The sequence below is a fragment of the Haloarcula sebkhae genome, assembly GCF_014647415.1.
Taxonomy (GTDB): Archaea; Halobacteriota; Halobacteria; order Halobacteriales; family Haloarculaceae; genus Haloarcula; species Haloarcula sebkhae.
On the sequence record NZ_BMPD01000004.1, the window covers coordinates 1 to 57671 of the forward strand.

At 52.7% G+C, this 57671-nt stretch carries 39 protein-coding genes and 1 pseudogene; 23 read left to right on the forward strand and 17 right to left on the reverse strand.

Annotated features, from left to right (window positions below; translation table 11 throughout):
* Window positions 1-261: 261 nt before the first annotated feature.
* The 10 genes from IEY38_RS12455 (at window position 262) to IEY38_RS12500 (ending at window position 17355) form a co-directional block, all read left to right on the forward strand.
* Window positions 262-3420, forward strand: a complete 3159-nt coding sequence (locus tag IEY38_RS12455; protein ID WP_188978241.1) for a GAF domain-containing protein — start codon at window positions 262-264, stop codon at window positions 3418-3420.
* Window positions 3421-3490: 70 nt separating this feature from the next.
* Window positions 3491-3754: a HalOD1 output domain-containing protein gene (locus IEY38_RS12460; RefSeq protein WP_188978243.1), complete on the forward strand. Its 264-nt coding sequence runs from the start codon at window positions 3491-3493 to the stop codon at window positions 3752-3754.
* An 884-nt stretch (window positions 3755-4638) separates the two neighbouring features.
* Entirely contained in the window at window positions 4639-5181 is a 543-nt protein-coding gene (locus IEY38_RS12465) for a DUF7344 domain-containing protein (protein ID WP_188978245.1), read from the forward strand.
* A 2229-nt stretch (window positions 5182-7410) separates the two neighbouring features.
* On the forward strand, window positions 7411-8217 hold the full coding sequence (locus IEY38_RS12470; protein WP_188978247.1) for a glycosyltransferase family 2 protein: 807 nt from the start codon (window positions 7411-7413) through the stop codon (window positions 8215-8217).
* 791 nt (window positions 8218-9008) lie between these two features.
* A complete protein-coding gene (locus IEY38_RS12475; protein ID WP_188978249.1) occupies window positions 9009-10145 on the forward strand; it encodes a Gfo/Idh/MocA family protein in 1137 nt (378 codons plus the stop codon).
* A 237-nt stretch (window positions 10146-10382) separates the two neighbouring features.
* Window positions 10383-11888: a lipopolysaccharide biosynthesis protein gene (locus tag IEY38_RS12480; protein ID WP_188978251.1), complete on the forward strand. Its 1506-nt coding sequence runs from the start codon at window positions 10383-10385 to the stop codon at window positions 11886-11888.
* A 58-nt stretch (window positions 11889-11946) separates the two neighbouring features.
* Window positions 11947-12450: a hypothetical protein gene (locus IEY38_RS12485; protein WP_188978253.1), complete on the forward strand. Its 504-nt coding sequence runs from the start codon at window positions 11947-11949 to the stop codon at window positions 12448-12450.
* 263 nt (window positions 12451-12713) lie between these two features.
* On the forward strand, window positions 12714-13628 hold the full coding sequence (locus tag IEY38_RS12490; protein ID WP_188978255.1) for an alkaline phosphatase family protein: 915 nt from the start codon (window positions 12714-12716) through the stop codon (window positions 13626-13628).
* A gap of 304 nt (window positions 13629-13932) precedes the next feature.
* The gene (locus tag IEY38_RS12495) at window positions 13933-16083 is read left to right on the forward strand and encodes a carbohydrate-binding domain-containing protein (RefSeq protein WP_188978257.1); all 2151 of its coding nucleotides are present in this window, start codon (window positions 13933-13935) and stop codon (window positions 16081-16083) included.
* A gap of 12 nt (window positions 16084-16095) precedes the next feature.
* Entirely contained in the window at window positions 16096-17355 is a 1260-nt protein-coding gene (locus IEY38_RS12500) for a hypothetical protein (protein ID WP_188978259.1), read from the forward strand.
* A gap of 27 nt (window positions 17356-17382) precedes the next feature.
* Here IEY38_RS12500 and IEY38_RS12505 read toward each other — a convergent pair whose 3' ends face one another.
* The 7 genes from IEY38_RS12505 to asnB all read right to left on the reverse strand — a co-directional run bounded on the left by IEY38_RS12505 (window position 17383) and on the right by asnB (window position 27571).
* Entirely contained in the window at window positions 17383-18678 is a 1296-nt protein-coding gene (locus IEY38_RS12505) for a hypothetical protein (protein ID WP_188978261.1), read from the reverse strand.
* 69 nt (window positions 18679-18747) lie between these two features.
* Entirely contained in the window at window positions 18748-19929 is a 1182-nt protein-coding gene (locus IEY38_RS12510; protein ID WP_188978263.1) for a glycosyltransferase, read from the reverse strand.
* Between the two features lie 76 nt (window positions 19930-20005).
* Complete coding sequence (locus IEY38_RS12515) at window positions 20006-21202, reverse strand: sulfatase-like hydrolase/transferase (protein ID WP_188978265.1); 1197 nt, start codon at window positions 21200-21202, stop codon at window positions 20006-20008.
* A gap of 112 nt (window positions 21203-21314) precedes the next feature.
* Window positions 21315-22271 (reverse strand): glycosyltransferase family 2 protein, encoded by a 957-nt coding sequence (locus tag IEY38_RS12520; protein ID WP_188978267.1) that lies wholly within the window; start codon window positions 22269-22271, stop codon window positions 21315-21317.
* A gap of 64 nt (window positions 22272-22335) precedes the next feature.
* Window positions 22336-24126: a hypothetical protein gene (locus IEY38_RS12525; RefSeq protein ID WP_188978269.1), complete on the reverse strand. Its 1791-nt coding sequence runs from the start codon at window positions 24124-24126 to the stop codon at window positions 22336-22338.
* Window positions 24127-24361: 235 nt separating this feature from the next.
* Window positions 24362-25552, reverse strand: a complete 1191-nt coding sequence (locus IEY38_RS12530; protein WP_188978271.1) for a glycosyltransferase family 4 protein — start codon at window positions 25550-25552, stop codon at window positions 24362-24364.
* A 129-nt stretch (window positions 25553-25681) separates the two neighbouring features.
* Window positions 25682-27571 (reverse strand): asparagine synthase (glutamine-hydrolyzing), encoded by a 1890-nt coding sequence (asnB, locus tag IEY38_RS12535; RefSeq protein WP_268238771.1) that lies wholly within the window; start codon window positions 27569-27571, stop codon window positions 25682-25684.
* A gap of 265 nt (window positions 27572-27836) precedes the next feature.
* On the opposite strand from asnB, the gene IEY38_RS12540 reads away from it, so the two are divergent.
* On the forward strand, window positions 27837-29006 hold the full coding sequence (locus IEY38_RS12540) for a glycosyltransferase (protein WP_188978274.1): 1170 nt from the start codon (window positions 27837-27839) through the stop codon (window positions 29004-29006).
* Between the two features lie 66 nt (window positions 29007-29072).
* Here the strand turns inward: IEY38_RS12540 and IEY38_RS12545 are convergent, their stop codons facing one another.
* The 4 genes and pseudogenes from IEY38_RS12545 to IEY38_RS12560 form a co-directional block, all read right to left on the reverse strand.
* Window positions 29073-30008, reverse strand: a complete 936-nt coding sequence (locus tag IEY38_RS12545; RefSeq protein WP_188978276.1) for a DUF1616 domain-containing protein — start codon at window positions 30006-30008, stop codon at window positions 29073-29075.
* Between the two features lie 102 nt (window positions 30009-30110).
* Complete coding sequence (locus IEY38_RS12550; RefSeq protein ID WP_188978278.1) at window positions 30111-30953, reverse strand: glycosyltransferase family 2 protein; 843 nt, start codon at window positions 30951-30953, stop codon at window positions 30111-30113.
* 381 nt (window positions 30954-31334) lie between these two features.
* Window positions 31335-33176: pseudogene (locus IEY38_RS12555) on the reverse strand (hypothetical protein).
* 399 nt (window positions 33177-33575) lie between these two features.
* On the reverse strand, window positions 33576-33857 hold the full coding sequence (locus IEY38_RS12560; RefSeq protein WP_004515801.1) for a winged helix-turn-helix domain-containing protein: 282 nt from the start codon (window positions 33855-33857) through the stop codon (window positions 33576-33578).
* A gap of 790 nt (window positions 33858-34647) precedes the next feature.
* On the opposite strand from IEY38_RS12560, the gene IEY38_RS12565 reads away from it, so the two are divergent.
* On the forward strand, window positions 34648-35283 hold the full coding sequence (locus IEY38_RS12565) for a DUF7344 domain-containing protein (protein WP_188978280.1): 636 nt from the start codon (window positions 34648-34650) through the stop codon (window positions 35281-35283).
* A 59-nt stretch (window positions 35284-35342) separates the two neighbouring features.
* On the opposite strand, the gene IEY38_RS12570 is transcribed toward IEY38_RS12565, so the two are convergent.
* Window positions 35343-36488 carry an alpha-D-ribose 1-methylphosphonate 5-triphosphate diphosphatase gene (locus IEY38_RS12570; protein WP_188978282.1) on the reverse strand — a complete coding sequence of 382 codons (1146 nt, stop codon included), beginning with the start codon at window positions 36486-36488 and terminating at the stop codon, window positions 35343-35345.
* Window positions 36489-37198: 710 nt separating this feature from the next.
* Between IEY38_RS12570 and gfo6 the strand changes: the two genes are divergently transcribed.
* The 3 genes from gfo6 to IEY38_RS12585 all read left to right on the forward strand — a co-directional run bounded on the left by gfo6 (window position 37199) and on the right by IEY38_RS12585 (window position 40984).
* On the forward strand, window positions 37199-38269 hold the full coding sequence (gene gfo6, locus IEY38_RS12575) for a D-xylose 1-dehydrogenase Gfo6 (RefSeq protein WP_188978284.1): 1071 nt from the start codon (window positions 37199-37201) through the stop codon (window positions 38267-38269).
* 393 nt (window positions 38270-38662) lie between these two features.
* The gene (locus IEY38_RS12580) at window positions 38663-38932 is read left to right on the forward strand and encodes a hypothetical protein (protein WP_229775289.1); all 270 of its coding nucleotides are present in this window, start codon (window positions 38663-38665) and stop codon (window positions 38930-38932) included.
* An 837-nt stretch (window positions 38933-39769) separates the two neighbouring features.
* The gene (locus tag IEY38_RS12585) at window positions 39770-40984 is read left to right on the forward strand and encodes an ABC transporter substrate-binding protein (protein WP_188978286.1); all 1215 of its coding nucleotides are present in this window, start codon (window positions 39770-39772) and stop codon (window positions 40982-40984) included.
* A 32-nt stretch (window positions 40985-41016) separates the two neighbouring features.
* Here the strand turns inward: IEY38_RS12585 and IEY38_RS12590 are convergent, their stop codons facing one another.
* Window positions 41017-41703 (reverse strand): NADH-quinone oxidoreductase subunit B, encoded by a 687-nt coding sequence (locus tag IEY38_RS12590; RefSeq protein ID WP_188978288.1) that lies wholly within the window; start codon window positions 41701-41703, stop codon window positions 41017-41019.
* 140 nt (window positions 41704-41843) lie between these two features.
* Between IEY38_RS12590 and IEY38_RS12595 the strand changes: the two genes are divergently transcribed.
* Together IEY38_RS12595 and IEY38_RS12600 are read left to right on the forward strand one after the other, a co-directional pair.
* Window positions 41844-42449, forward strand: coding sequence for a helix-turn-helix domain-containing protein (locus tag IEY38_RS12595; RefSeq protein WP_446685128.1), 606 nt, complete (start codon window positions 41844-41846; stop codon window positions 42447-42449).
* An 823-nt stretch (window positions 42450-43272) separates the two neighbouring features.
* Window positions 43273-44517 carry a Cdc6/Cdc18 family protein gene (locus IEY38_RS12600; RefSeq protein WP_004594978.1) on the forward strand — a complete coding sequence of 415 codons (1245 nt, stop codon included), beginning with the start codon at window positions 43273-43275 and terminating at the stop codon, window positions 44515-44517.
* Between the two features lie 529 nt (window positions 44518-45046).
* Here IEY38_RS12600 and IEY38_RS12605 read toward each other — a convergent pair.
* The gene (locus IEY38_RS12605) at window positions 45047-45403 is read right to left on the reverse strand and encodes a HalOD1 output domain-containing protein (protein ID WP_188978292.1); all 357 of its coding nucleotides are present in this window, start codon (window positions 45401-45403) and stop codon (window positions 45047-45049) included.
* Window positions 45404-45897: 494 nt separating this feature from the next.
* Between IEY38_RS12605 and IEY38_RS12610 the strand changes: the two genes are divergently transcribed.
* Window positions 45898-46368, forward strand: coding sequence for a hypothetical protein (locus tag IEY38_RS12610; RefSeq protein ID WP_229775290.1), 471 nt, complete (start codon window positions 45898-45900; stop codon window positions 46366-46368).
* A gap of 15 nt (window positions 46369-46383) precedes the next feature.
* On the opposite strand, the gene IEY38_RS12615 is transcribed toward IEY38_RS12610, so the two are convergent.
* Window positions 46384-46995, reverse strand: a complete 612-nt coding sequence (locus tag IEY38_RS12615) for a TetR/AcrR family transcriptional regulator (RefSeq protein ID WP_188978296.1) — start codon at window positions 46993-46995, stop codon at window positions 46384-46386.
* A 494-nt stretch (window positions 46996-47489) separates the two neighbouring features.
* Between IEY38_RS12615 and IEY38_RS12620 the strand changes: the two genes are divergently transcribed.
* From IEY38_RS12620 to IEY38_RS12630, 3 genes are all read left to right on the forward strand, one after another.
* On the forward strand, window positions 47490-49424 hold the full coding sequence (locus IEY38_RS12620; RefSeq protein ID WP_188978298.1) for a COG1361 S-layer family protein: 1935 nt from the start codon (window positions 47490-47492) through the stop codon (window positions 49422-49424).
* A gap of 27 nt (window positions 49425-49451) precedes the next feature.
* Window positions 49452-51944: an efflux RND transporter permease subunit gene (locus tag IEY38_RS12625; RefSeq protein ID WP_188978299.1), complete on the forward strand. Its 2493-nt coding sequence runs from the start codon at window positions 49452-49454 to the stop codon at window positions 51942-51944.
* Window positions 51945-52088: 144 nt separating this feature from the next.
* Window positions 52089-52685 carry a TetR/AcrR family transcriptional regulator gene (locus IEY38_RS12630; RefSeq protein WP_188978301.1) on the forward strand — a complete coding sequence of 199 codons (597 nt, stop codon included), beginning with the start codon at window positions 52089-52091 and terminating at the stop codon, window positions 52683-52685.
* A gap of 188 nt (window positions 52686-52873) precedes the next feature.
* Here the strand turns inward: IEY38_RS12630 and IEY38_RS12635 are convergent, their stop codons facing one another.
* Together IEY38_RS12635 and IEY38_RS12640 are read right to left on the reverse strand one after the other, a co-directional pair.
* Entirely contained in the window at window positions 52874-53530 is a 657-nt protein-coding gene (locus tag IEY38_RS12635; protein ID WP_170098789.1) for a lactate utilization protein, read from the reverse strand.
* A gap of 768 nt (window positions 53531-54298) precedes the next feature.
* Complete coding sequence (locus IEY38_RS12640) at window positions 54299-55255, reverse strand: bile acid:sodium symporter family protein (protein ID WP_188978303.1); 957 nt, start codon at window positions 55253-55255, stop codon at window positions 54299-54301.
* 769 nt (window positions 55256-56024) lie between these two features.
* Here IEY38_RS12640 and IEY38_RS12645 point away from each other — a divergent pair.
* On the forward strand, window positions 56025-56723 hold the full coding sequence (locus tag IEY38_RS12645; RefSeq protein ID WP_188978305.1) for a DUF2270 domain-containing protein: 699 nt from the start codon (window positions 56025-56027) through the stop codon (window positions 56721-56723).
* Between the two features lie 283 nt (window positions 56724-57006).
* Window positions 57007-57444: a hypothetical protein gene (locus tag IEY38_RS12650; RefSeq protein WP_188978307.1), complete on the forward strand. Its 438-nt coding sequence runs from the start codon at window positions 57007-57009 to the stop codon at window positions 57442-57444.
* The last annotated feature ends 227 nt before the right edge of the window (window positions 57445-57671 follow it).

Here is a 57671-nt window from a genome sequence, read left to right on the forward strand (position 1 = left end):
CTCTGAGCAGGTCTGCGAGTTCCATGAACAGTTCTCGCAACGGCCTGCTCACTTCTCAAACTCGCTCAACTAGACAGTGCCGGATAAAATCACTAGTGCGAAGGACACAGTATCCATACATATTGTAAAATATGAGCTACCTACTAACTTGGGGCAGATCGAACTCCTCGCGAGAGACGGTTACCGCTAACGGACGTAGAACCATGGCAGCATTGTAACCAAGTCAAACGTTTATACGGACTGTCGCGTAAGTAGTGTAGTATGCGGAAGTTGGCCGGTGAAACTGGACCGGCACCAACGGATAGTGGCACGGCAGCCTCGAAAATCAAGGTTCTGTTAGTCGATGACTACGGAGAGTTTCGACAGACGACGGCGGAACTGTTGGAACACGAGAACAACCGTATCGAGGTCATCGAGGCCGCAAGCGTCGAGGATGCGCTCAGCTACTTCGATTCCGAGTCGATCGACTGTATCGTCAGTGACTACGAGATGCCCGAAGCTAACGGGATTGAATTCGTAGAAACGGTGCGACAGTCTAACGGTGATCTCCCATTTATTTTGTTGACAGGACAAGGAAGTGAGAAACTCGCCAGCGAAGCGGTTTCAGCCGGCGTCACCGATTACTTCGTCAAGGGCGGCGGGCCAGAGCAGTACGCGGTGCTCACAAACAGGATAGAGAACGCGGTGGAATCACACCGATTCCGCCGAGAAACAGCGCGACTCTCGCGGATTAATTCACTATTCAGAGAGATAAATCGCCAAGTGTTGAAGGCGTCAACGGCCGAGGAGATCAAGGAGGCTGTCTGTGAAATTCTGACCAGTTCGGATGCCTACCAGTTCGCCTGGATCGGGGAAAAAAACGAGGCGGGTGATATCGTCCCCACCGCGGGCGGTGGCGACGCACTCGAATACGTCGAAGCGATGCTCTCCCGCTATGGCCGCTCAGTTTTCGATGACGGACCGTTTGGCCATGCGATCGAAACCGGCGAGCATCAGGTAGCGTCAGATATCCGGACTGAATCGTCTGTCCAGCCCTGGCACGAACTCGCATCGGAGTACGGGTTCCAGTCGATGATTGTTCTCCCGATTCAGTACACGGGATCAGTACAGAGTGTGGTTTCGATATACGCGGACACGCCTTTCGCGTTTGACGAGGCGGAGCAGACAGTGCTGACAGAGCTTGCGGAGATTGTCGCCGATGGTCTCTATTCAACCGAAACGCGTGCCGAACTCGAAATGCGGGAGGAAGTCCTGCGAACAATTACCGAAGTGTTCACAGCGCGGGACGGGGCACTACAGGAACAGATAGCGGACCTCATGCAAGTCGGTCGCAGCGTGCTCGGAACCGAGTACGCGACACTCTCTCACGTCAACGGGATGGAATACGATTTCGAAGTGCTCCAGACACCTGACGAAACGATTTTTTCAGGCGGAACGATTCCGTTGTCGGAAACCCCCTGTGCGAAAGCTATCGCGAACGAGGAAACGGTCGTGATGACAGACGTCGATGCCGAATGCGGCGAATCTGACCGAGACCATATATGGGATGACGAAGTCAATCGGTATCTCGGAACGCCACTCACTGTGGGTGGTAGCATATACGGGACGCTCTGTTTCTATGGGTCCGGGGCGGGCGGGTCAAAGTTCTCAGACTGGGACGTGACACTCGTCGACCTTCTGAGCAAGTGGATCGGAAACGAACTACAGACACAGCGGGCTGAGATGGGTTTTACACAGTTGTACGAAACGGCGACAGATCTCTTGGGTGTGACTTCAGAGGAGGAAGCCGCTCAAATTGTCGTCTCGCGGACCCGGGATATCATCGGTCTCCCTGAGGTCGTGCTGTACGCGTTCGATAGCGATACGAACACCTTTCGCCCACTTTCGGCCACAGAGACCGAGGAGCAACAAGCTATCCCAGCAGACAGTGATAGCTTCGTAAGTTCGGCCTTTTTCACCGAGGAAACTATCGTTTGCGACGGAAACTCGGCCTCGGACGAGGACGCGATGACTGATGGAAAGGCCGTGTTTGTCCCACTGGGCGACCATGGAGTGCTTCGGGCGGGCGACGCGGTCGGCGGCGAGTTCGACACTCAGACCCGTCGAATTACCGAACTACTCGGGGCGACGATTCGAACGGCGTTCGATAGGCTGACCTACGAGACAGAACTTGAAGACAGACAGCGCGACTTGGAGCAACAGACGGTTCAGCTTGAGCAGATGAATCAGTTGACAGAGCTGAGTCAGAAAATTCACGAGCGAGTGCTCAGGGCAGATAGTCGCTCAGAAATAGAGCAAGCAGTGTGTGACCAGTTGGTCGCGTCCGACATCTGTTCGTTTGCGTGGATCGGGGAATACGAATCCGATACCGACCGAGTCACGCCACGGACGTGGGCAGGAACCGACCGTGGCTTTCTGGAGGAATCCCGCACACCCTCCAATGAGACGCCGGCTCCACCAGCAGTCCAGACAGCCCGGACTAACGAACAGACGCTGAACAACAACATCGCGGACGGGCTCAGGGGGAAAGGGTGGCAACGGCGGCTGCTGGAACGGGGGTTCCAGTCAGTCGTCAGCATCCCACTCAGCTATCAGCAACTCTCCTACGGCATCCTGACCGTGTACGCGAAAACGCCGGACGTTTTCGATTTGCCGACACAGTCAGTGCTCGAAGAGGTGAGTGAGACCGTCGGATACGCCATTAACAGCGTTGAGACGAAGCAAGGGCTCGTGGCGGATCGGGCTGTCGAACTCCAGCTAGAAGCAACGGAATCCGACGATATCATTCATCGGATCGCGGGCGTTGTCGATACAGAAGTCACATTTGAGGGTATCGTCCCACAGGGGGACACCAGTTGCATCGTGTTTTTCAGCACTGACGCTCCACCAGATGACCTACAAGCATGTTTGGACACCCTCCCTCGGATCGAGCGATTAGAGTGTTTAACTGACACAGAAGACACGAGCCTGTTCGAAGCAACAGTATCGGGTACACAACTCGCACTGACAGTCGCCGAACAAGGAGGAGCCCCGCAATTAATCCAATCTGACGGTAAGACTCTGGAGATTCAGCTCGAGGTCCCACAGACGGTCGACATTCGCCAACTCATAGCTGAATTACGGCGTTCATGTCCGGACATCGAGCTGGTAGGCCGCCACAAGCGGGAACGTGGTGTTCAAACTCGTGAGTCATTCCACTCAGAATTGACAGCACAGCTAACCCCCCGCCAATTCGAGGTCCTGCTTGCAGCCTTTTATAGCGGATTCTACCAATCTCCCCGTGACAAGACCGGTCAAGAGATCGCCGATACGCTCGATATTTCACAGCCGACGTTCAGCCACCACCTTCGGGTAGCTATCCGGAAGCTCCTAGAACAGTTGTTTAGCGAAGGGGGAACGACCCAGCATCTAGATAGATAGCGCCTGTCATCTGAGTTTGCTAGTCTGATAGAGTATATGCTGATACGGGAGTGTGTTCATATAAGAAACAATGAGTCTGGAGTGGAACGAGACAGAAACTGTCTTTTGGGCAAACCAGTACGAATCACCGAGTGAAGCGATTGTGACCGCTATAGCAACTAAAGAATCCGTAACGGAAACCAGTCTCCCACCGTTGTACAACCAAATCGACCCGGATGCCCTTGATACACTTGTCGCAGGGCAGACCAACGACGATATTCAGATTAGTTTCACGTACAGTGGGTACACCGTTCGGATTCGAGACAGCGAGACCATCGAGATCACGCCAACGTAACCGGCTATAACCTTCCTACTAGTTCTTAAGTAGGCGGATAACGAGAAGCCTCTGGTAAGAGAGCATGCTGCGGAGAGGATACGGGAGAGCAATACTGAAGCCGTAAATTCGGATGAGCGAATTTGTAGAGCAATCATCGAACAGTCAGTATCTCTACCTGACTAGTTGACGATATTTTCTGCTACGGCTCAAGTAATCCAGATAATTCAACGTGAATAACAGCCGAGGAGGGTTCTTTTGTCCATCTATCATTAGTCCGGTAGAATTCTATCAGTCGTGCACCGTCAGCGGGATCAGAATAAGGATCGAATCTCACACCGATTAGTTCAGATTACCCATTGGATTGCGATCACGACTGCAGATGTGGTTCCAGGGAATCATCACTAGATTGACTGTCAGCGACCTCGTGAACCAAAGAGCAGAGGCAGTACCGCAGAATCACGATGTATTATTAATAGGATGCTATGCAGTTTCTGTCTATTCTCGTTGGAATTCGATAGCGTAGTACTAATATATGTATCAATAATAATACGAAAAGGTTCGGAGTTTCGCAGTAATGAAATAGAGGGCTGTACCGATCCGAACAACAACACACTGTACTGCGCTTTCACATGCAGGTTTGTTTTTATTTATTGCAGGTCGTTGTGATTGAGTCATGTAGTACACCAAATAATTCCGGCTGTCATAAACTGAAGGATTATATACAGACTGTGGTCAGTCAACGAAGAACGGGAATACGGTATGCGAGACAAGTAGCTATTTCTTACTCAGGAATCAGAAGGTAACGGGGGTGTAACAAAACGGTACCCCGGGGTTCGTGTATATATGTGGCTCTCGCGGCCTGAACACAAACCAATGCAGCAATCAAGGTCATGAGCGAACCGATGGTAGAGGAAGAACCAGAGCTCTCACGCGACCAGATGTTCGATATCCTCAGCAGTTCGAGGCGTCGATATACGCTTTACTATCTACGCCAGCAAAAAGAGCCAGTCCAGCTAACCGACTTAGCTGAGGAGTTGGCTGCGTGGGAGAACGACACCACCGTCGAAGAGCTCTCCTCACAGGCGCGAAAGCGGGTGTACGTCTCACTGTATCAGACCCATGCTCCGAAGCTTCAAGAGGCAGGGCTAATAACGTACGACGCTGATACGGGTGAGATAGCTCTTCGAGAGGATGCTCCAGAGGTTGAACCATTCATCAGCAATAGTGATGGTGACTCTAAATGGTATCAGTACTATGGGGCCGTAGCCCTGTTGAACGCCATTTTACTCCTAGCAGCAATTGCCGGTCTGCCGCCGCTCAATGCGATCAGTCCGTTAGTTATCGGGCTAGTCGTCATTAGTTCATTTCTCGTGCTTTCTATTGCTCACGCAGTCACCGGACGGCGAGGGAAAAATGATAACACGTTTGATATCGGCGAGCCGTGAGTTGGACGCTGAACTGACTGAAAATACCCCCAGAAGTATATGCTATTCTTCGTCGTCGGCAGCACCGTCCGGCAGTAATTGATCGGGCGACCGTTTGTACATCGGAGTGCTCGCGAATTCCGAAATCCGTTCCATTTCGCTGTCGGAGATATGTTCCGGCATACACCGCTACGTGTAACTGTTACAGTTTAGTAATTGAGTTCATATTTGAGGTAGTCGGCTTCTTCTAGACGCTTGTCAGTTGTCGATATCCGAGGTATCCCAGTGTTGAGCTTTCGGGATTTTATTGTAAAACCCTCCGGATGCTGCGACTATCGGAAGTACTCACCCAGATATCGGCTATAGAAGTGTTTATCAGGGGTTCTGAATGCAATCATAACGTTCGTTTTCGGCTGCGAATTCTGGTATGCAGTTGTGTTGTGTCTGCTGGACATCAATGACTTTCTGAGGACCTAATTTTAATTTGAGGCCGTCTGGCAGTGTATCCACAAGTAGTCAGGAGAATCGTCGAATCCTTGCAAAAGATTAGATCCACGCCATAGCTAAAAAATCAAGATCGGAATGAGCCGGGAAGGACGGTGTGACCGAAGCCGTTCCGGCTCACTGTCAAAGTGGAGAGAGCGATCCGAGTCGACAGCGACTATACAGGGCACGAGCGTCCCTGAGGGGGGTGGTAAGGATTGGGCCGGTGTTGTGGGTGTCGGGTAACTGCCCTCTCCACCAGTATCTTATCTTCAAGGGTGTATTGTTATAGTCGTGTTATTCCGACATAGCGGTGCTTACTGCCCCAAAGTTGCGTGGGAACAGCTGTAGCTGAGCCTTTTACTCAAGAGTTGAATTCAGAATTAAAGTTTGTAGTGGTGCTATTTGGAAGGGACATTTTCGGTTTAGCGGTTCGAGCGTAGCGGCCATAAGAGAGTAACATATGTAATATATGTTTTAGATACTGGAGGGATATTGGTACGGAGACACTCAGAAATCTCCGAATGAACTTGATTCGATAGTAAATCCTATGGCTATACCCAATTCATTTGCTCCTCGCATTACACCACAAAGCAGTGACATCGCCTAGAGTAGTTCTATCGAGTATCGGGTAATTTTATCCTACTACTGGAGATCAGTCTGCTTTCACGGTACTGTTGCGGTTGGAGACTGTAGGATAGGTTGGTAAGTAAATGGATTGTAAATGATGTGTAGATGCTGTGTATAAGGGCACAATCTTTAATATAGTAATTACACCTTTCCGAGATATGCTTGACGTAAGCGCGGTAGAGAGGGAGTTTAAAGATTGTATTAATATGAGATTATGGCTATGGGGCCAGGGTCAGAACGCGCGGTTTACACACAAGCGGTTGAGTTTGTCAAGATCGGGATGTTTGAATGGAGTGCCGGCTGAATGATGTCCTCAGAGGAGTGGGAAGACGTACCGACAGATCCAGACTGGGAATCGGACCTAGGCTACAAGATGGAAGAACTGACCGTTGTCAAATCTTCGACTGATTCACAGTTGATATTTTTACCGGAACATGAGTCACAACTCGGTGAAGAAGAGTTCATTGTTATTCACTCGGATTCACTTCGAGATCTACGCCGATAGCTGAACAGTCAGTTACTATATAACGTACTCAATAGTAGGATGAACAAGCCGATATCAACCTCCGACAGCAGTAGAGAGTACGCACTTTTTCTTGGTTCCTTGTTTCCGCATCTCGTTGATAAACCCGCTAGCTTGCTCTTGCACGTGTTCCCGTCGTGGGATTGTGCACCGATATTACTGCACGGTGGCTGCCGCTGTAAGCAGATCTAAACCACTCCCAATATACGCGCTAGTAGTAGCATAACAAACCGGGAAGGCCATGTATTGATTGGCTATGTGTGCTGGATGGGTTCGACAGTTCGTGGGAGTCTTTATTATTTGGCTATCGGCGACGTTGGGAGGGATGATATTTATTGGCCGTTGGAACCCGTTATTGTATTACCTGCTCAGCTACGCAGGCTTTCTATTTGCGGTCGAAATCAGCAATCCAGATGGTGTCCGCCCAAAAAATCACAAGCGACTACGCTGGGTTTCCATGGGCGGGTTTGTGGTGTTCATCTATGGAGTTGTATCGTGGGTACAGGCTGTCATTGCAACCATGCCAAGGTAAGCCAGGTGAAGGCGTTACCTACTAATGACAGGATGTCTATACTAATGTCTTGAAAGAGAGTTCTACTTCGTAGAAAGATTACATGGTATCGGTCAGCGTTGTTATCGCGACATTGAAGCCACGAGATGAGATTGAAGCAATACAGTGCCTCAAAGGGCACGCGTTCGACGAATTTGAGGTTATCGTATGTGATGAGAGCCCTGTGACTAGAGCACGAAATGAAGGGATCAGACAAGCCTCAGCTGACAAGATCGTATTTCTCGATGATGATTCCCGACCTCGCTCAGGATATCTTCAAAAAGCCGATGAGCTCCTCGAAACGGAGGCGGCATTCGCCGGTCGAACTATCCACCCGGTCGATGATGTGCTTGCTCGCCATTTCACCGCCCATTACGACTGGGGGGACAATCCTTGCTACGTCAAACACTTCTGGGGGTGTAACATGGGCGTTCACAGGGACGTATTCAAGACAGTCGGTGGATGGGACGAACAGATGGGGTGGGGTCACGAGGAAAAGGAACTTGCCAGGCGAATCAGAGCCGAGTTTGATATTCGGTACGATCCTGAGCTCATCGTTGACCATCCGTACGCGTCGTCTATTACGGAATACTGGAAGAAACAGTATAAGCTCGAAACAAAGAGTCCGTACTACTGGTCAAAATGTAACGTCTCGAAAGCAGAGCAACTCAAGAATATTGGCTGTGAGGCATTTGACCCGCTGAATTACGTCAGAATAACGCCAGTAGCTACCGTTATAGAAGCGGGGAGTACTGTTGCAAAGACGGCTGGTCGTCTTCGAGGATTCCTCAACCACGCCCACTACGAAGAGGACAGAGGCGAAGTACCGAATATTGATCGACACTCCGAATCCGCGGAATCGTCAGACTAAGTGTCTCTGGGTCTCTTCGCTGTTCTGAATTTAGACAAACTAGCAGCTTCTGGGCCAACTCTTTCCTTAGAGAGAGTTATGAAAGATCCGTACTAGTTACTCACCGAATCCCTGCTCACCATAACCATCCTCGCCGTATCCACGATACAATATCTCCCGCTTCAAAAGCACTGCAATTCCGAACGAGAATCCAGTCGCAACGAGGGCTAGAATGGTCCGCCTGGTCGCCTGCTCCGACTCCACAGTCCTAGTCTTTTCATTTGAAGACATCAGTACAGTGAGATAGTCCTCCTCGCAACCGTAGCTACGCTCTGTCGGCGACGAACTTGATCCATCAGTATCAAGAATCCAACGACGGGGGCCGTTTTAGTAAACAGGCCATACCGGCAAGCATGCTGTAGCATTAGCCTGTCGTTGATTTTCATATAGTTTGGACTGGGGCCCAACTACGATGCAAATAGGGGCATCCCAGAATTAAACGCCGCTTGGTTTAGCTGGCTTCATATATTCGATCAAGAAGCGACCATGGTCAGTTCGCGAGTGAACAGATGCTTAGCTGCTGGTATGGGTGTCTTGATCGGATCCACCAAGATCACTTAAGAGTTATGTAATACACTGTGCGTGTTCCAAGACTATACGAGATGGCTGCGTACACCCTCTCTGATAGAAGATGACCAGAGTTTCGGATATATTGTCACAGTAGCATTGGCAGAGCAGCCAGCCGTTGTAGACTGTCTGAGTGAACCAGTACGAGGTTACTACTATTGAGGCTACTATCCCACCTTCCATCGATGACTTACACTGTCGCAGTTATTGGGACTGGTGCAGATCCGGACGACCCGGATACCGACGGGTTCGCCATGGCATACAGACACGCAGGCGCGTATAGACGGTTAGATTCGTGCGAACTTGTCGCCTGTGCCGACGTCGTCCCGGAGAATGCGAAGAACTTCGGTGAACGATGGGACCTCCCGGACGGTAACGTTTATACAGACACTGAGAAGATGCTCACTGCTGTCGAGCCCGACATTGTCAGTGTTTGCGTGCCGCCCCATATCCACGCACCTGTCGTGATGACGTGTGCTGAGAGTGGGGTAATGGACGCAATCCACTGTGAAAAGCCGATGGCAACGAGATGGGAGGACTGTCAAAAAATGGCATCGGCCTGTAAGCGGGCCGGAATCCAACTTACGTTCAACCACCAACGACGGTTCGGAAAGCCGTTCCGGAAAGCCAAGTCGCTGCTTGAAAACGGAAAAATAGGCTCGTTAGAGCGAATCGAGCTCGGCGGAAAAAATCTGTTTGATTACGGATCACATCTATTTGATCTCTGCGGGTACTTCACTGACCAGACGATGTCGAAATGGGTGATGGCTGGGATCGAATACAGCGAAGAAAACGTACAGTTTGGGGCCCACAACGAGAATCAAGCCATCGCACAATGGCGGTATACGAACGGTGTCAACGGACTTGCATCGACAGGGGACGGTGGCATTGTCGACTGCCATATGGGACTGCTGGGCTCAAACGGAATGATGGAAATCGGTGGCGAGGTTCCGCTACGGGTGCGGACTGGGAAAAACTGGACAACGGTCGACACTGGTGGAGAGGACGTACATGGTCCCAACGAAACAATATTCGACGCTGCAAAACAGAAGATAAGCGCTCGAATACCGGGAGCCACTGTAGAAAACGCGAGACCCGAAGGTTATATTGACCGTGCAATAGCGGACACTGTCGACGCACTTGCCACAGGCCGCGAACCTGAACTTTCAGCTGACAACGCACTGCAGGCAACGGAGCTTATATTCGGGTGCTGGGAGTCCGCTCGGCGGTGCGGCCGAGTCGATTTCCCACTGGAGATTGACGACAACCCATTGGAGTCGATGGTCGAAAGCGGACAAGTACTCGCTGCTGACAATCAGTAAATCCCAGTGTACTCAAACAGTTGCACACTGAGACGGTCTGTCGGGATACAGCCTGATAGGTCGGCTGCGTCACAGTTACCTCGCCAATAACAAACAGATGGTATCCGAAGTATGTAGCAACGGAGAGTCTATGCAGGCACAGCAATACAGAGTATTGAGTCGGAAGAACGAACTGGCGTCCGTCAATCGGCCTGATGTCGTGGCTCGTTACACACGTGACGGGGAGTTCGAGCAACGATGCTAGATAAACTGAAACGATTGATAAAACGACTGCTCCCGGCCAGTGATGATGTTATGGAGCAGGCTGTGAAGAGTGGCGTTTGGGTCGGCGTAATGAACGTCACTGAACGGGGGTTAGAGCTGCTATTGCTAGTCATCGTTGCTTCACTGTTGTCTCCACGTGCGTTCGGGCTGATGGGGATCGCGCTGTTAACGCTCTCGTCACTCAAGAAGTTCTCCGAGTTGGGCATCAAGTCCGCTTTGATACAGGCCGAGGAGGACAACGTCGACAGCGAGCTCAACACGGCCTGGACAATCGAGACTGCCAGGGGGACAGTAATCGCTTTGATCCTGTTCCTTGGGGCCCCGTTTATCGCATCGTTGTTCAACGAACCTGCGGCGACCGATCTGTTTCGGGTCATTGCCCTCTCGCCGTTTATTGTTGGGTTACGAAACCCTGCTGTCGTCTATTTCCAGAAGAGCCTAGACTTCCATAAAGAGTTCGTCTACAGAGTCAGCGGCGCGGTGGCGTACTTCATCGTCACTGTAGGCATAGCTCTGTATGAGCCCACTGTCTATGCACTGGCAATCGGATACATCGCCGGCGACGCAGCCCGATTCCTCGTCTCGTATATCGCAGACGGATACCGGCCATGGCCGTCGTTTGACCTCGACGTTGCGAAGAAACGGTACAGTTTCGGGAAGTGGGTCACGGCTAACTCGATCCTATATTTCCTGTACAGTCGAGGGGACGATGCGTTTGTCGGCTGGGCGCTCATGGCAAGTGCATTAGGGTTTTACCAGCTCGCCTACCGGCTCTCGAACGCACCGGCGACCGAAATCACGCAGACGATCTCGAGTGTGACTTTTTCGGCGTATTCAAAAGTGCAGAACGATGTCGAGAAACTACGGTCCGGATACTTCCAGACGCTCAGGATGACCACATTAGCCTCGTTCCCAGCAGCAATGGGTATCGCAGTAGTCGCACCCGCGTTTGTCGAGGCGTTTTTTACCCCCGAATGGCAGCCGATGATACCAGTAATGCAGTTGCTAGCTATCTACGGCCTATTGCGTTCGATGGGTGCGACAATGGGACCGGTCTGGAAGGCAGTCGGACGACCCGACTATATAGCTAAACTCTCTGCTGTGCGTGTAGCCCTCATTGCGATATTCATCTACCCAGCCACGATGATGTATGGAATCGAGGGTACCGCAGCCCTCATTACGGGCATTTACATCTTCCCGATGATGCCGATAGACACCTATCTTATTGCCCGGACCGTCGGAGCGTCTCCAGTCCGGGTCCTCAGAGAGGTCTCGTATCCACTGGCGGCAAGTCTTGGAATGGCAGCCGCAGTGACTTACGTCCATCAGACAGTGGCTCTTAATGCGCCGGTATTGGAGTTTGTCCTGTTAATTCTCGTGGGTATCGGAGTGTATGTGGCTCTGGCTCTGGCCCTCATGTTTAGTTTTAATTGGGAAGTCAAGCAGAACCTCGAATCAATATTCGACGCGTTGGCGTGATCAAAATGAGACAGACAATCCAAACCAATCGACCCGGCGAACAGAGGAGTGGAGCGCAATGAAGCGACGATCAGTGCTTGCTGGCGTCGTCCCGTTTTTACAGGGCGGGCGGTGGTTAGATCAGCTGCTGCTCGTCAATCAAGGTGAGATAGTTCAAAAGCGGTTCGTCGGCATCGCCGAGGGAGAGACGACTGAGATCGCCGTCATTGACGATGACGGGACAACTGTTTCATCCGAACACGAGGAGCAGCTTGGGCAGTCACCAGCAGAAATATCACCTGAGGTTGCAACCTCGCTACGGGAGACATACGATTCGATACGTTTCCACGTCACAGTAAATCACCACACCGGTAGTCTCAAAGTCTTCAGCCGGACCGGATTGGTGGAATACCGAACATCAAGGGCGCTCTACAGCGGGACTGCAGTGGGTGACCATATTTCGTTTCAGACATCTCTCCTGAACAGTGATACCATCATCTCACTATCGTGTCTGGCAGAGGAAAAGGAGTCTCTACAACGTCGGTGTCGAGTCGGAGTGGAAGATCCGACTGCGGAACGATAGCGCCGTATAGGAGCCGACTCGTAGCTATTTCAGAGGTATGAACTGTTAGGTGTTATAAATAGTAAGTCATAGTTTACTGTGGCCCCATTATTACAATAGCGTCATTTTCACAGTATTGCATAATTTTGAGGCCTGCTAGAAGAGATCAACAATGGATCGAAACGGTGTGGCCGACTGGTGAATTGTCGAAAGGAGTTGGCCGGGAGAACGAATCAGTTTTGCTCGATATAACAATACGTATACCGACAGATTGTCAATTACAGATGTACACGCTGGAGTCACTAAAACACGGACTTGACAACCCACACAAGATTTTGCAGGAGGTCAACCGGCTGTACCACCGACGGTTACGAACATGGCCGTACAACCGAGATGGAATCGATGTTTTTGCCAGAGACTGGGATCACCTCCTCATTTTAGATGCGTGCCGATACGACATGTTCGCAGAGCAGAGTTCGCTCCCGGGCGAGCTCGAGCCAGTGCGGTCTAAGGCGTCAGCCACAGAGGAGTTTCTCGAAGCGAATTTCGACGGACGAGAACTCCTCGACACGGTGTATGTGACAGGGAGTCCGATGCTTCACAGGCACCGGAGCAAAATACAGACGCATTTACACGATGTCATCAACGTCTGGAAGGAGGACGGCTGGAACGAGGAGTACCGAACTGTCCTTCCAAAAACGATGACCGAGGCCGCTATCAAAGCGAAAGAGCGCTACCCCAACAAGCGACTGCTAGTCCATTACCTACAGCCACACTATCCGTTCCTCGGACCGACCGGTCAGAAGTATTTCGACCTCGATCGGCTCGATTTCGAGTGGTACAAGCTTCTCAGCGGCGATTTAAATGTCTCCGACGCTGTTGTTGAGCGGGCGTTCAAAGAGAACCTTGACGTGGTACTGCCTGAGGTTGCGCGGCTTTTCGACGAGTTTTCGGGAAAAACGGTGGTCAGTGCCGACCACGGGCAGGTCATTGGTGAACGCGGGTTCCCGATACCGATCCGTGAATACGGCCACCCGCAGGGAATATACTCCGAGGAACTGGTGAAGGTTCCCTGGTTAACGTACGAAACCGGGGATCGGCCCAAAATCATTGCTGAGAATTCTGGTGAATCAGCGACTACAGATCACGACGAAGAAGCCGCTCGCCAGCGGCTTGAGCATCTTGGCTACGTAAGCTGACTAGGACTGTTAGAGTCCTTTCATCAGTGGCTGAACTCAGTGACTGAGACCCCTAAGCGATGTTTGCGCCAGTAATAGAGAGAGTCATACCAAGCGTCACCACGTATAATAGTATTTGCTTAAAGCCAAAAGTACACAATAATATTACCATACCAACCTGATTCCGGTTGTTTGATAATCATTTTCATTGCTAATTTGCCTTATTTTTCTGGTATGCAAGAAATTAGTACTTGAGTAGCAAACTAGCCCGTTGATACCCTATCCGGTAACAACGAATAAAATAGTAAATAGGGATTACCGGAGTGTGACCAAAAAAGAACAGAATAGCTCCCACGACAGCGACAACCTGTCGAGAGAAAATAAGAGCAAGACGGGAACAACCGTCGTAGACCGCCGCACGTGCATGAAATTAGCAGGTGTCGCCGCTGCGTCCATCGCAGGTTGCACCGGTAAAGGTGCTCCTACTACAGGTGGATCGGCAGCAAAATTCGGGTATGGCGGTGAGCCTGCAGTTACGACGCAACTCACTGCGGTTGATGTTTCGAAGGTGGCAGGAGACACGAGCATGCTGAATTCGGTCAGCAGTCTCAGCATCGATTCCCCGCTCTCGACGACACTATCTCCCGGGTCGTCTGATCTCTTCGCGTTCAAGCCCGACGGCGCAGACGCAACGGTTAAATTCACGCCTGACTCTGAGACAGGCGCCACCGCGCTCGGTATATTCAACCCCGACGGTGAGCTCCTGTCTCAGGCGTATGCGAGTTCGAATGCCCCGGTGTTTCTCCCCGAATCCTTCTCAGCTAGTGGCACACACTATCTGCAAGTCATGGATGTCAGTCGAACCGGTGCCGATTACTCACTGAACATCTCGACGGACAGTACGACACAGTCTCAGTCACCGTACGAGGGGACAGTCAAATCGATTCCTGGACGGATCCAGGCGCAGAATTTCGACATCGGCGGCGAAGGCGAGGCATATCACGATACGTCCGGTGGGAACATCTACGGCTCTGCTGTCCGTGACACTGATGTCGACATCCGGACAACAGAAGACGAGTCCGGAAAGTACAATATCGGCTACTTCCAAGCCGGGGAGTGGCTGGAGTACACCGCTGATGTTTCTCCCGGGACCTACGATATCAGAGTCCGGGTGGCATCAGCACTCTCGAACGGACAACTTGAACTGTCACTCGGAGACCAGACCCTAGCGACTGTCGATGTCCCAAACACGGGTGACTGGACCTCATGGGAGACAATCACGATAGAGGACATCGAAATCAAATCCGAGCAGCAAACGACGCTTCGCGTTGAGGCACTGGATTCCGGCGTGGAGTTCAATTGGATCGAGTTCGATAAGATCAAACTTCAGAAGCCGTACAACGGGACGCCTGCGACGATTCCTGGGCGCATCGAGGCCCAAAACTACGACACCGGCGGCGAAGGTATCGCGTACTCCGATACGACATCCGGAAACGAATACGATACCAGTTATCGTGATACCGATGTCGACCTCCGAGAGACCCAAGACGACTCCGGAGCGTACAACGTCGGCTACTTTGAGGACGGCGAATGGCTCGAATACTCAGTTGATGTTTCTCCGGGACAATACAATCTCAAGGTCCGCGTCGCAACGACACGAGACAATAGGCAACTCCGGTTCTCTCTCGGCGACAAAGAGTTAGGCACCGTCGACGTGCCCAGCACCGGCGGTTGGACGATGTGGGAGACGGCGACGCTGGAGGACGTGACCATCGACGCCGACGGACAGCAAGTCCTCCGGGTCGAAGCCGTCGGTTCTGGGATCGACTTCAACTGGGCCGAATTTACCGTCGCCGGCAACCAGCCGTTCAGCGACGTCCCGACACTCCCAGACCGGGTGCAGGCACAAAAGTACGACCTCGGCGGCGAGGGTGTGTCGTACCACGATACCACCACCGGCAACGAGTACGATCTCAACTATCGCGACTCCGACGTCGACATCCGGCAGACACAGGACGCATCCGGGGAGTACAACGTCGGCTACTTCGAGGACGGCGAGTGGCTCGAATACACCGCAGAGGTGCCGGTCGGAACGTATGACATCGACGTCCGCGTGGCGACGACGCAAACCGATAGGCAGCTTCAGGTGTCACTCGACGGCGAGCCAGTCGGGACCGTCGATATCCCGAACACCGGTGGCTGGACTACCTGGGAGACGGCGACGCTTCCCGACATAACGGTCCAAGACGACGGCGAACACGTCATCCAAGTGAAAGCGATTGGCTCCGGCATTGATCTCAACTGGTTCGAATTCCGCAAAGCAGCCAGCACGGAGACTGAGACTGAAACCGAGACGTCGACACAGACGCCGACCGAAACAGAGACGCCGACCGAAACAGAAACCACGACAGAGTCAGGCACTGACGACTTTGGCAACGAAGGCTACGGAATGGGTGGGTACGGGGGTACCCAATAACACGACAGAAACATGTCAGAACGATACAACACGCCCGCTGAGGGCACGCTCGATTGGCACGTACCACTTAACGAAAACTTCGAGAAGCTCGACAGTCACGTCGAGCTCCGGGACGCTGAGTCCAATATCAGCCAGTACGAACCGAAAACAGGGGCGAAGTTCCTCGCGACCGACACTGGCACGGTGTACATCGGTGACGGCAGTAACTGGAACCGGATCGGCAGCCTCAGCGCGAGCGACTCCTCTGTCTCTGAGGCGGACGACGGGACTCTCATTGCTCCACCTGGCGAAGTACATGCCGTAATCGATCAGGCTTCATCTTCTCAGACGTGGGCTCAGGCTCCGGTCCAAACAGTAAAGCTAGTTTCTGGGGAGAATTACTTCCCATCAGAAACCATTCGCGTCAAGCGGAATGTTCGACTCGAATGTAATGGGGCGCGGATCGTCCCAGATGGTGATTTTAATATCTTTGAGATGTACCGGGGATCACAGTTAGTAGATCCGTTTGTCGATACTCGGCCGGTAAATTGGAGTTCGGTGCAGATTGTAGTTGGTGCTGACGACGCAGCAAAAGTGGAACTACCGAACCGGGCATCCGTGAAAAACGCCTATCTAATGGGAACACCTGGAGAAGGAATCGGGCTTCAATTCCGTGGTGGCAATAGACCATGCTCAATGCAAATTGCTAACGGACAGTTACTTGGATTCGATATTGCTATCGATTGCTACGCCAGTGGAAACGATTTCAGTGGGCAGGGCGACTGGTCGAACGGAAATCAGTTCTCCGGCTCAATTGAAGCATTCCGAACCGGTGTCCGACATCGTTCAGAGGGAGCAGCATCTACGGGGAATGTCTTTAGATTGATGGTACAACCAGATAACGATGTGAGCGAATGGCTCTGGTATATGGATGACGACCCACGCTCTAGCTCCGAGCGTGATGACAATTATTATAAAAAGTCCAGTAATACTATGATTGCCTTCCCATGGGATACTGACAATTTCACCGATAATAATCAATTTGCTGAAAATAGTGACCGGAAGCCCCCAATATGGTATCTTGGCGAAGGTATCAATTATGGTAACTCATTAGTCGATCTATCTGGGAAACTGGGTAATCAGTATATTGTCAATAATTCCGATTATCCAGATCGTAACGGTATCTTCACTTATCATGGTGGACAGGTAACTGGAACGAATCAGTTCAGTCACCCGCCAGCATATCAGCGAAATCCTGAGAGTCGGATATGGCACGAAGACTCAAAGAATTAATTTTCGGGCTCTATTTGATATCCCTCATTACGTGTGCCTCGACTGATAGTGCCAGTTTCGACTGTCGTTTTGCTCATATGCGGGATTTGTTTCGAAATCCGTTGTACCGACAACAAAACCACCGTGGGCTGTAAATATGCCGTTTCGATCTGGGCTATCTGCGTTATTCAAAACATATTGGTTTCCTCGTGTTCCACTCATATCCAACAATGAGTTTCCGTATCGGCGACCCCGTCCGATGAACCAGAACGGTGCTCCACGGTCCCCTTCGGAATAATATGGATTGTTATTCTCGTATATGGAGACATCCCATGGGTATGCCATAACAGTATTGCCTGTCATTGTATACTTATTATCGCCACGCGAATCTCTGGGATCGCTGTCCATCTTCCACAGCCACTCACTGGTAGCTGGATCAGGCTGAGTTTGAATTCGAACAGTATTTCCGCTTACTGCTCCCCCTTCCGACCGCATAGAGACCCCAATACGGAAGTCTTGTATCCGCCCCCAGAACTGGTTCCCGTTCGACCAGTCGCCCTGTGGGCCGCGGTTCTCACCAGCAGCGTAGAAGTCTACTGCCCGGTCAAACCCATCAAGGGTCCCGTTTGCGACCTGCATCGAGCAGGGTTTCGAACCACCACGGAACTGTATTCCGATACCCTTGCCTGCGTCCCCAAGAAGGTATGCGTCTTTTACCCAGGCACGGTTGGCCGTATCTAATTTCTGTACGTTTTGGGGACCGATAACGACCTGTGTCGAACTCCAGTCTTTGCCACGAGTATCGACAAACGGATCAATGAGAACGGTATCACGGGCGAGTTCGAAAACATTGAAATCCCCTGTTGGGACTACTTTCGCCCCATTACACTCTAGTCTGATACCTCTCCTTAGCCGGACAGTCTCGGATACTTCGTACGTCTCACCGGACACCATCTTGACGGTCTGTACAGGAGCCTGTCCAAACTCAGATCCAGTAGATGCGGTATCGATAACATCCTGTAGTTGTCCCGGTTGCGCGACGAACGTTCCATCACTCATTACTGTGGCTCTCTCACTGCTCTCGGCAAGTGAAACGGAGCGCGCACGCCCTGCCGCGCTGCCGAACTCCAGCCACTCCTCCCCGTTTCCAATAAATATACGTCGCGAATCTGTTGCGAGGAACTTGGCACCCTCCTTCGGTTGATACTGATTCAGGTTTTCGGCAGCATCTTTAATCTCAACTTCCGTGTCGATGCGAGAGAAATTCTCGTTCAACGGGATATGCCAGTTTTGCGCTCCGCGATCCGGGCGCTGGTAGCTGTGGTTCGGTGTCTCTTTAGCCATATCGATTACTTTACACAAACCAAGTAAAATATACTGTTGCTACTCCCTCGATAAACTTTCGGGGAGCCATTACTCGAGCAGTGGCTGTGCGTAGGCGGTCTCTTCGGACCTAATTTCGAGTTCCCGATACACCTGCTCGAACCCATCAACCATCGATTCGGTCGTAAACTCAGTTGCCGCCCGCTGCCCTGCAGCGGTTCCAAGCTTTTCGGCGAGAGGTTGGTGCTGATGGAGACGGATAGTCGCCCATGCAATTTCGTCGGGTGCCTGTACATCGACGAACAACCCCGTCCGGTAATTCTCCAATAGATCACTGGTGCCGTCCACAGGTGTCGCGACGATCGGAAGCTCCGCGGCCATCGCTTCGAGCACTGCACCCGGGAGCCCCTCGTAGTGGGAAGGAAAGACGAAGATATCCATGGCACCGAGAAGTGCTGGAACATCCTGTCGTGTTCCGAGGAAATGAACCGAATCAGCGCATCCGAGTGAATTGACTCGTTCCGTCACCTGCTCCCGATCAGCACCATCACCGACGAATACGAGATGTGCATCGGGGATCTCGGAGACGATAGTTGGCCATGCATCGAGCAGATCGAAGTGACCTTTCCGCTCAACGAGACGGCCAACGGTTCCAACTACAGTGGTGTCCGTCGGGATGTCTAGCTCTGATCGCAGCTCCGCCGAGTCTGTCGTTCGGTACTGCTCGATGTTCCGGCCATTGTAGACCACCGCCACGTTTTCTTCCGCTGCACCGCGCTCAATGGCGTAGTCCCGTCCCGCTGTGGAGTTCGAAACGATCACGTCTGAGAGTGAGATCGTCACCCGATCGATAACGTGGCGTACAACCGGTTCCTCGTTAGGCACCTCACGAATGCCGGTAATAATGGTTGCAGAACAGAACACGCCGGCGACTCTGGCAATTACGTTGTCGTAAAAAAGGAACGACTGTATGAGATCGGGTTGTTCGCGGCAGGCAACGAAACAGAACTTGAGCGGGGCAAGCAGATAGACGAGCGGGCTTTCGACTCCATCTATCGCCCCGTTCGAAACACGACCAGCGTCGGTCAGCGACCGAACAGTGACCTCATTCGACAGTTCTGATTCGAGTGGGTTCGTAGAGAATATTGTCCAGATAGTGACATCGTATTCCTCGCCATTGACTTCGTTCGCTAGATCAACAAGTGTGCGCTCGGCACCACCGACGACGAGTGCACCGATGAAGTACCAGAGAGTCGTACGCTCCGCTGTCATTCTTGAATCACTCCCTTGGGTTGTGTGCTAAATGTGAGGTGCAGTGTGGACCCCGTGTTCGCGCGAGCGATCATACTCAGAGGTAACCCATGTTTTCGAGTTGTTCAGTCGTGTCCTCGTCAATGTCACGTACCGTCTCTTCACTCCCCCCTGAGAGGAGTTCCGCTATCTCCGCCCGCGCTTCATCCGCAGTAAACTGTGGGTTTCCATACGACTGATGACCCGGCATGAATCGACGATATGAGTCTCGAACCTTCTTGTTGTGGACGACTTGTCGTCCGAAGGGTTTCTGCAGTAGCAGTGCCAGATAAACGATCGATGACGTCGTTTTGTGTCCGTCCACAAATGTGTGCCCACCGTGTTCATCCCAGAGACTCTTGATCGTCCGCTCAAACCCGCCAGTGAGACTGACAACCTTCTCAGCAGGTCCCGGTAACGAGCCGTATCGAATGTGATTCAGGTGCGTATAGCCGGTCGTCCGACCCTCTTCCTCTGTGTTCCCATCCACCCGACCGAAATCAGGTTGCGAGGACATCGCACTGGCGACCGTCGGTAAGATGTCCACATGGTGTAAGAGCCCGTTCTCGCCGGAGGGGTCCAGATCCGGATGGATGAACGACGTCGGAACGTATACGACTTCAGGCGTCGCGAGGTGTGTGTGTCCGAAGTACCCGTATTCTCCGAGTAGCTCGCCATGATCACTGGTATAGATGACAAGGGTCTCTTCTCTGAGCCCTTTGCGTTCAAGCGTCCGGAGGATACGCTTGAACTCTTCAAACGAGCGGCCGACACCGTTGTAGTAGTCTCTTCGCGCCGTTTCCGGCTCCGACGACACGCGCCAGAGATATTCGAGAGCGGTCTCGTTGCGGTATTCGTAGTCGTCCCAGTCGAATCCGTCGTACGGCGCGTGGCCACCGGGCCGACGCGCAACGTGGACAAAAGGGGGCTCGACATCGTCGATCGATTTCCGTGGAGGATTAGCAAACATCTCCGCAATGCTGTGATTCATTCCGCCTTGAGCAGCTATCGAAACTTCGTGGCTCTCAATATCGAATACTGAACGGACGTTCGCGGGCACAGAATGCTTGAAGCTGTGAATATTGCTGTTCGGTGGTAACAGCCCGGTCAACAAACTCCCGAACGACGTGGGCGTGTGTGTTGATGCCGCAATCGTCTTGTGGGTCTGCCCGATTTCCGCGAGATCATCGTTAATTGCGTTATATCTGACGGCGTCGTCAACGTATATGAGAACGTTCTCTACGTCGATATCCATGCTACCAGAGGGTGGCTACCACAACAATATAGTAAAGACACCCCTACGAGGTATGAAACAGCACATAAAAAACACTCTCTGGTGATGGGACAGGATATCTACCTAGAACAGCTCATTTCGTAATTACTCCACTTTTGATCGAGTTGAGGGTCTTCATCGCGTTTTTCGCCGGCTTATAGCTAAATCTACCCCCGAGCGCAGCGAGTGCAAACATCCACCTGTCGGTTCGAAACGGCCAGTAATACACTGATTTAACCAGTTGCGTTCTCGCATCAGAGTATGCTCTGGCACGTAACGCTTCCTGTCCAAGAATGAACAGCAGTGACGCGAGAAAGGCCCGCTCGTATTTTCGTCCGTATCTCGCAGCGAGTTCTCGGTGTTTCTCTACCATTAACGGGTAGGAGATATCCCGCTTCTCAGCGTAGTTGTTGCTGATTCGGTCCGTTTCTTCGGGACAGTTCCGATATGTCAGTACCTCGGTAATCACGCGAAACTCAGTATGTAGCGAGAGTCGTATCAGCCACTCTCTGTCTTGCCAGCTGGGAAACCGGTCGTCAGGGAGCCCGGCCTGTGGGATGATATCAGCCGCGACCATCAACGTCGAGAATTCACCAAACGACTCTCCCAAGAGGAGGTCTTTGGTAACATTCCCTTCCACCGTGAAGATAACGTCCCGTGTGTAGTCCCCGTAATTGTACTCACATCCGGTGTAGACGACGCCGACGCTGTCAGCGCTCTCTTCCATCTCAGTAACCTGTCGAGCAATCTTTTCGGAGTCCCAGGCGTCGTCGTCATCTAACAACGCGATGTACTCGCCTTCTGCCCGTTGGATTCCCGTGTTCCGTGCCTGATTCGCTCCCCTGTTCTGTTGGTGACGGATACAGTTGACTTCGATACCCTCCAGCGACTCTCCGGCAAGTGTATCGGCTGCGGGCTGCGGGGAATGATCGTCGACGACGATGAGTTCGATATTTGAGTACGTCTGCTCTGCGACGCTTCGTGCTGCATTCCGAAGCTTGTCCGGTCGCTTGTATGTCGGGAGGACAACGCTGACGAGGGAATCTGGCATATGGCTGGTGGTGGTTTTCGGTATCCAAGTAAAGTTAGTGTCTGGCTAGTCGTGGCTCTGCTGGCTAATTTTGGGGCGCTACGGACCACCCAGTAAACCCACCGTTGCTATAAACCTTGTTTGCCGTTGGATCGTTGTGCATCCTCGCCAGGCTGTCTTCACCGTATCGGAATAAATATTCCTGTTGGTCCTTTGTATAATACGAGGCAGTGTGTTGTTTGACATCGTGTGTTTTCGTGACTACATAACTTCTGCCGAACGTATCAGAAGCGATTACGTCCTGACTGAAATAGCCGAGATTCCGAGGCAAGTTATTGTTCATACTGAAACTCTGTGGATAGTAGCGGGGATGGTTTGTGCCTAAGACGAACGCTTCCATCTTATGTGACGTATCCATTGCATGGATCGGAACACCTTCGTCAATATTCGCTGCCATGAATTGGGACCCATCGTACTCTGCGTAGGTCATGTGACGGTTTGGCTCGTAGGCAGCATTTGCGGCGAGACAAGCACCTAGGAGTATGAGTACGGTCAAAGCAACGGTGCTTACCGAGTTGCGCTTGATAGCGCTATGTATGAGTGCCATCCCAACGAGGACTGCAGCGAACAGGAGGGCGTATCTGTTTACTCTAATTATACCCTTCACGATGAGATTACTGAGAAGGAAAATCGCCGCGACACCAAGCCCTGCGACGAAGTGAACCGAACCGAAGCCCCAGTCGTACCGCATCTCCCTGGAGAGAAACCAGTACAAGGTCAAAAGGACGAATGCGCCGGCGATAGCGAAGTAAATTGTAGTCGACCCGTACAGCGTGATGAATTTCTCGGCGAGTTGTAGCGGTGAAAACTGAACTGAGCCGGCTCGCTGTACCTCTCTAGCTGCTGGGTTCATATCGTCCTGTGCTGCAACGACTTTTATTATGGCTTGGCGTGTCTGACCGAAGTTGGTGAGCCAGGCGAATAGGAGCGGAAAGAAAGCCACACCAAGTCGCGGACTGAGTCGCGGAGTGGACGATTGAGAAAGCCATCCGAACAGCCCGGAATACACAGAGGTTAACAGTAATATACCTAGCATAAACAAGGTTGTCATCGGGTGCGAGTAGATGATGAACAGGCCAACCAAGAGAATCAAGAGGAGGTACTCATTGTCGTTACTCCGTCGATACAGTTCTGTGAGCGTGAGCAAGACCGGAACGATCATAAATGAGTTCATCGCCGGGTGGTTTGAGAGATGGAAGGTCGTATAAATGAGAGTGCTGCCGGCCGCTAGTCCGGCAGCCAGACTTCCCCGGTTACCCGAGAGCGTTTTTACAAGGACTCCGATTCCGATGATCTGGATCGTCGTAAACAACAACGCAACCAGATATGGCATCGCATCAATCGGGACACCCAGCATCGTCATCTCCGCCATCAGCACGTGTTCACCCGGATACCAGATTCCGGGAAGAGATCCCGTTTCGAGGATCGCCTTGACATCGCCGAAGTGTTGCAGTGCATCTGCTGTCCCCTGTCCATAGAACCGATAGCCGCGAGCTTTCGGGAGGAAGAAATACAACGCGTAGTTTGAAAACACGAGGCCAAGACCGTGTCGCCAGTACCTCGTTTGTGTGATAGCTGCTGCTATCAGTGTCAATATGCCGCCAATCATGACCGAATAAAAAGTGAACCAGAACAGCTGGGACAGCCCATCTACCAGCGAGGTTTCGTATCCGGTTACCGGTTGAATGGACAGGAAGAGTGCGCTCTCGATGACAAGGATACCGGACAGGAGGATGACCAGATATTCCTGTATGTCGCGGTTGGCGAACTCAAAGCTGTCAAATGACTGCTGGTCGAGATTAGTCTCGTGACTCATTTATTACCCCTCTGACGCGCTACGCAGTGTGAGATCCACGCCTTTGCGGATCTTGCGTACGGTATATATTAAGTAATCAGCGATTAACGAGTCTGAGGCCATCGCCCCTACCACAGTCAGGCACTCACCAGCGTCAATAGCCCACCTGAACCGCAATGACGATTGAGCCACGAAAACGCGACATTGCTGTCGAGCCGTGCAACCCGAATCAGTCGGTACTCGATTCGCCATGCGTTCAGATCTCGTCTTTGATCACAGGTGTGGGACTGCTGATCGACTCCTTCTTGTCTCGAGTCACGGAGTCATCGATTTCAGCCACTTGGCCCAGTATTTCCGTTGTTTCTTGTACTGTCTCTGCCCAGTTATAGCGCGTAGTGACGATTTCTCGACCGTGTTTTCCCAGTTCTGAGAGCCGATGCTCATCGCTGAGCAAATCAGAAATCGCCGTCGCGAATCCCTCAATATTGCCGACTTGAACTGTCTTTCCCGTTTGATTAACTATTTTCGAGGTCTGCTCAAGATTGCTGGCAACGACTGGCGTTTCACAGGCTAACGCTTCGATAACTGTCCGTGGAAAGCCTTCAGTCCGACTCGGCAAGACGAACAGGTCCGCAGCTCTGAATACCGATGGCATCTGTTGATATGGGACCCGCCCCAGAAATTCCACAGCATCTGCAAGTCCCTTGTCAGCGACTGTCGATTCGAGACGGTCTCGAAGCGGGCCATCGCCGCAAAAAAACAGCGAGGCGTCCGGACAGTGCTTTCGTATCGAATCGAACGCAGCTAACACGTCCTGGGGCCGCTTCCCATCGACTAAGCGGCCGACAAAGACGATTGCCTGGCCGCTCTGGTTCACAATATCGGGATGCTCCTGTCCGGCAGGTGAGAAGCGGTTGGTATCTATTCCGTTGTTTACAACCGCGATGTCAGCGTCGACACCGATATTACGGAGCTTAGATTGCTCGACATCGGTGTAGCAAAGCGTGACATCGGCCGAATCATATGTCCACTTGCCCAGCGTCCGAAGGTGTGCACGCGAGAACCAGAACGGACCTCGTTGTGAGTTGAGGCCGTGGCATGTGATTGCAACTGGGATATCGGCCATGCGGCAGTACAGAGCGGCCACGTTACTTGAGAAGAATAGGTGAGAGTGGGTATGAACCACGTCGAAGTCTTCCATACCACGTAGATCACTGACAGTGTTGGCGAAGATCTGATTCCCGAGGAGCTCTAGCTTCGGCGGTTGTTTGATTAGAGTGTACCCGTCTTGATCAGTGACCTCTCGCTCTTCCACCCCGTCCGAGACGGTCAAGACGGTGACCTCATGCCCCATCGCAGCCTGATCACGGCTCAGAGCATGTATATGATATGGCGCACCACCGACGGTTTCGGGGAAGATGTCCTGGGCGACCCGGAGTATATGCATTTATGTCGCCCGACTCTTGCGGGTAGACGGGTATAGTTAACAGTCGGTTTTTTGAGTAATATGCCACTATAGCCAGTACAAGACGCCAAATCGTGGTGTATAGTCACACCGGCTCCTGACTCCGTATTCCTATTCGAGGACGCCCTGTTCTTGCATACGTAGCGCCCAGTGTTTGAAGACGTATACAGTCCAGAGAAACCGCGAGTGATCGTGGTTTCCATCGACGTGCTCTTCGAATAGGTCTAAGGTCGCCGCTGTATCGAGAATGCCCAGATCGGTAGAGCGGACCGTCGAGACGAACTCATCGGCAAGTTCGTGTTTGAACCACTCACCGATCGGCATATCGAACCCGTGTTTGTTTCGCTGTAATATTGATTCCGGCAGTAGATCATCGAAGGCTCGTTTCAGCACACGTTTTCGATCACGGCCAGTTAGTTTGTGGTCTGTTGGGAGACTGAGTGCATACTCAACGACAGCAGTATCGAGGAACGGAACACGTACCTCAAGTGAATTGTACATACTGGCCTGGTCGACTTTCGTGAGCATCTGATCCGGGAGCGATAAGCGGGTATCGACAGCCTGTATCCGTGCTAAACTCTCCCTGTCAGTCAGTTCGGGGGATATTGCGGCGTGCTGTGACCGGAGAGTGGTCTGCCCAGCTTCGATCGGGTCGACGTTCGTCACGGACTGGATAGCGTGGTCGTCGGATACGCGCATTAAATCGAAATGTCGTTCCGGGACCGATCGTGCTCCGCTCCGATTTATGAACCATTGTCCTTTGTATACGGCGTCGCCGACTGCAGTCCCACGTGAGGCTGGTAGTGCGTTCACAGCCGGTTCGACGGCGTATTTCCGTATTTGAGATGGAAGCGCCCGATAGTATTTTGACAGAGACTCGACTCGGTACTTATCATACCCAGCAAACAGCTCGTCGGCACCATCCCCTGAAAGTGCGACCTTGACGTTATTTCTCGTGGCCCGAGACACAGCGTAGCTCGGCATCAATGCCGGGTCGGCGAAGGGTTCCCCCAATTTATTCAGTACAGCCGGCACGGAATCGCGTACGTCATTCGCCGTGAGCGTAATCTCGTGATGGTCGGTGTTGTGGAAAGACGCCACCTCTCGTGCCGCCCAGGATTCGTCGAATCGATCCTGATTGAAACCGACAGTAAACGTCTTGACGGGATCGTCAAGGAGCTGTGCCATCGCTCCGACGATTATCGTCGAATCGATTCCCCCACTGAGGAACGCGCCGAGTTCGACATCAGCCATCAAGCGCTTTTCAACCGCCGATTCGACGAGCGAGCGGAGATGTGAGGCAGCAGTGTCAATATCGGGGTCGCGGAGTGTTATCGATGGGTCGTGGTATTTTTCTCGGTCGATACCGTCGTCCGATATGAGTATCCGCTCGCCGGGCCGGACCTTCGAGACATTGCGGAAGGCCGTTTTCGGTGCCGGAATATAGCCGAATGCGAAGTACTGGGCCAGTGCGTCCCTATCAATGCCGCCGAGGTCCATATCGCTCTCGAACAGCGATGGGAGCTCGGAGGCGAACGCGAACTGGTCGTCCGTTTCGGCGAGAACGAGCGGCTTGATGCCCATCGGGTCACGGGCCAGTAGCAGGCGTTCTCGCTCACTGTCCCACAGAGCGAACGCGAACATTCCATCGAGTTCGTCGACGAAGCTGGGGCCTTCTTCTTCGTAAAGGTGGACCAGCACTTCTGTGTCGGTTTCAGTGGTAAATCTGTGCCCAGCGGACGTGAGTCGGTCCTTGATATGACCGTAATTATAGATCTCTCCGTTGAAGATGACGGTTACTGTACCGTTCTCGTTGTGGATCGGCTGTCCGCCGCTCTCGGGGTCGATGATACTGAGTCGTCGGTGTGCGAGTCCAACACTTCCATCTCTGAAAATCCCGTCGTCGTCAGGACCTCGGTGACACTGACAGTCGTTCATACGTTCAAGAACATCGGTTGCAGGTGAGCCAGATCGAATATACTGACCACAGATTCCACACATTGTCCGCGTAATCTACTGCGATGCTCAAAATTATACCCTCCCTACATGGGCGAGTCAGATGCACTATCATCCACTCTACGCTATCCACATCGGGTGTCAGTCCGTTGTAAAACTCTCACGGGGCATTTCTGTCCCGCTACGCGGCCTACATGAACGATTCGAGCCATTCGAATCGACCAGAGCACTGCAGGAAAGTTAGAAACGCACCCCGAGAATCGGCGTAGGGTGAGTATAAACAAGCCCGCTCACACAGACTGTGAAACTAATGGAAGACACTGGGCCGATAGCGTTCTTCGTTCCTTCTCTGACAGTCGGTGGCGCCGAGCGTGTGACAGTTTCTGTTGCGAACGGGCTCTCCAAGCGCGGATACGAGGTCGACCTTGTCGTGTCGTACAACGAGGGAGATTTCCAGACCGATGTCGCCGGAAGTGTAAACCTCGTTGACCTAGAAACACAGCGCATACCGGGGGTAGGAATCGGTGCGAGCATTCCTGCTCTCGTGCGATATCTGCGGCGACAATCCCCGCAAATACTTTTCTCACAAATGACATATGCTAACGACATTCACATGATTTCGCAGATTCTATCTGGTGCAGATACTGTCACTATCTCGACAATCCACAACACACTCGGGATGCAGGAGGAACCGAAAGAGAAACTCGTCCAGTCGCTGCAGCGTCGCCTCGCACACCAGTCAGACCAGTTCGTCGCCGTTTCGGAAGGTGTCGCTGAGAGCGTCGTAGAACACGTCGGCGTCGACCGTGAGAAGGTGTCCGTTCTCCACAACCCGATCCCAGTCAATGAGGTGCAGGAGCGGGCAAGGGAGTCGGTGGACCATCCCTGGATCGACTCTGCGAAGCTTGACGTTGTTCTCGGTGTCGGACGTCTGGAGAGAGCGAAGAACTTTGGATCGCTCCTCCGCGCTTTCGAACGAGTTCATGCCGCACGACCGGACACGCGTGCGATAATTGTCGGTCGCGGGTCGAAGCGAACCGAACTCGAAACCCTCGCGACCGAGTTAGGCATCGACGACGCGGTTTCGTTTCCCGGTTTTGTCGACAATCCGTACGGCTACATGGCGGGTGCGGACGTCCTCACAATGTCTTCAATCCACGAGGGACTGCCGACCGTACTTATCGAGGCACTTGCCTGCGGATGTCCAGTCGTCTCGACCGATTGTCCCAGTGGCCCGGCGGAAATCCTCAAAGGCGGTGAGTACGGCCCACTCGTGGATGTCGATGACGATGAGGGACTTGCAGCGGCCATCCAAGCGACGCTCGACGATTCACTCCCGAGCGACGTGTTGGTTGAGCGTGCGAACGATTTCGCTCCGACGGCCGTGATCGACCAGTACGAAGCGTTTATTCAAAACTTCGCATCGGAGGAGGTCGCTGATGGTGTCGGTAACCGATCCGAGCCGCTCACCACCTCCTGAGTGGCTCTGGCAGACTAGCCATCAGAACAGTCTGAAACCGACTCCCAGACTCCTGTCGTTGTCAGTTCACGTTATGTCGACCCAGATGTGAGTCTCACGGTACGCGTTCTCAGTTGTGGGCTGATCCGGGAGACTTCCTCTGTACAACAAATACGTCAACCGCAAGCGCTCCCCCTCTAGTACCGGCGTAACCGTGTGACGCTGCAACCAGCGGTCTCCAGCCGCGGTCCGGTTGTTATAACTATCGAGACGTGTACGCTCTATTACCTCTCCTGTCGGCGCAGTTCTGGCCAACTGCACAACGACGACGTACTCAGTTGTCTCCATCTCGTGGTTGGTGACAGTGAAATACATCTGTTCGGACTCGCCCATCGTGATCTGTTCCGGATAGCCACTGGCCTCCAGATCGCCAGCCTCATTCTCGGTCAGCAGCCCGAACTCTGTGTACGCCTCACCGCGTTGTGGCTGAGCCGCGACCAACGTCACGCTGGCGAATGTGACGAGGATCGCAACACCGACAACGATAGTCCCTAGCTGTATCCCCTCCCCGTCGGAACTTCCGCTGGCGGCCCGCGAGTTTCCGAAGAGCATCGAGGGTTGACCGAGGCTCGTCGGTGTCCTTTGGCAACGCCGATACCACGCGATCACAGCTGCCACCACAGTTAGGATAGCAAGGGTAGTAACGACTGGTGTCGGCCGAATCGGCCACGGTGTGAACTCAAGATTGACTCCGACGATGATTGCCAAACAGATACTTGCCACAACTGAGTACAGTATCCGTTCTGTGGCGATCAACCGGTGGTTCTCGTACTCCGGGTTCCGAGTCGGAAACAGCGACGCGACCACGGCATAACCCGGAACGAATAGCAGAAACGGGAGCGCGATGGCCGCGAGGGAAACTCCGTCAAGAGACGACAATGTTGCGAGGAGCACAACTGCTGTGTACCCAACGGCAGCAAGCAAATCGACAGTCGCTGGCAAAGCATCCGACCACCTACCCATACGTTCCGCTCACGCCGACGCCATAATAAGTAACAACTGCATACCCGTCTTTGATGATGTCGCTTGCGGTGTCAAAGAGCGACGTACCCCCGCCAGATGTGGTTACTCTGATTCTGTTCGAGAGAGGTACTTTTCGTGTAACCGCCAGATGCACCCACGAAGTAACAGAAGGGATAGTTTCGGAACGAACGAACTGTATCTGATTCCACTTGACTCGTCGCCATAAAATGCCTCCATCGGCACATCCTGAACTGTCATGCCGTTCGCGTCTAAGTGGATTAGTATATCGTTCAGGAACCCGTAATCGTTAAACAGGTCGTTCAGCGAGAGTTGTTCGAGCGCCGTTGCGGAAATTGCGGTGTATCCGTTCTGAGGATCGCGCATTTTCCAGTGTCCGCTTGCGATCTTTGTCAAAAACGTGAGGAGCGCATTCCCGAAAAACCGCCAGTTGGACATCTGAGTACAGTGGCGTCGCGATATCAAGCGGTTTCCTTTCGCGTAATCCGCTTCCCCTTCAACGACTGGGTCGAGGATCTCATTGAGGATGTTCGGATCCATCTGACCGTCGCCATCAAGGACTGCAACCGCGTCCATGCCACTCATAAGCGCGAGATCGTATCCGGTTTGGATGGCGGCCCCGCGACCGCCGTTGGTCTGATGACGAACCGGGACGATACGCTTGTCGAGGAACGTCTGGCTTTCAGAAACCGTTGTTCCGGCCCCATCGGCGACAGCTATTTGTTCTGCGGAATCATCGGTCACACCCGCCTGATTTACTTCGGCATCCACGTATTCTTTGATTTCGGTCCACGTGCCATCTGTCGAGCAGTCATCGATAACAAACACCTGATCGACATACTCCGGAAGTGAGTCGATGACCTCACCAATGAACCCCTCTTCGTTGTGTGCCGGAACGACGACACCGACAGTTGAGCCTTTGTACACTCTATGTCCCCCCTGTTGGTAAGTGGTCTCGCTTCGTTTCTATGAGTTGTACAGCACGACTGCATTGCTGGAGCGAGTCCGGTACGGTATGCATAGAGCTACCGAAAAGGGAGCTACTCATCTCGGGTCGGCCTTCTTGCCAGACCCACGCGCCAATAGCAACCTCTGATTCAGTGATAGTCATGGTAGGTCGTAGGGCCGCTCACCGGCCACCAATGGGGGCCCTCTCTGTCGCCATGTTGGACAAATCGATCTATTGTTATTCCTTACTTTCCAAGGTTAGCGGTCATATACAGTGAACTGTCGGATCCATAAATATCTCGTTAGGCCGATTCGGAAAAGCGCCTGCGTACGGCGATTACTATTGTTAGGGGTGAGTGGTTATTCGAATTGATCCTGATACGTCGTCTTGATGTCCGCCTTGCGACTAGCGGTTAAGTTCTCGTACGACTTCCCGTATGTGTCGTTGGCCAGTTCGTCTCAGGACTCAATTCGGTCACCGGAATCAGTCTGGAACTGCGCATCGAAGTCTGCTTCGACTTTCTGTTGGGTTTCGATTTCTAATCCTGTGAAATTAAACTTTTCCCCAGCTTTCACATCGGCACCGTACTCTTGCCGGGCGATCTCCTCACGCGTACGCACCTCTGCGGCCGCAAGGCCATCCGCGAATGGTTGACGCTCATGAATCTCTTCGACCTGGCGCTTCGTTTCACTGCTCACCTCATCATAGTAGTATCCGTACTTGTCCTGAGTTATTTCATCAAGCGAAGCACGGTCACCATCAGAGACACTGGTACTTCCGCCGGAACCGCTGGACCCGCCGTCTTTTGCCCATGAGGGCTTGACCGACATAGCTGTTGACGCACGCGCGTCTTCTGAGTAAATGCCATAGACATACGTCTGCAGACTCAGTGGTTCTACGGGGTAATCCGTCGAGTCAGTTACCGTGTATTCAATCTCGAACCGAACACGAGTCGACTCGCCGGGTGCGAGCGTGACGTTTCTGTCGACTCCATAGGCTTCCGGTCGATCATCGTCATCGCTGTCGATGCGGTGCTGGATCAATTGAGTTCCGGTGATTTCACCGGTGTTCGTAACGTCTGCGGAGAACACAGCCGTATCACCGACGTACAGGACATTCGGTCCAGCCAAATCCGACACCTCAAAATGACTGCCCTGTACCGTCATCGAGACGGTATCTGTGCCGTCAGCGGTTCCAAGCGAATAGTTGTGTGTCCCGCGGCTCAAATTCGTCGTATTCACTCCAACGGACACCGTTGTCGTTTCGTTGGCAGCCAGTGAAACGGAGCGCGAATAGGTGGTGTTCATAGAATCACTGTGGAGCGTGACGTTTTCGCTCCCGTCCACGTCACCAACGTTCTCGACGATCGCTGAGACATTGGCAGTTTCCCCCCTCGTTACGTTGGCCGGTGCAGTCGTGTTCTGTACCCGGAACGTCGCCGGTTGCTGGACATGGAGTGTTCCGGTCGTTGTTGTGTTTTCTGTGGCGACCTTGTATTGATATCGACCAGGCTCCAGATCAGCAGTTCGGACCGTAGCAGTGTTCATCTGGCTCTGGCCGCCCGCAAGTGAGTGGACACTCTCGTTCAGCGTTTCAGAACCGGAGTACTGGCCGTTTTGATCCGCATCGACAGCGATTCGCACTGTCTGGACGCCGCGATATGCACCGACATTGGTCAGGTTTGTTCGTATAGAGGCGTTCGTTCCGCGGACGATTGTAGCGTTTTCAGTGGTATCGTCGAGTACAAACGTAGGCGGGGTGAGGACAGCCACACTCCCAGTTGACTCCGGGGACGATGATTCACCGATAGCAATAGCGTACGTGTATTCCCCGGAGCTGACTTGATCAGGCTCGACAGCGAACGTCACGTCCGTCGATTCTGCAGCCGAAACCTCGACTTGTTTTGTTGCTACCGTTTCAGAGGGCTGTCCGTCCCCGTTCAATCGTAGCGCTATCTGTTGTGTTGTCGTTTCCGACCCCGAATTTGTGATTTGCAATTGCACACGCAACGGCTCATCCGGCCGAATTTCGGTCGGAGATTGCACAGTACGTATCTCCAGTTCGTCCTCGCCGACAGCGGGCCCCGAATCTACCGGTCCATCGGCGAACCCACCGATTCCAAGCCCCAGCGTAGCGCCTCCAATGAGTAACAGTCCAGCGACGCACCCAATCAGTAATTTTCCGTAGCCTATGGACAACATGCGTACGCAGGTATGTTACAAATCATTATTGTTACGGCTGCTATACCAACTGGTAGACACTCTTTGCATTCAATGTCGAAGAGCGGATTTCCACAGGGGTGTCTCGGAATGGGTAGCATTCGTTTACTACCAGACACGCCCACCAAAGTGGAACTTTCAGCCAGAGTCGTAGTGATTCGATACCGTTCCTCGGCGTCTCAGTTAAACAACTACCGTCAGCTGAATCTATAGAAAGCACACCGGCTTGTGATCAAATATCAGGGTTGGTGTAATGAGTGGTGTATACGCGATATTCCCATATCAAATGACAGGTTCAATTCGAATCGAAAACAGGAATAAAGACGGTTCTAAGTCGACGCGGCTGTGCAATCCTATCAGTTCGAGACCGAGAGGAGACAGTTACGCCATGTTCTTCCGTTCGATTGTTTCCCAAATATCGACACCCTTCTCGGTGATGTCGTACACGCGCCCTTTCTTCCGATCTTCGGAAACTAATAGGTCGACCAGTTCCGACTCACGGAGTTCTTGCAGGGCGCGCGAAACGTGAGCAATGCTCATTTCCCTGTCGTCCGCAATTAACGACGGTGTCGCAGGGCCTTCTGACAACCGGCGGAGAGTCTCGACTCGATACCGTGAACTGATTACGTAGCTCACTTCGTCCCACTGATCAAAGTCTGCCATCGTATCTATTCGTATGCACGAGTGTACCAGCTACCTTCTTTGGACACAAACTCGTGTACAGTGATATTCCATGTGCCTGTGGTTAATTGTTTCGCTCGTGTCTCTTGGTCTCGCTTCGTAACCATACACGATTCCGATTGAGTACCCTGCATACTGAGTATGTGGTGAGTAATATCGCACTTCCGCTCAATTCATAAAACGGACATTTCAGCTACGTGTTCGGCAAGCAGGCGCCAAACGATCAACGACAGATACTGCAAAGTTTGGAGAGTTCCATTTCCTGACGACAGCCCAGAAGAGCATCTTATCTGGGACTTCGTCCCTGCAGGGATCTCTTTGCGTCCAGATAGCTGTTCGATTGGCACTGATAAGATTGCGTTACTTACATCGTCCAAAGATACGGGGCATATACGCTGCGATTTATCCTGTACGATCTCAAGGATGAGTAACGTGTAACCGTAACAGAGGACCGCTCTCAGGGCACTCACGGGCATTCTGCGTATTTTGTGCACCTCAACACACACACTGTGGCAGATCTTTGTCATTGATCGCCGAAAATTGATTCTAAGAACACTGTTACTCCCGGAATACCCAAACAACTACCGACTACCCCGACGGTAATCAAAGGAAAATTATCTAACTGATTACATAACAAAGTATTAAGTGGCAAGGTGATGTTGATTTGAAATGCTGGCTGACAGCGTAACGCTCCGTCGATACAGCCGGGGGGCTGTGTGAGCGCGATTACAGACGGGTGGACGATGTCGCAGCACACAGGAAGTGGGTAAATATGGGAGTCAAAGACACCGCACAAACGAAAGCAGAACCGAATAATAAACTAAGCGACGAATCTGTTCCATCGTCAAAAGGGAAAGAGGGCAGTGCGGACCAAGCGGCGTCACAGGAGCAGGACGACTCGGGTGCATCTCTAGACGTCATTTTTGAAATACTGAAAAACAGCCGCCGCAGAGAAGTCCTCCACTTTCTTCGAGAACGAGGCGAACAGGTCTCTCTTGGAGAGCTCGCAGAACACGTCGCGGCCATCGAGAACGAGACTACAACTGATGCGTTGACGTCGAGTGAGCGCAAGCGCGTGTACGTAGGACTGTACCAGTGCCATCTCCCGAAGATGGACGACATCGGTGTCGTCGATTTTAACCAAGACCGGGGCCATATCACCCTTACCGAGAAGGCAGACGACTTCGAAAAGTACCTCAACCGCTCTGAAGAGCAGGAGGAGGGTCGACAGTGGTATCAGTATTACGTGGCCGTCTCGGTGCTCGGTGCGATGGTCCTAGCCGCCTCTGTCGCCTTCTCACTTCCCGGGAGCATGGTTTTAGGTCTGTTCTCCCTGGTAGTAGGTGTTGCAGGCGCATGTTCGGTGTATCACTGGTCAGTTGAGCGGGAAGAGGCGAACAGCGAGTAGCCTGATAAGAGCGGTTTGATGCCACTCGCAGTTTTTACCTAGTACGCATCACGAGTAGGCTATGCAGAGCAATACACTTCGTCGCCGGCAACGTATGTTCGTGCTATCGATGGAACCGGGTCTGGGTCAACGACGATAAGATCGGCCCTTGCCCCACACTCCAATCGGCCACGATCGTACAGACCGGCAGCGGCAGCTGGTACAGTAGAGACACGTAATACCCGGTCTTTGAGAGAGTCACCGGTTTCGGTGAATACGGAGCTAAGCAGTGATTGCGGACGAAAGTCGCTACAGAGAATGTCGACAACACCGTCTCTGATCGCCTGAGACGCATCGGGCCCGTCCCAGAGACTCCCACCGCGAACCACATTCGGCGCACCCATCGCAACGCTCAAGTTTAGCTCGGTTGCACGCTGTGCAACACGGTGGGAGAGCGGATATTCACTTATCTCTACCCCGATAGCAGCGGCGTTGTCCACACTCGAAACGGTTTCATCGTCGTGTGAGGCGACTGGAATATTCCTATCGCTCGCTAGCTCTGTGATTTCTCGTGCACGCGAAATTAGTTCTATTTCGGAGAGACCATTGCGGCGTGTTTCGAGAGACTGAAGGCTTGACTCTGAGACCCCATCCGGAAGATTATAGCGTTGTGTAAGTGTATTTTCGCCAGTAAACTGGCCCGTTCCGGGAATGTGTGAGACAAGGGATACGAGATCGCCCCCTGATTGGATTTCTTGCGAGACGGCGTCGACAGCCGTTTGATTGGTGAGCTCACACCGCATATGGAGTCTGTTGTCGATCCTGGCACCGGTTTCGTAGTTGAAATCTCGGATATGCTCGGCCAAGCGACGAGCTAGTTCGATACTCCGATTATCATCTGGGATGTCTTCGAACGCAATGGCATGATACTTTGTCGTAACTCCCGCGCTGGCATTGGCAATATCACATCGGTCCAAAGCGACCGTCGTGTCAACGCGCTCACCAGCTCTCGGAAAAAGGTGCCGTTCGATATCATCACCGTGAAGATCAACCAATCCAGGTAGAACATACTTCCCCGTCGCGTCAATGTCCGGGGAGTCATGAGATTCTGCTTCCACTGAGACTATTTTTCCGTCAGAGAATACTACTGTCCCGTTCTCAATTTCGCTAGTCGGCGTAACAACGGTTCCTCCCGAGATCAGTGTTCGATTTGCATTGTTTTTCATGCGATGTAGCTCCCTAGAGGGTTTACCAATGTATTTACAATCGACTTCGCCAAAACATGAATATGCGCTTACTACGGCTATTCTACAGTCCGATATAGAGTACATATTTATATGTAATTAACAGCGGTAGCTGTTGTGATAATGAAATAATGGGAGACGAGTTCTTCAATCACCACCATCGGTTGTTAAAGACGGACTTAAAATACTCCAACAGTTCTCAGGTTTGAATAGAGCCTCCGTCCAGCGGATTTAAACATATGTAGTGTTTCACATAGTTTATACAAATGTCAGAACGTCTTAATTACTAAGTTATGATTATATAATACCTTCACAGAGTAGACAATTTGCGCGTAATTCTGGCGGATTCATGTCCATTAGGATACACCTACCCGCATAATACCGTATTAACTGTTTGAACGAGCGCGTTTGAACAGTGATTTCTTTCTATTTTTTCCATAGTGAGAAAGAGTATAATAGCACCTACCTGAGGAAGAAAGTCAGTTGTAACAAGATTACTGCACAGTACAGTGACTAACTCCGGCGACATCACCCGCTCATCAGTGGTTGGACACAAAGACAGCCGAACCCAGACACAATCAAGACCACGTCGGTCGGAGTTGTGAAGTTTTTTAATATTTTATTACCACTGTCATGGCGTTTGTGTGTTCAGAAACCGAAGTTTTTAGCGCAAAGGTTTAAAATATAGCTGTATGAAAGACTGGATTGATACGTATAACGAGCGTGACTGGCAAACCACCACGGACGGAACGGTTCGATACGCACTGTTAGGACTTGGCTGGTGGACAATCGACCTAGCACTCCCCGCAATTCAGGACTCTGATCTGGGTGAAGCTACGACGTTTGTCAGCAGTTCTTCGGAGAAAGCTGAACGTCTCGCCGATGAGAACGGTGTGGACCACGGGATCAGTTACGAAGAGTTCCACGATGGGGAAGCAGCCGACAGTTTTGATGCCGTCTACATTGGGACACCGAACGCCTTGCATCTGGAATACGCCGAGACAGCCGCAGAGTTAGACAAAGCGGTCCTGTGTGAGAAACCGATGGAGTCAACGGTCGAACGGGCCGAAAAAATGGTTGAGGTCTGTGAGGCCGCCGCTGTGCCGTTGATGATTGCCTACCGGATGCAGACTGACCCCGCTGTTAGGCGTGCAAAAGAACTCATCGAAGACGGATTCATCGGTGAGCCAGTATCCGTATACGGAAACAATAGTCAGCCGCTGCTTGAGATGAATCCGGACACGGACCAGTGGCGGCTCGACTCGGAACTCTCGGGCTATGGTACCTCAGTGATGGACTTAGGGATTTACTCGATCAACACGACTCGGTTTCTGCTCGACCGGGAACCACTGGCAGTGCAGTCACAGATGTATTCTTATAGCGAGGCCTTCGACGATGTGCCCGATGAACGCTCCGGGGCGCTGCTTGCGCTGGAAGACGGTATCAAAATGGTCACGACTGATAGCCAGAACGCCCACAGTGATACGCAACTGAAAATAACTGGGACGGACGGGCAGATCGAACTCCGTCCAGCGTTCCATGGGAAAGCAAAACTCCATCTGTCTCGAAACGAGACGACAGTAACTGTCGAACACGAGAGTTTTGACGCGGAGGACGAAATGCGGGAGGAGTTCGACTACTTCGCTGACCGCGTTTTGACTGGTAGCGACATTGGCCCGGACGGCCGCCACGGACTCCAAGATATGCGAATCATCCGGGCAATTCACAAAGCCGCAGAGAGCGGCGACGTCGTCAAACTGTAACTGACTCATTCGAGTTTATTTGATCTCATCGCTGGCACGTTGTCTTGAGATTTATCCAGCTGACGATCACGACTGTCGTGTTGGTCCAGTCAAGACGGCGTACAGCGCGATCGCAGTATAATACTCGAGATCGGAGAACAGAAGCGACCCTCACATTGGTTTTACACACATTGTATCGGGTGCTTAATCACCATCAGCGGTAAATGCTATCAGTAATCCGACTGATTTGTTCGTGTAGACGTGGCGAAACCCAATTTGAACTGGTCGGCTTTGTTTGGACGCGAGCAATAGCCAGTTAGTTTCGTTAATGACGCTATAAATCAGCCACTCAATTAAACTGTAGGTGTAGCCTCCGACAAATGGATACAAGAGGGTGATGGTCTACAGAATGGTATGTTCTCTCAACAATCCGGCGCGTTCTTGGTTGACTTTAGCGGGGTAGTGTATCTCGGGGACGGGGCCCTATCGGAGGCGGTCGAATCGGTGAATCGGCTTGGTGAGCGGGACAAGGAACTGCGATTGCTGACGAACGACCCACGCTTTCAGCGTCAGACGATCGCGAACAAGCTTCGGGAGGATCGACGCGGAAGAAGACAAGATCATCACGTCAGGCTGGGCGACTGCCAACCACCTCGGCCAACAGGATGTAACCACGCTCCTTGAGCGCGAAAACTACAGCCTCGACGATTGATCGTCGATGGTAGGTATCGTCGTCATGGCGAACGTTATGCGCCATATATAGCGGGGAGAACTCTCAGTGTTTGAACACTGGCCCAACATGGGGCTCCGGAAGTTCGTCCGGAGTCGTCTCAATCAGACCTTTGTCAGCGGTCGCAGTCTGTAGCCGGTCGAGATTCCGGATGGCCCCCCCGCTTTCCGCTACCCCATCCGGAACTGGAAATTTGCTCTGGAAGTCATATTTAGATGATAGTCGTACGAGGATTTACACTGTACCGCACCAGGTATCGCATAAAAAGGCTCCTGCTCACAGTTGAAGCCAAGAAGTATAATAACACCCGTACAGATGTTATTATTTGCCGCCAGCGAACTCGATAGGCTCTCAACGGCCGCTGGTATCAGAAGGTCGTATTTGAGACAGCAATTATCTGATGGGACGGTACGAATATCATATTCAGGTCAAATATAAGTCCAATTTTATCACCCAAGAGCATTCAGACACAATGTAGAATAATATAGTCGTAGAAGTGCAGCCGCACACAGTTAATCTTGGCTATAGAAATAAGATTATCTTTTTCTTTATTATAATCGTGATTTCGATGTCTAAATAGATTATCGGCACATCCAGAGTAATCATATTTCACACGTTTTGAGTATATGATGGTATATCTATAATCTATAGGTTTAAATAGATAGTATTCACAGACAATTTTGAAGAACAGATCATAAATCAGAGCTAGTCAAGAAACGTTCAGTATACCTACACGAGGGCCATCTGGTTAATCCGAAAGCCATATACACCATATTAGGCCAACCTAAAATATGGACGAGACAGACGGAGCAAGTAATCTCACGCGGCGCGACTACCTCTCCGGCGGTAGTCTGCTGCTCGGCACGTCGATCGTAGCCGGTTGCTCCAGTAACAGTGGCAAACCGTCCAGTACAGCAACATCGAGTGGCAAAGAGACGAGCACAGCAACCCGGTCAGAAGGCGGCTCCTACGTTGCCTCGCTTTCCCCTGTAGGGGAAGTCGAGTTCGATTCCGTCCCGGAGAACGTCTTCACGATGTACAATCAGTATGCAGACATGCTAGTTGCTCTTAACCACGGTGATGCAGTCAATTCGATGTTCGTTCCAGACATGGCTGGGCCATCGATGAACCACTACTACGAACGGCTTTCTGGTGTCTCTTTTGGGTGGGAGAACCTTCCGAACCCCTTCGACAATTTCAGCAAGGAGTTCTTCTACAGCCTCAGTAGCGACGTTCACTTTCTGGACCCCGCATGGGCGATTACCCAGGAGAACTGGGATATGGGCGATATCGAGGAAATCGTCGACAATGTCGGCCCCTTTTTCGGGAATTTCTACAGCGGAACACACGGTGACCCGCAAGAACCCTACAGTGAGAGCTACCAATATTACACGCTGTGGGAGCTTTTCGGTCGTGTCGCCACCGTGTTTCAGGAACGAAGACGTTACAAGCAACTCAGAGCCGTTCATCAAGAGCTCATCGAGACCATCAAAACGAATCTTCCACCCGAAGAAGATCGACCAACCGCAGTTCGGGTTACACTTGGCGACGGCCAATTCTGGACGTATCATCTGAACCGACCGGGGTTCTGGCTCGCCGACACGCGTCCGCTCGCTGCCAACGACGCCTTCGGGGAGGAAACATGGGATGGTCTTTGGGGTTCGGTCGGGTATGAGACGATGCTAGACGCGGACCCCGACGTAATCCTCCACCTCTGGGGGATGACACCCCGCTACGACATGAACAATGTCCGCGAGAGGCTTGCGTCACACAGCGTTGGAAGCAATCTCGCGGCGGTAAAAGACGACCGCGTGTACGCACACGGAATGCGATATCACGGCCCGATCATGAATCTTTTCCAGATCGAAATGACCGCAAAGCAGCTGTACCCCGATATCTTTGGCGAGTGGCCGACCTACGAGAACGGAGACCACTATCCAGAGATTCCATCGGATGAACAGCTTTTCAGCCGCGACCGGGTTGCTGAGATCATTACGGACGGGTAATCAGTCGAGACGGTTCCCGGATCGTATAGCCGTTATGGCGTACTCCAGTCGTACCGCATGACGAGGTCGTCTTCGTCGATCTCACTGGCAAGTTTGTCCACGAGCTCGTCCCGTTTGAGGTCGCCGAACTGCTCCAGTTCGTAGGGTTTGACCGTCACCGGCGAGGACTCACCTTCGGCGATGCTCTCTTGCAGTTTGGCGACGCCGTAGATGAGTGCCTCGGGGCGGGGCGGACAGCCTGGGACGTGAATATCGACCGGAATGACTTGCTCCGCACCTTTGATGACGTTGTATCCTTCCTGAAACGGTCCACCGGAGATGGTACACGACCCCATCGAAACGACGAACTTCGGCTCGGGCATCTGGTCGTAGACGCGCTTCATCCGCGGTGCGAACTTCGAAACGATGGTCCACGGGACGATAATCAGATCTGCCTGTCGCGGTGATGCCCGTGGGACTCCGGCAGCAAAACGATCGAGGTCGTGTTTCGTTGCGAGAGTGCCCATCATTTCGATGGTGCAACAGGCGATACCGAACTGTAGCACGAACATCGAGGACCCCCGGACCCAGTTCATGAACGCGTCGAATTTCGTGAGGATGAACGGAGACGAACCAAGAACCTCTCGAAGTGTAGAATTAAATCGGTTATCCACGCTTCTGCCGGAGCATATCTGCTCACCAGACTGTGCGTCGTCCATACTCTGCCGATCACTGCTCATGAACAGAGACAGATAGATAGTGAGAGCGAATACGCGAACTGTCGTACACACTAGTGTGTTTATGAAGGAGCCACCACCAGGGCTCGTCCGTGAGATATCTCCGCTTAGAGATTCAGTATGCACCGGAGTATCAGCGTCCGATGCACCGCTTTATGACCGAAAGCGGTGCAATCAAGCGCGAATGGCTCGTGACGTGGAAAGTCGGGGTCGAGGACGGGATCGCCTACACACTGTTTTATGTCGTCGGTGATCGCGAACCCTACGAATCGGCGCTTTCTGCGGTCGAAACCATGGAAAGCTACGATATCACACCCGTTCGGGACGAGGCATTCTACGCGTTCGTTCGTGGCCGAGAAACTGACCAATCACGGCAGTTCTACGCGGCGTTCGAACAGCCGACGCTAATGGTGGTCCCACCGGCTGCCTACCGACCACACGGAGTCGTATTGTTCGATGTCGTCGGGGAGCCTGCCGCTCTCGAACAGGTTCGGAATGCCCTTCCCGATGGAATAACGGTAAATGTCCGGAAGGTCGGGGAATACGATGCCAGTCCCGGAACATTCGCCATCGGCTTGACTTCACGCCAGCGCGAAGCGCTCGCCGCAGGACGGGATGTCGGTTATTACGACGTTCCACGAAATGGGAGCGTCGAGGACGTTGCCGAGGAACTCGGTTGTGCCCCCAGTACTGCATCAGATCATCTCAGAAAAGCGGAGGCACGGCTTGTTGAACGCGTGTTTAGATAACAAACATGCAGAAGCAGCAGGTGCAGATTCGCAACTTAGCACTAAACTGCTCAAATAGGAGGGAAGTGATAGAACGTAGCGAGTGGGTTAACCGGTTTTCCGATGACTGACAAGCGAGCAGTATGATAGAGGGAACACCACAGTGTCTGCAGTAACACTGCGTTAGAATATCTCTATAGCCGATTTACTGCGGACATTGTGGCGTCTGACCCAGACGCATAGAGAACACCTCCGAGTGGACACCACGATGTCCGCTGTTCTACTGGCCGTTTGAGAAACCACGAGGGGATTACTGCGGACATCGTGGTGTTAGCCGTTCCTGGATACACCACGATGTCCGCTGTTCTGGTGGATATTACAGGAAAACAGCGGACATGGCGGTGTGTACTAAGGCAGTAGGAACGCTATGAATCACCGACAGAGAGGCTGAAGGGTGTAAAACAATCAAGCAATGGGAGGTGACACTCCCACCCCACTTTGTCCGCTGTTCTTCGAGGAGGACAGAGTGGGGGAAGGAAGAGACGGGAAGATCTGGTTCGTAATGGAGTTCGTCTATGCTAGAGATATCTATGAGTAATACTGTAGTGTCTTCGTCTACAACTTTCTAATTGCATTACGGTCTAGCTCTCTCCAGACTATTATAAACTTTTCTTTTATTCATAGTTCATTTCTTCCCCCCTCCCACTCTTTTCTAGTTACTGCGGACATAGTGGGGTGGGAGGGTTCCGCCATTCTTTTATAAGTGATAGAACAGCGGACACTCCGGACACTGCGGACAGGGGTGGTTTTATGTGGGTTCCTTCCAATAAATCAGGCAACGACTATGGGGATGTTCGAACGCGACACTGAGATATACTTGGATCGGGATGCGCTTCGGGAGGACTATCAGCCTGAGAATCTCGTCGGGCGTGATACTGAACTAAACCGGTATCGAGCAGCTCTCCAGCCCGTAATCAACGGTGAACAGCCTAACAACATCTTCCTGTACGGTAAAACAGGGGTCGGAAAGACTGCCGGCACGCGATATCTGATCGACCACCTCGAGGAAGACGCAGCGAAATACGAGGATATCGATCTCACGGTGAAGATGCTAAACTGTGATGGCCTCTCCAGTAGTTATCAAATTGCTACCCGACTCGTCAACGAATTCAGGGACGAAACGAGCCAGATCAGTACGACGGGGTATCCCCGTGCAACGGTGTATGATATGCTGTGGACCGAACTCGACTCCTGTGGCGGGACTATCTACATTGTGCTCGACGAAGTGGACCACATCGAAGACGACAGTATCCTCTATCAACTCCCCCGTGCGCGAGCGAACGACAATCTAAGTTCTGCGAAGATCGGTATCATCGGTATCTCGAACGATTTCTCTTTTCGTGATGACCTCTCTCCGAAAGTCAAGAGCTCACTCTGTGAAGAGGAAATTCAGTTCCCCGCATATGATGCGAAGGAGCTGATCCAGATCTTGCAACAGCGTGCTGACGTAGCGTTTCACGACGGCGTCCTCGAAGACGGGGTCATCGAACTGTGTGCTGCGTACGGAGCGAAAGACGCCGGTGACGCACGGCAGTCACTCGACTTACTCATGAAAACGGGCGACCTGGCCCGCGACAAGGATACGGATACGATTTCGGAAGACCTTGTTAGGGAGGCCCGCGACGTTCTGGAACGAGGCCGGATACAGGAGGGTATTTCAGGACTGACACAACACGGTCATCTGGTCGTGTACGCAATGGTTACGCTTGATCAAGAGGGGAAGACGCCGGCCCGGACGCGGGATATCAGACCTCGATATACGAATTTCGCCGAAAAGGCAGGGATCGATCCGCTTGTTCCACGCCGGATGCGTGATCACCTCGGCGAGCTGTCGATGTTAGGTATCATCTCGGCAATCGAGCGGAACGAGGGACGACGTGGGGGAACCTATCGCGAGTATTCTCTCGAGATGGACCCGGAGATGATTCTTGCAGCACTTGAGAAGACTGTCGACGATGTTGGAATCCACAAATCCGTCACTAATCTCGTTGATAGCGAAGCGACGCTTTCGGACTTCCAGTCCACTTAGGAACGGCGGACATGGTGGTGTCGAAACCGGTTGATACGTAGCGGTTTTCAGGATATAGAACAGCGGACACAGTGGTGTTGCTACCAGTGATCGGAAGCTCCCGTATTTACTCCAATGGCGTATAGAACTACGGACACGGTGGTGTCTAATAGTACCGACTCTACCTTTGGTGCGATGATAACTACCGTAGAATCTATAGATATTGTCTTTGAGAATCAAATCTGTATAATATGTTTACAGCTAACTCCCCGTTTCAGGAGAGATGCTGGATACTAGCTTTCTGCGTCAATCCATTGCTTGTTCGAAAATCAGAGACCATCTCGTTCATCACTGGGAACGAATTTTTCATGTAACCTATCTGGAAAAACCTCTGGCACAGCCTATTCGCACCGATTACCGTAGACTATCTTGGTCTGGACCGTCCGGTGGTAAAAGTCTGCAATTCAGGCAGTGGTTTTGAGATATATCGGCAGTGGGGTGCATATGCAACGCGGCTACCAACCCAGGCTAACCGTCCTGGTCCTGACGATTAGTTCTTTCTTGCGCGGCTGCTGTTAGTGCCCGACAGCCGGATCACACCGTCAGCCCGAACTGTCACGATAATGTTACGGTACCGAAAGGTAATGTTCTGGCTCGCTGATCCGATTGACTGGTCTGGCTGTGTACCGAATAGTAGTGTCTCAATGGCATCGATATTGATGTAGTCGTGTAACGGCGACTCACGATACGTTTCTGTTCCCGTCTGATCGGCAACGGCCTGAACAATGACCGTAGCAAGCTCTTTATCGCTGGTTGGATTGTACTGAACTTCAGTTAGAGTGCCGCTCGGTGCCGCAAATAGTCTCTCATCTCCATCAGCTCCATCGCTCTGGCTGTCGTCGGTCATCTATCTACCAAACAACTGGAGCGTACATATAATACACCTATGAATATTCGGGCATAATAACTACTATCTTCAATCTAATGGTGAATGAGATATTAACTATCCTGCTAAGCTATACGGTATAGCTATATTGGAATATATTGACCAGTCAATACACATACCACGAACATCCGTGATCAGAGCGGGTCATATATGGTAACAATAGTCATGAATTCTGCGGTAGTGTCTGTTTGTTGAAGGTGTCCACCTCCATGCATCAACTATCCAGACGGCAGTTACTCGGAGCCGTGGGTTCGGGATTGATCGCACTCGCCGGTTGCAGCAGCGATCAAAATAGTGGGTCAGACGAAACAGAGAGTGGCGGCGGAGCCGAACCAACGCCTGATCAAGGTGAGACAACCAGCACGGATGCATTGTCGGGCAGCGGAAACGATGATAGATCGACACAGTTCGGACAGGTCACGCAGTTCCCAGAATCGTATGCGATGACAGCCACTATGCAGTCTGAGGGACGGACCATCGAGATGACTGGTCGTTTCTACCAAGGGGATATGTACTGGTCGTTTGACCAGCAAGGACAACAGATGGAGATGTACCATATTGGGAACAGTACGTACACCGTTGCTGGGGGGCAGTGTCTCCGCGGAACGATGCAACAGGGGATGGATCGCGACGAGGTTGATCCGGGTCGGTTCGCCGATCAGCCGAAGGCAAACTCAGACCTCACGCCGGTCGGCCGGGATACCATCGATGGCGAGGAAGTATTGGTGTATGAAATCTCTCAGGACGGCTCTCAGGAGCCGGTGACATACTACGTCCTCGCCGACTCCGGGTATCCGCGACGTATTGAAGCCGAGTCAATGCGGTGGGATTTCCACTCGTGGGGCTCAGTCGAGCCGATCCAGAAACCCGAAGGGGACTGTCGGTCGATGCCCGGTGACGGCATGACAGCTGACGGGGGCAGTTAATCGATCAGCCAGACGTTACTCAGCGTGGCTCTCGGAGAGTAAACAGTGCTCGACATACCGCCGGAATTCGGCTCTCACGTCGTCGATCGTGTCCTCGTCGCTGGTAATCCGTTCCGCCTGAATACCGACTAAGACTGTGTGAAATAGTGCGGCTGTCTGCGATGGGTCTTCGACATCAAATGCACCGGCATCAACACCCGCTTGGATGACACGGGCGATCTGCTTTCGAATAAAGTCATCACTTCTGCGAAAGAGACGGTTGTAATCATCGTCGTGTGCTGCCTGCGCCCGCAATTCAATCACAGCCTGAGAAAACTCGACATCACTGTTGCTGCTGGTCCCAAATATTTCGTCGATGATGACCTCGATGTACGCCTCGGGAGACTGGTTGGGAAGCGGGACCTGATTTTCGACCTGCTCAAGCATATAATCAAGAAGGTCTACCAGCAACTCGTCTTTATTATCATAGTGGTGGTATATAAGTGACTGACTCTTCCCGAACTCGTCACCTATCTTCGAGATAGTCAGCTCCGCATATCCGTGCTGACGCAGTGCATAGAAGGTGGCTTCGAGGATTTCCTCGCGGGTCCCTTCCGGGTTCTCAAAAAAGGATATCTCGTTAGTCATCTTTACATCGACCGTTCTCTGCTTGAACGGTACGGTTCAAATCACTCACGGTTCTACTGTTTCCTCGTTGTCGGCCATGTGGCCAGTCTGGGGCCTCGTTTTCATCACTGGATTGAGTAAAGACAACTGTTCGTATATAGCCATACAGTTGATTACACATTCAATAAACTTAAGCGTATTGTTGACCCTTGTCTCAAGGGTGAACTGGGCTGCATTCCCGTTCTTTCCGTTCGTATCTCTATTATGGGTATCGTACCTCTAAGCCCCATCTGGAGGTGTTTGTGGATTTTATGTCGCAAACAGATAGAGGAACCGAAAACCGAGCAGTCCGGGTTTTGATCGGCTGATTGTTCCTAGCCGAGCCTGAGAGATACGAAAGCACTGTATGTGATTGAACGTTTAGTCAGCCACAGGAATGACGACTGGCAAACGAAGAATTTCGAAGCCGTTTATGACCACCAACGAATCGCGGAGTGAATGGAAGTCTTACTAATATGGCATCTAACGCACAGAAGCTGCTACTCTTGGCCGTAGTGGGGATTGTTGTAACTAGCGGAACGGCAACCGCTGCGGTCATTGGGAGCCCTGATATCGATGCAACGCTTGAAGACGACACCGTCGCCCCTGGTGAACAAAAGACGATAGAAATTTCACTGGTCAACACTGGCGATCTTGAAAGCGGGTCCTCCCAAAATCCGGCGCTGAACAGCGAGGTAACCACAGCAAAGGGACTCACTGTGTCTCTCGGCTCAGGGGACGCGCCGATATCGATCAAGAACTCGAAACGAAGCCTTGGAACGTTGCAAGCGGGGCCGAAGACTACGGTTCCGTTTACGATCAGTGTGGACGATGACGCCAGTTCCGGAACGTATGATGCACAGCTACGATTGGATTACAAGCACACGAGCTACATTTCCGAAGGAACAGGTACACGGGACGAGGACCAAACGAGAGAAACTGTAGACATTGAAATAGATGTCACCGACGACGCCACGTTCGACGTAACTAATGTTGAATCGAATGCGCGCGTGGATTCGACAGGAACAGTGGCGGTCAGTGTGGAAAACACGGGCGACAGTCCTGCACGGAACGCTGCGGTAACCCTTGAATCACAGAATCAAGATCTCACAGTGAGTGGTGGGACTGCAACCTCGCGGTTTGTCGATACATGGGACACAGGTGAGACTCGGACGTTCCGGTATCGCGTGACCTCCACAGAAGCCGCAGAGCCAGAGTCGTATCAATTCGACTTGTCGGTGGCCTTTGACAATGAGGATGGCATCAGAACACAGTCGCCAAGCCAATCCGTTGCAGTTGCACCCGACCCCGAACAGACGTTCTCAGTCGTCAATGCAAGCAGCTCCGTTGCTGTCAGCAATACAGGGACGTACGAGGTAAATCTACGCAACACGGGCCCGTTGACGGTCAACGACGCCGCTGTCAAGTTCAACTCACAAAACGCGGACATAACGTTCGGCCAGAGTCCGTCGACGACTGCATATGTGGGAGAGTGGGAGCCAGGCGAAGTTCGAACAGTCCGTGTTGATGCGACAGCGAGCCCCGACGCTGAAGACAGAAGCTACGCTCTGTCGGCTACCGTACAGTACGACGATCAAGAAGGCGATACCAGCGCGTATGATAATATCCCCATGAGCATTACCCCTGCGCCTGAGCAGAACTTCGGCGTATCCGATATCGAGGCGTCACTGCAGGCAGGTGAGGACGGCTCACTGAGTGCAACCCTCACAAACACCGGAACCCGTGACGTGGAGAACGTCGTCGTCTCCTGGCAGAGCCAGCAGTCAACACTGTCGCCAAAGGAGACGCAGTATGCTGTCGGAAATCTCGATGCGGGCGAATCGGCCAACTTCAGCTTTGGCGTTGACGTGTCCAACAGCGCAGAGGCAGGCGCCCGGCAGTTTGACTTCGGCGTGAGCTACCGCGACGATAACGGTGACAGGGTTGACGCAGACACACTCGAGATTCGTTCAACAGTGGCTGGTAGTCAGGACGAGTTCGACATCGAAATGCAGAACGCAACGCTCGGTGTGGGGCAAGACCGCTCGATTACGTTTACGATAACGAATACGAAAGACAAGACGCTGACCAGTATCGAAGGGAAGGCGTTCGTCAATGATCCCCTCAGCAGCAGTGACGATGAAACGTTTATTGCTGAGCTGGAACCCGGTGAATCAGAAACGGTTTCGGTTCAGCTCTCAGCGGGAAGCGATGCACTGGACAAGACGTATCCGCTCAATCTCGACTTCCAGTATGAGATGCCTGACGGTGATAAACGGGTCTCAGACACGTATAGTCTCCCAATAGAAGTCACCGACCAGTCTGGAGGCGGCGGAACGCCAGTGTGGCTTATCGGTGGCGTTGCACTCCTGGCAGTCGTTGGCGGCATCGTCTGGTACAGGCGACAGTAACTCTCCGAGGCTAACGTATATGTCACAATGTTAGACTATCAAAAATATATCGACATCCTGGACGATTGGATTGTCAATCGTGACAAGACAGTCGTTGCTGCGTTCATCGTTATGACCCTCATTCTGTCGGCAGGGTTCGGCATGACTGCGACCGACTCGGGGACATCACAGTTCACTGATGGCGTTCCTGCACAGGAAGCGTTCGACGAGGTCAATGATAACTTCGAGCGCGAACCGTTCGGCGAAGGGACCGGCTCTACGACGCTTATCCAGAAGGACCAGAACGTCCTGTCAAAGCCGGCGATCCTCAATATGCTGAAAGCCCAGAACCGGCTGACGCAGCGCGAATCACAGGACGTCGTTGGAACGACGAGTGCTGCACAGGCTGTCGCACAGACACTTGATCCGGATGCAGAGACACTGCCTGAACAGATCGATGCCGTCGAAGCAGCCTCACAGTCGGAAATCAAATCTGCCGCTCGAACCACGCTTGAGCGCCAGCCGGCAGTTGCAGGGCTTCTCAGCAACGACCTAAACCGAGAAGAGCCGTCGGCATCAGCAGCACTGACAACTGTTACACACGAAGTGCCAGGTGTCTCAAGCAGTGCCGGGACAGAGGGGACATCACCACTGACGCCCATCCAACAGGAAGCGGACTATATCGTCAGTTCGGTCGATGGTGATATCTCTGTCTTCGGCAGTGGGATCATCTCCGCAGAACTGAGCAGTGTCATCTCTGATTCGCTTGGACTCGTCGTCCCGGCTGCCGTGGTCTTGATTCTGTTCTTCCTCATCATCGCGTACCGGGACCCGTTTGATCTGCTCATTGGCCTCATCTCCTTAGCGATGGCAATTATATGGACATTCGGGTTCATGGGATGGGCCGGTATCCCCTTCACGCAGATGTTGATCACAGTCCCGCCGTTGCTTCTCGCTGTTGGAATTGACTTCGGGATCCACGCCGTAAATCGATATCGCGAAGAACGCGTCGAGGGGATCGAACCGACGCCTGCAATGCGGACCGCGACAGATCAGTTACTCCCGGCGTTCTTCATCGTAACTGGCACGACAGTACTGGGATTCGCCGCCAACGGGACCAGTCAGCTTGGTCCGATCCGCGACCTCGGGTTCGTCGCCAGTGTGGGAATCCTATTTACATTCCTCATCTTCGGTATCTTCCTGCCAGCGCTGAAGCACTTCACGGACCAGCAGCGGGTGCGATACGACCTCCCCGAATTCAGTACCGCTCCGATTGGCTCTGAGGACTCTGCAGTCGGTAAATCGCTGACTGTCGGTGTCGCAATCGCCCGCCGAGCCCCGTACGTATTCTTCGCCCTCGTGCTGGTGTCTACGGCAGCTCTGGGGGCGTATGGGACTGGAATCGATACCCGGTTCACCACTGAGGACTTCCTCCCACCGGAGGAGAACCCCGGATACGTCGAGGTCCTGCCGGAAGCTGTGGCGCCGAATGAGTACACAGTCACGAAACAGATAAACTATCTTGAGGACAACTTCGAGAGCGGCGAGAGTGATACAGTAACCGTATACGTCGAAGGGTCGTTACAGGACGGAACAGCACTAGAGGAGATCCACCGGGCGAATCAGGACCCACCCGACTCCTTTGTTACAACCGGTGGGAGTGCAGATTCGACTAGTATCCTTACCGTCATTAACCGCTACGAGCGTGCTTCACCGGAGTTCCGACAACTCGTCGCACAGAACGATCAGAACGGAAACGGTGTCCCCGACCAGAATCTTCCGACCATCTACAACGCGCTGTATGACTCACCGTACGGCGACCGGGCAGAATCGTACATGACTGACGACTACACGCGCACGCGAATCGTGTACTCTGTCGAGTCTGATGCGAGTCAACAGGAAGTGACAGAGGACACAAGAGCCGTTGCTGATGAGTTCCGGATGGAGGCGACCGCAACCGGCAGCGTTGTGGTACTCAAAGCCGTCTCGGATGTAATCGCAGAATCGGCGTACATAAGCCTGGGTCTCGCAATTGTCGCGTCTGCAGTGTTCCTGTTGTTCGCGTACTGGCTACTTGAACGCCGTCCCGGGCTTGGGGTTGCGAACCTCATCCCGATACTGCTCACCATTGCCGCCTTGGCTGCGACAATGCGGTATCTGGACATCCCATTTAACGTCCTCACCGGAACGACGTTATCGATCGGAATCGGGCTCGGTATCGATTACTCCGCCCACCTCGTCCATCGGTTCTCTGAGGAGTACCGCGGCGACGTCGGCTTGCTTGAAGCACTCGACATCAGCGTCCGGGGAACAGGTGGTGCGTTGGCCGGCAGTATGGTCACCACGACATCCGGAACCGGAGTGCTCGTCCTCGCAGTCGTCCCGATCCTGGGGCAGTTCGGGTTATTGATCGCCCTCAGTGTGCTCTATTCGTTCGTAGCGTCCATACTGGTGCTCCCAACCTCGATCGTCATCTGGGACCGCAGCCGTGGAACGCTTGGGACGCTACTCTCGTCGCGCCAATCGCGGAGTGTGAACTGATGCGGTCCACTCACTTCGGCTCCTGCTCACCTGGGCCCGCTATGACCAAACTGACCAACTTAGTCAGAACCGTTCGGGGACAGCGTTCGAACAAACGGTTCTGTACTGCCACCCCAGCTACAATCAAGGAGGACGACTGTCTATATGACTAAAGAGAGCGACGCCCTCTGTGAAACTGAAAAGGAAATCATGCACGCAACTCACAGAGCGCTTGTTAACAGTGGGTACGCTGCGCTCTCGATATCGCGTATCTCTGAGGAACTTGACAAGGCCAAGTCGACGATATACCACTATTACGACTCGAAAGACGCCCTGCTTCTTCGGTTCCTCAGATTCACTGTGGACCGATTCGAGGAGACGATCAATACCAGCATCGGTGACGATCCGAAAGAAGACCTCAACCACATCATCAGGACACTCCTCCCGTGTCAGCTAACCGAGGAGAGACGCCAGCTACACAGCGTTTTAGTCACGCTCTCCCCGCAAGCGCTGGAGCGGGAGGTATTTCGCGAGCAGTTCACCGAGATCGATACTCGACTCGCTACAATCATCGAAAAAACTGTTCGCCGAGGCGTTGAAGCGAATGTGTTTCGCGATGTTGATCCGATGCACGCGGCCGAACACATTCTAGCAACGATCAAAGGAACCATGTATAGCCGCCTCACGACCGACCGTGAAGCCGCGACGGCCGCAGCGAAAGCGTCTCTGTTCTCGTATATCGACTCCCATCTGGTTTCGTAGCTCCTGCCAGTCTGGCACCCGTCAAATTACCTCTGTTACATGGTCCGGATCAACCTCATCGACAGGCTGTTCTCCTGTAGACTACGAAGACTGAGAACGTGTCGAGAACCGGTGTTTTTCGATAGTGTGTTTCTAACCTGAAAGTAAGGGTAGCGGAGCCGACACCGTTCAGCCCCGAATTACTGCAGTTAGTAGCCGAGGTGTTCTCGGACGAGGACAACGGTAGTGCGGTCCTCTTCGAGCTCCTGACGGAGGATGAGTTGTTTGGCAATCGCGGAATCGACGCCGTAGGCCTCCTTCGCACGCTCGTTTTCGAGTGGATATGCAACGGTTTCCAGTCGGTCGAGAGCGTCTTCGAGTGTCGGCACGATCTTGTTCACGCCACTGACGATGACGACGTTACTGGCCGCGAACGGATACGCACCGATGCGGCTCCCCGAACGGTCCGCCGCGACGAGTTCGCCGGTCTGGGAAATGCCGTTGATGCCCCCGAGGAAGTAGTCGGCCGTCTGTGACTCTCGTCGGGCAGCCTGGCGCTTCGCGTCGTCATCGATACTCCAAATCTCGTCGGGGAGGCTCTCCCACTCGTGGTCCCCCTCGCCCAGGTACTCGACGAACCCGATCTCTTCGAGCGTCGTCGAGTGGCCGTTCATGACAGACGCCTCTGCGGGGATGAGTGACTGAAGTTCTGCGAGCGCATCATCAGTCGAGTCAACGACGACGACATCGAACCCGTTTGCCTCTAGGTTCTCGACGGTCTCCTCGATGGTCTCCTCGGAGGCCAGCTCGTCCAGCGATTCGTCGATATCCGCGTCGTCTGCGTAATCTGATTTCTGTTGAGACATATTGTGTTGTGTGGGTGTGTCAGCATCAATACGGAGGTGTAGCTCCCACAAAAGTACTCGCGGACACCGGTGTCAGGTAGTTACATCGGTGATACCCCGATCGCCAGTCAGGATGTAACATCTGGCTGTACTCTGTCCGGAAACAGCACGGGGTATCTGAATGATGACTGCGATATCAAATACTGAAAACCGGGGGGTAGCATATATTGCGCTCCATTCATCATGTTACGCTATCAATGCAAATGGCTCGTAAGGAAACTACAGATACTATCGGGACACCCTCGAAAATGGTTCTGTTCTGCCCGGACTGTGACTTTGAGAGTGGTATGATCGGGGGAGACTGGGATGTTTCGAGCACCCGATATACGACGAACTATCACTGCCCGCAGTGCCAGCACTCGTTCAGCGTTTCCAATCGCCGGTGACGTCTAAGCAGAGCATGGACGGACACATAGCGGCTCGGTATTTTACGGGCTGAACATCATACACACTGTGTTATGTCGAAAGGGAGGAATCATTAATCTGTTTTAGTCTCACCTGAAAAAATACCAGTCGGGAGCCGGTGAGCGGTGGCATCACTACTCAGGCAACACAGAATCGACGTCGCTGATCTTGTCATCAGACAGACCGGAAGTACGCCTACTCTGTTTGTTGGGATAGCCGAACGATTCCCCCGCCCCGGCTCCTATATCTGTACGGCTTGGTCGCTCACAACCAGATGAGCGCATTTGATGACACCGAAAACCGGGTTACTGCGGGAAGCGAGTCTCAGTCGTCGCTCGGCACGGTCTCGACGGATTGCTGTCTGTCGTCCTGCCAGCTAAAGAAGCTTGCCAGCGCCGGCCCGGTGATGTTGTGCCAGACGCTGAACAGCGCCGGAATGAGTGCGGCTGCAGGCTCAAACAGCGTCGTCGCCAGCGCGACGGCTAGACCGCTGTTTTGCAGCCCCACCTCGAACGCACAGGTCCGAACGCGGTCGCTCGACATCCCAGTTACTCGGCCGACACCGTATCCCGTGCCAAGCCCGATAGCGTTGTGCGTGACGACCGCCACTAGCACGAGTAGGCCAGCAGTGAGAATGTTGTCCACGTTCGCACCCACGACGCCAGCGACGATTGCGACGATGGCGGCGACACTGATAACCGGGAACACGTCGGTCCCTATCTCAGCGGCTTTCGGCGAATAGCGATCCAATAGATATCGGATCGTGAATCCGAGCAACACTGGAATAATGACAATCTGAATGATGCTCTGGAACATCTCCGCGAAGGTGACGTTGATCTGCTCACCGAGGGCAAACACTACCCAGGCCGGCATCACGATCGGTGCTGCAAGGGTTGTAAGGGTCGTGATCGCGACAGATAGGGCCACGTCGCCCCGACCGAGATACGTCATCACGTTCGATGCGGTCCCACCGGGGGCGGCACCGACCAGAATGAGACCGATACCGACAGCGTCCGGAAGGTCAAGCAGGACATACAGCCCGTACGCGGCGGCAGGCATCACCAGCCACTGTGTGACAGCGCCGATGCCGATATCCACCGGTTCCTCGATTAGTCGGCGAAAGTCTGCCGGCCGAAGCGTCAACCCCATCCCGAGCATTATCAGCCCGAGTAGTGGGGACACGTAGTTCAAAACTGGCACAAACGGGTCCGGCCTGACGAGAGCGATTCCCGCCAGAAGGATTACCCAGACAACGAAGTACTTGCTAGCAGCCCGACTCACCGCTCGAAGCGTCGATATCGAAGTCACATATCTGGATGATGAACAATGTAAAAAAGGTTTACTTTGGGCGACTGTGATGCCGGATAACGAAGATGAAATACAGGACAGTTGCTGGTTCTTCGGAATGTTGGCCAATCGTCGGAACCGGGAGTGACCTAGATTTTGACTTGGACATCTAGTGCTGAGTCCAGTAATACACTCGGCATCACGCGTGTTTAGCGTCTCTCACCAGAGTACGCCATCGGGACACTGGGAACGCGATAGAGTGGACCAGGTAATCACGTTCTTGCACGGGTGAGTACATCTACAAATATAACATAGTAAATCCACTACTACACAATTATAAACTTCGCAGACCCGCAGGCATCTTCTGTGTTACCCCCATTAGGCTTCGATAATACGGTATACAAGCTGAAACGCTACCGCTGTGTTTTTATATGTGGATGCAGTATTGATTAACAGAAACAATACTATGGTCGACCACGAATCTGGTCAGACACTGGATGTCACAGCGAAGAACTGTCCGATGCCGGAAACCAAGGCGAAACAAACTATTGACGAGCTATCGTCGGGTGAAAAAGAGGGTAGGGACGTTCTCAAGCATTATGTCCGCAAAACAGAGTAACACGATGACTATGGGGCCTCAACAGACGGCTACCGCCGATAAGCCACCAGACTACGACAGGAGTAATTCCGACAATAGTGTCGACTCGGGGCCGGCCTCCCAGCACACGACCGAGTCCAGTTTCCAGTTGCTCATCCCCCACTCATGACACGGGTATCAAACAAGGATGTCGACGCGACCGACTCGACACATCGGGAAGTCGGCGAGGGTCTGCTAGAGGAGGATATGGGTCCGAGTTCAGCCATGGCCCATCTTTATCGCGGCGAGATCCATCGGATGAAGTTCTGGCGCGAACGCCTCGACCGGACCACCAACTGGGCAGTGCTGGTAATCTCTGCAATCCTCACGTGGGCCTTCTCGCGGCCGGACATCCCTCATTACATCCTCTTGATCGGAACGGCCACGCTAGCAGTGTTTCTGTTCATCGAGGCTAGGCGATATCGAGGATACGACATCTGGCGAAGCCGAGTCAGAACACTGCAAGCAAACGTCTTCGCCTACGGGCTAGACCCAGCTGCAGGCGTGGCCGACCCGGACTGGCGCAAATCACTGAATGAGGATTATCGACAGCCGACAATCAAGATCAGTACCGAGGAAGCTATCGCGCACCGACTCCGGCGAGTGTATCTCCCGCTTTTCACCGTCTTGCTAACTGCATGGCTGGTCCGAATCACCGTGTTCAGTCCTGGCCTGTGGACGGAGAGCGCCGCTATTGGAATGCTTCCCGGCGTCGTCGTCATCGGCATTGTCGGACTACTATACGCCGCTGCAATCGTAATCGCTGTCCGCCCCAGAACATGGCACGCAAAAGGAGAGCTTCGGTCTGAGGACCTCCGTGGATAAGGTAGTGATTGGCATTCGTCGAAGTCCTACAGAAACATTTGGCAATGGTACATGTATGGGTCGCGTCGATAACGAACGCGAAATAACCGGTCAGTTCATCTGGCCTCTACACCGGTGTTGATGCACTATTAGAGGATTTTTCGCTATCCAAATGTAACTAACTGGAAACTACGATTAGTAGCACATACCAATCAGGCTGGGACATGACGACTCAACTTTCGGTACTACTGCACCGGGATGGGCACCAGTACAGTACTCCGGCTACAGCAGAGGAGGGTCACCGGTGACCACGCTTGCACGCAATATCAGTTCCTGGCTACTCATCGCTACTGTGGTGGCTACCAGCGGGACAGTCGGGACGACAGTTGCATTTCAGGATTCTGCACAGGACATACAAACAGAGAACGAAGCTCTCCACGCTGAAAACGAGGAATTGCGTGAACAACTGAGCGAAACCCGGGAAGACGAAAAGGCCGCAAAATCTCGTGCTGAAGATCTCAACGAACAATTAAAAACACGTAACGAGGACGTAGACACACTTGTTTCGGAACTAGAAAAGAAAGAAAAAATGCTAAATGCTAGCCAAGCCCGGCTCGCGGAGTCCCGAGAAAACCGAGCGGGCATGTCACGGTCCGAAATGAAGAAACGGCTCGATTATCTCTGTGCACAGCCGGAGAACAGGGATCGATTTGGGTGTCAAGAGTTCGGTCCTGGTGGGTGACAACTGAGAGCTTGGCCCTCGAGTAAGCCACATTTCAGAACCCCTGAGTCTGTTCTATCCTATTGGCTGTGGCCATTGTACGATCTCTCCCACCCCGTGTGCTGAAATTCTTCACAGAGGTATAGCCAACGGTGACAGTTACGGGAGCTACTGCACGTCATCCGGAATACCATTCTGTAGCTCGGTCTTACCTGCTCATTGGTGCTCTTAGAGGAGGGATAGGGGAC

Bases quoted from the DNA above. Each gene is read 5' to 3' on its own strand.
- IEY38_RS12455 (WP_188978241.1), top strand. From the start codon at position 262: ATGCGGAAGTTGGCCGGTGAAACTGGACCGGCACCAACGGATAGTGGC.
- IEY38_RS12460 (WP_188978243.1), top strand. From the start codon at position 3,491: ATGAGTCTGGAGTGGAACGAGACAGAAACTGTCTTTTGGGCAAACCAG.
- IEY38_RS12465 (WP_188978245.1), top strand. From the start codon at position 4,639: ATGGTAGAGGAAGAACCAGAGCTCTCACGCGACCAGATGTTCGATATC.
- IEY38_RS12470 (WP_188978247.1), top strand. From the start codon at position 7,411: ATGGTATCGGTCAGCGTTGTTATCGCGACATTGAAGCCACGAGATGAG.
- IEY38_RS12475 (WP_188978249.1), top strand. From the start codon at position 9,009: ATGACTTACACTGTCGCAGTTATTGGGACTGGTGCAGATCCGGACGAC.
- IEY38_RS12480 (WP_188978251.1), top strand. From the start codon at position 10,383: ATGCTAGATAAACTGAAACGATTGATAAAACGACTGCTCCCGGCCAGT.
- IEY38_RS12485 (WP_188978253.1), top strand. From the start codon at position 11,947: ATGAAGCGACGATCAGTGCTTGCTGGCGTCGTCCCGTTTTTACAGGGC.
- IEY38_RS12490 (WP_188978255.1), top strand. From the start codon at position 12,714: ATGTACACGCTGGAGTCACTAAAACACGGACTTGACAACCCACACAAG.
- IEY38_RS12500 (WP_188978259.1), top strand. From the start codon at position 16,096: ATGTCAGAACGATACAACACGCCCGCTGAGGGCACGCTCGATTGGCAC.
- IEY38_RS12505 (WP_188978261.1), bottom strand. From the start codon at position 18,678: ATGGCTAAAGAGACACCGAACCACAGCTACCAGCGCCCGGATCGCGGA.
- IEY38_RS12510 (WP_188978263.1), bottom strand. From the start codon at position 19,929: ATGACAGCGGAGCGTACGACTCTCTGGTACTTCATCGGTGCACTCGTC.
- IEY38_RS12515 (WP_188978265.1), bottom strand. From the start codon at position 21,202: ATGGATATCGACGTAGAGAACGTTCTCATATACGTTGACGACGCCGTC.
- IEY38_RS12520 (WP_188978267.1), bottom strand. From the start codon at position 22,271: ATGCCAGATTCCCTCGTCAGCGTTGTCCTCCCGACATACAAGCGACCG.
- IEY38_RS12525 (WP_188978269.1), bottom strand. From the start codon at position 24,126: ATGAGTCACGAGACTAATCTCGACCAGCAGTCATTTGACAGCTTTGAG.
- IEY38_RS12530 (WP_188978271.1), bottom strand. From the start codon at position 25,552: ATGCATATACTCCGGGTCGCCCAGGACATCTTCCCCGAAACCGTCGGT.
- asnB (WP_268238771.1), bottom strand. From the start codon at position 27,571: ATGTGTGGAATCTGTGGTCAGTATATTCGATCTGGCTCACCTGCAACC.
- IEY38_RS12540 (WP_188978274.1), top strand. From the start codon at position 27,837: ATGGAAGACACTGGGCCGATAGCGTTCTTCGTTCCTTCTCTGACAGTC.
- IEY38_RS12545 (WP_188978276.1), bottom strand. From the start codon at position 30,008: ATGGGTAGGTGGTCGGATGCTTTGCCAGCGACTGTCGATTTGCTTGCT.
- IEY38_RS12560 (WP_004515801.1), bottom strand. From the start codon at position 33,857: ATGGCAGACTTTGATCAGTGGGACGAAGTGAGCTACGTAATCAGTTCA.
- IEY38_RS12565 (WP_188978280.1), top strand. From the start codon at position 34,648: ATGGGAGTCAAAGACACCGCACAAACGAAAGCAGAACCGAATAATAAA.
- IEY38_RS12570 (WP_188978282.1), bottom strand. From the start codon at position 36,488: ATGAAAAACAATGCAAATCGAACACTGATCTCGGGAGGAACCGTTGTT.
- gfo6 (WP_188978284.1), top strand. From the start codon at position 37,199: ATGAAAGACTGGATTGATACGTATAACGAGCGTGACTGGCAAACCACC.
- IEY38_RS12580 (WP_229775289.1), top strand. From the start codon at position 38,663: ATGTTCTCTCAACAATCCGGCGCGTTCTTGGTTGACTTTAGCGGGGTA.
- IEY38_RS12585 (WP_188978286.1), top strand. From the start codon at position 39,770: ATGGACGAGACAGACGGAGCAAGTAATCTCACGCGGCGCGACTACCTC.
- IEY38_RS12590 (WP_188978288.1), bottom strand. From the start codon at position 41,703: ATGAGCAGTGATCGGCAGAGTATGGACGACGCACAGTCTGGTGAGCAG.
- IEY38_RS12595 (WP_446685128.1), top strand. From the start codon at position 41,844: ATGCACCGCTTTATGACCGAAAGCGGTGCAATCAAGCGCGAATGGCTC.
- IEY38_RS12600 (WP_004594978.1), top strand. From the start codon at position 43,273: ATGGGGATGTTCGAACGCGACACTGAGATATACTTGGATCGGGATGCG.
- IEY38_RS12605 (WP_188978292.1), bottom strand. From the start codon at position 45,403: ATGACCGACGACAGCCAGAGCGATGGAGCTGATGGAGATGAGAGACTA.
- IEY38_RS12610 (WP_229775290.1), top strand. From the start codon at position 45,898: ATGCAGTCTGAGGGACGGACCATCGAGATGACTGGTCGTTTCTACCAA.
- IEY38_RS12615 (WP_188978296.1), bottom strand. From the start codon at position 46,995: ATGACTAACGAGATATCCTTTTTTGAGAACCCGGAAGGGACCCGCGAG.
- IEY38_RS12620 (WP_188978298.1), top strand. From the start codon at position 47,490: ATGGCATCTAACGCACAGAAGCTGCTACTCTTGGCCGTAGTGGGGATT.
- IEY38_RS12625 (WP_188978299.1), top strand. From the start codon at position 49,452: ATGTTAGACTATCAAAAATATATCGACATCCTGGACGATTGGATTGTC.
- IEY38_RS12630 (WP_188978301.1), top strand. From the start codon at position 52,089: ATGACTAAAGAGAGCGACGCCCTCTGTGAAACTGAAAAGGAAATCATG.
- IEY38_RS12635 (WP_170098789.1), bottom strand. From the start codon at position 53,530: ATGTCTCAACAGAAATCAGATTACGCAGACGACGCGGATATCGACGAA.
- IEY38_RS12645 (WP_188978305.1), top strand. From the start codon at position 56,025: ATGACACGGGTATCAAACAAGGATGTCGACGCGACCGACTCGACACAT.